The 56,345-nt window shown below is 67.5% G+C and carries 53 protein-coding genes (1 of these 53 cut by a window edge); 18 read left to right on the top strand and 35 right to left on the bottom strand.

Going from position 1 to position 56,345, the window contains the following annotated elements:
- The 3 genes in view from QRN63_RS07000 to QRN63_RS07010 are tightly spaced (each overlapping or abutting the next) and all read left to right on the top strand, a layout consistent with a single transcriptional unit that may run on beyond the window.
- Positions 1-552 carry the final stretch of a lysylphosphatidylglycerol synthase transmembrane domain-containing protein gene (locus QRN63_RS07000; RefSeq protein ID WP_285030549.1) on the top strand. 594 nt of this gene lie to the left of the window's left edge, so only the last 552 of its 1,146 coding nucleotides appear in the window; its start codon lies beyond the left edge, outside the window; its stop codon occupies positions 550-552.
- On the top strand, positions 539-1,753 hold the full coding sequence (locus QRN63_RS07005) for a M23 family metallopeptidase (protein ID WP_502888094.1): 1,215 nt from the start codon (positions 539-541) through the stop codon (positions 1,751-1,753). Before QRN63_RS07000 ends, QRN63_RS07005 begins: the two co-directional genes overlap by 14 nt.
- Positions 1,743-2,114 carry a DUF3054 domain-containing protein gene (locus tag QRN63_RS07010; protein ID WP_285030145.1) on the top strand — a complete coding sequence of 124 codons (372 nt, stop codon included), beginning with the start codon at positions 1,743-1,745 and terminating at the stop codon, positions 2,112-2,114. The genes QRN63_RS07005 and QRN63_RS07010 overlap by 11 nt, the downstream gene beginning before the upstream one ends.
- A 52-nt stretch (positions 2,115-2,166) precedes the next feature.
- Here the strand turns inward: QRN63_RS07010 and QRN63_RS07015 are convergent, their stop codons facing one another.
- Both QRN63_RS07015 and QRN63_RS07020 read right to left on the bottom strand, forming a co-directional pair.
- Positions 2,167-2,538, bottom strand: a complete 372-nt coding sequence (locus tag QRN63_RS07015; protein ID WP_285030146.1) for a heme-binding protein — start codon at positions 2,536-2,538, stop codon at positions 2,167-2,169.
- 95 nt (positions 2,539-2,633) lie between these two features.
- Positions 2,634-3,188 carry a hemophore gene (locus QRN63_RS07020; RefSeq protein ID WP_267320089.1) on the bottom strand — a complete coding sequence of 185 codons (555 nt, stop codon included), beginning with the start codon at positions 3,186-3,188 and terminating at the stop codon, positions 2,634-2,636.
- A 410-nt stretch (positions 3,189-3,598) separates the two neighbouring features.
- Between QRN63_RS07020 and QRN63_RS07025 the strand changes: the two genes are divergently transcribed.
- Positions 3,599-6,526: an MMPL family transporter gene (locus tag QRN63_RS07025; protein ID WP_285030550.1), complete on the top strand. Its 2,928-nt coding sequence runs from the start codon at positions 3,599-3,601 to the stop codon at positions 6,524-6,526.
- Entirely contained in the window at positions 6,523-7,062 is a 540-nt protein-coding gene (locus QRN63_RS07030; RefSeq protein WP_267320088.1) for a helix-turn-helix domain-containing protein, read from the top strand. Before QRN63_RS07025 ends, QRN63_RS07030 begins: the two co-directional genes overlap by 4 nt.
- A gap of 18 nt (positions 7,063-7,080) precedes the next feature.
- On the opposite strand, the gene QRN63_RS07035 is transcribed toward QRN63_RS07030, so the two are convergent.
- Both QRN63_RS07035 and QRN63_RS07040 read right to left on the bottom strand, forming a co-directional pair.
- Positions 7,081-7,770 carry a hypothetical protein gene (locus tag QRN63_RS07035; RefSeq protein WP_267320087.1) on the bottom strand — a complete coding sequence of 230 codons (690 nt, stop codon included), beginning with the start codon at positions 7,768-7,770 and terminating at the stop codon, positions 7,081-7,083.
- A complete protein-coding gene (locus tag QRN63_RS07040; RefSeq protein WP_285030147.1) occupies positions 7,767-8,447 on the bottom strand; it encodes a hypothetical protein in 681 nt (226 codons plus the stop codon). Before QRN63_RS07040 ends, QRN63_RS07035 begins: the two co-directional genes overlap by 4 nt.
- A 59-nt stretch (positions 8,448-8,506) precedes the next feature.
- On the opposite strand from QRN63_RS07040, the gene QRN63_RS07045 reads away from it, so the two are divergent.
- Positions 8,507-10,480 carry a M13 family metallopeptidase gene (locus QRN63_RS07045; RefSeq protein ID WP_285030148.1) on the top strand — a complete coding sequence of 658 codons (1,974 nt, stop codon included), beginning with the start codon at positions 8,507-8,509 and terminating at the stop codon, positions 10,478-10,480.
- A gap of 59 nt (positions 10,481-10,539) precedes the next feature.
- Here the strand turns inward: QRN63_RS07045 and QRN63_RS07050 are convergent, their stop codons facing one another.
- Positions 10,540-11,610, bottom strand: a complete 1,071-nt coding sequence (locus QRN63_RS07050; RefSeq protein WP_267320084.1) for a L,D-transpeptidase — start codon at positions 11,608-11,610, stop codon at positions 10,540-10,542.
- Between the two features lie 222 nt (positions 11,611-11,832).
- Between QRN63_RS07050 and QRN63_RS07055 the strand changes: the two genes are divergently transcribed.
- From QRN63_RS07055 to QRN63_RS07070, 4 genes are all read left to right on the top strand, one after another.
- Complete coding sequence (locus tag QRN63_RS07055; protein WP_061006521.1) at positions 11,833-12,132, top strand: MTH1187 family thiamine-binding protein; 300 nt, start codon at positions 11,833-11,835, stop codon at positions 12,130-12,132.
- Positions 12,133-12,209: 77 nt separating this feature from the next.
- On the top strand, positions 12,210-13,634 hold the full coding sequence (locus tag QRN63_RS07060; protein ID WP_285030149.1) for an allophanate hydrolase: 1,425 nt from the start codon (positions 12,210-12,212) through the stop codon (positions 13,632-13,634).
- Positions 13,631-14,329, top strand: coding sequence for a cysteine hydrolase family protein (locus tag QRN63_RS07065; RefSeq protein ID WP_285030150.1), 699 nt, complete (start codon positions 13,631-13,633; stop codon positions 14,327-14,329). Before QRN63_RS07060 ends, QRN63_RS07065 begins: the two co-directional genes overlap by 4 nt.
- A 13-nt stretch (positions 14,330-14,342) precedes the next feature.
- Positions 14,343-15,929, top strand: a complete 1,587-nt coding sequence (locus QRN63_RS07070) for a SulP family inorganic anion transporter (RefSeq protein ID WP_285030151.1) — start codon at positions 14,343-14,345, stop codon at positions 15,927-15,929.
- A 95-nt stretch (positions 15,930-16,024) separates the two neighbouring features.
- Here the strand turns inward: QRN63_RS07070 and ricR are convergent, their stop codons facing one another.
- Positions 16,025-16,378 carry a copper-sensing transcriptional repressor RicR gene (gene ricR / locus QRN63_RS07075; RefSeq protein WP_285030152.1) on the bottom strand — a complete coding sequence of 118 codons (354 nt, stop codon included), beginning with the start codon at positions 16,376-16,378 and terminating at the stop codon, positions 16,025-16,027.
- Between the two features lie 79 nt (positions 16,379-16,457).
- Between ricR and ilvD the strand changes: the two genes are divergently transcribed.
- Positions 16,458-18,158, top strand: a complete 1,701-nt coding sequence (ilvD, locus tag QRN63_RS07080; protein ID WP_285030153.1) for a dihydroxy-acid dehydratase — start codon at positions 16,458-16,460, stop codon at positions 18,156-18,158.
- Positions 18,159-18,375: 217 nt separating this feature from the next.
- Positions 18,376-19,530, top strand: coding sequence for an ankyrin repeat domain-containing protein (locus QRN63_RS07085; protein ID WP_285030154.1), 1,155 nt, complete (start codon positions 18,376-18,378; stop codon positions 19,528-19,530).
- Positions 19,531-19,555: 25 nt separating this feature from the next.
- Here the strand turns inward: QRN63_RS07085 and QRN63_RS07090 are convergent, their stop codons facing one another.
- The 5 genes from QRN63_RS07090 to QRN63_RS07110 form a co-directional block, all read right to left on the bottom strand.
- Positions 19,556-20,302, bottom strand: coding sequence for a DAPG hydrolase family protein (locus QRN63_RS07090; protein ID WP_285030155.1), 747 nt, complete (start codon positions 20,300-20,302; stop codon positions 19,556-19,558).
- Entirely contained in the window at positions 20,299-21,639 is a 1,341-nt protein-coding gene (locus QRN63_RS07095; protein WP_285030156.1) for an FAD-binding oxidoreductase, read from the bottom strand. The genes QRN63_RS07090 and QRN63_RS07095 overlap by 4 nt, the downstream gene beginning before the upstream one ends.
- A gap of 177 nt (positions 21,640-21,816) precedes the next feature.
- On the bottom strand, positions 21,817-22,254 hold the full coding sequence (locus QRN63_RS07100; RefSeq protein ID WP_285030157.1) for an SPW repeat protein: 438 nt from the start codon (positions 22,252-22,254) through the stop codon (positions 21,817-21,819).
- A gap of 142 nt (positions 22,255-22,396) precedes the next feature.
- A complete protein-coding gene (locus QRN63_RS07105; RefSeq protein WP_267320074.1) occupies positions 22,397-22,792 on the bottom strand; it encodes a hypothetical protein in 396 nt (131 codons plus the stop codon).
- Positions 22,792-23,424: an O-methyltransferase gene (locus QRN63_RS07110; RefSeq protein WP_285030551.1), complete on the bottom strand. Its 633-nt coding sequence runs from the start codon at positions 23,422-23,424 to the stop codon at positions 22,792-22,794. Before QRN63_RS07110 ends, QRN63_RS07105 begins: the two co-directional genes overlap by 1 nt.
- A gap of 204 nt (positions 23,425-23,628) precedes the next feature.
- On the opposite strand from QRN63_RS07110, the gene QRN63_RS07115 reads away from it, so the two are divergent.
- Positions 23,629-24,720 carry a GGDEF domain-containing protein gene (locus QRN63_RS07115; RefSeq protein ID WP_285030158.1) on the top strand — a complete coding sequence of 364 codons (1,092 nt, stop codon included), beginning with the start codon at positions 23,629-23,631 and terminating at the stop codon, positions 24,718-24,720.
- A gap of 48 nt (positions 24,721-24,768) precedes the next feature.
- Here QRN63_RS07115 and QRN63_RS07120 read toward each other — a convergent pair whose 3' ends face one another.
- The 5 genes from QRN63_RS07120 to QRN63_RS07140 all read right to left on the bottom strand — a co-directional run bounded on the left by QRN63_RS07120 (position 24,769) and on the right by QRN63_RS07140 (position 28,262).
- On the bottom strand, positions 24,769-25,260 hold the full coding sequence (locus QRN63_RS07120; protein ID WP_267320072.1) for a TIGR04338 family metallohydrolase: 492 nt from the start codon (positions 25,258-25,260) through the stop codon (positions 24,769-24,771).
- On the bottom strand, positions 25,257-26,006 hold the full coding sequence (locus tag QRN63_RS07125; protein WP_267320071.1) for a DUF2786 domain-containing protein: 750 nt from the start codon (positions 26,004-26,006) through the stop codon (positions 25,257-25,259). Before QRN63_RS07125 ends, QRN63_RS07120 begins: the two co-directional genes overlap by 4 nt.
- Positions 26,007-26,078: 72 nt before the next feature.
- Positions 26,079-26,255: a hypothetical protein gene (locus QRN63_RS07130; RefSeq protein WP_267320070.1), complete on the bottom strand. Its 177-nt coding sequence runs from the start codon at positions 26,253-26,255 to the stop codon at positions 26,079-26,081.
- Between the two features lie 119 nt (positions 26,256-26,374).
- Positions 26,375-27,409, bottom strand: a complete 1,035-nt coding sequence (locus QRN63_RS07135) for an alpha/beta hydrolase family protein (RefSeq protein ID WP_267320069.1) — start codon at positions 27,407-27,409, stop codon at positions 26,375-26,377.
- A gap of 13 nt (positions 27,410-27,422) precedes the next feature.
- Complete coding sequence (locus tag QRN63_RS07140) at positions 27,423-28,262, bottom strand: alpha/beta hydrolase (RefSeq protein WP_267320068.1); 840 nt, start codon at positions 28,260-28,262, stop codon at positions 27,423-27,425.
- A gap of 60 nt (positions 28,263-28,322) precedes the next feature.
- Between QRN63_RS07140 and QRN63_RS07145 the strand changes: the two genes are divergently transcribed.
- Positions 28,323-29,354 carry a sigma-70 family RNA polymerase sigma factor gene (locus tag QRN63_RS07145; protein WP_285030159.1) on the top strand — a complete coding sequence of 344 codons (1,032 nt, stop codon included), beginning with the start codon at positions 28,323-28,325 and terminating at the stop codon, positions 29,352-29,354.
- Positions 29,355-29,603: 249 nt separating this feature from the next.
- Positions 29,604-30,731 (top strand): NDMA-dependent alcohol dehydrogenase, encoded by a 1,128-nt coding sequence (locus QRN63_RS07150; RefSeq protein WP_285030160.1) that lies wholly within the window; start codon positions 29,604-29,606, stop codon positions 30,729-30,731.
- 77 nt (positions 30,732-30,808) lie between these two features.
- Here QRN63_RS07150 and QRN63_RS07155 read toward each other — a convergent pair whose 3' ends face one another.
- Positions 30,809-31,720 (bottom strand): DUF4349 domain-containing protein, encoded by a 912-nt coding sequence (locus QRN63_RS07155; RefSeq protein WP_285030161.1) that lies wholly within the window; start codon positions 31,718-31,720, stop codon positions 30,809-30,811.
- A gap of 68 nt (positions 31,721-31,788) precedes the next feature.
- Complete coding sequence (locus QRN63_RS07160) at positions 31,789-32,337, bottom strand: TetR/AcrR family transcriptional regulator (protein ID WP_285030162.1); 549 nt, start codon at positions 32,335-32,337, stop codon at positions 31,789-31,791.
- A 96-nt stretch (positions 32,338-32,433) separates the two neighbouring features.
- On the opposite strand from QRN63_RS07160, the gene QRN63_RS07165 reads away from it, so the two are divergent.
- Positions 32,434-32,874, top strand: coding sequence for a DUF4442 domain-containing protein (locus QRN63_RS07165; protein ID WP_285030163.1), 441 nt, complete (start codon positions 32,434-32,436; stop codon positions 32,872-32,874).
- Positions 32,875-32,943: 69 nt separating this feature from the next.
- Here QRN63_RS07165 and QRN63_RS07170 read toward each other — a convergent pair whose 3' ends face one another.
- The 4 genes from QRN63_RS07170 to QRN63_RS07185 all read right to left on the bottom strand — a co-directional run bounded on the left by QRN63_RS07170 (position 32,944) and on the right by QRN63_RS07185 (position 37,779).
- The gene (locus tag QRN63_RS07170) at positions 32,944-33,720 is read right to left on the bottom strand and encodes an SDR family NAD(P)-dependent oxidoreductase (RefSeq protein WP_064978891.1); all 777 of its coding nucleotides are present in this window, start codon (positions 33,718-33,720) and stop codon (positions 32,944-32,946) included.
- A gap of 51 nt (positions 33,721-33,771) precedes the next feature.
- Positions 33,772-36,681 carry an alpha/beta hydrolase family protein gene (locus tag QRN63_RS07175; protein ID WP_285030164.1) on the bottom strand — a complete coding sequence of 970 codons (2,910 nt, stop codon included), beginning with the start codon at positions 36,679-36,681 and terminating at the stop codon, positions 33,772-33,774.
- A 213-nt stretch (positions 36,682-36,894) separates the two neighbouring features.
- Entirely contained in the window at positions 36,895-37,275 is a 381-nt protein-coding gene (locus QRN63_RS07180) for a hypothetical protein (protein ID WP_267320056.1), read from the bottom strand.
- A gap of 69 nt (positions 37,276-37,344) precedes the next feature.
- Positions 37,345-37,779, bottom strand: a complete 435-nt coding sequence (locus tag QRN63_RS07185) for a MarR family winged helix-turn-helix transcriptional regulator (protein WP_285030165.1) — start codon at positions 37,777-37,779, stop codon at positions 37,345-37,347.
- A 76-nt stretch (positions 37,780-37,855) separates the two neighbouring features.
- Here QRN63_RS07185 and QRN63_RS07190 point away from each other — a divergent pair, with 76 nt between their 5' ends.
- Together QRN63_RS07190 and QRN63_RS07195 are read left to right on the top strand one after the other, a co-directional pair.
- On the top strand, positions 37,856-38,614 hold the full coding sequence (locus tag QRN63_RS07190) for a pirin family protein (protein ID WP_285030166.1): 759 nt from the start codon (positions 37,856-37,858) through the stop codon (positions 38,612-38,614).
- Between the two features lie 170 nt (positions 38,615-38,784).
- On the top strand, positions 38,785-39,891 hold the full coding sequence (locus QRN63_RS07195) for a phosphodiester glycosidase family protein (RefSeq protein ID WP_267320053.1): 1,107 nt from the start codon (positions 38,785-38,787) through the stop codon (positions 39,889-39,891).
- Positions 39,892-40,410: 519 nt separating this feature from the next.
- Here the strand turns inward: QRN63_RS07195 and QRN63_RS07200 are convergent.
- The 13 genes from QRN63_RS07200 to QRN63_RS07260 form a co-directional block, all read right to left on the bottom strand.
- Positions 40,411-42,774 carry an alpha/beta hydrolase family protein gene (locus QRN63_RS07200; protein WP_285030167.1) on the bottom strand — a complete coding sequence of 788 codons (2,364 nt, stop codon included), beginning with the start codon at positions 42,772-42,774 and terminating at the stop codon, positions 40,411-40,413.
- Positions 42,775-43,266: 492 nt separating this feature from the next.
- Positions 43,267-44,130, bottom strand: a complete 864-nt coding sequence (locus QRN63_RS07205) for a mammalian cell entry protein (protein WP_285030168.1) — start codon at positions 44,128-44,130, stop codon at positions 43,267-43,269.
- A complete protein-coding gene (locus tag QRN63_RS07210; RefSeq protein ID WP_267320050.1) occupies positions 44,097-44,660 on the bottom strand; it encodes an Rv1363c family protein in 564 nt (187 codons plus the stop codon). The genes QRN63_RS07205 and QRN63_RS07210 overlap by 34 nt, the downstream gene beginning before the upstream one ends.
- On the bottom strand, positions 44,660-45,631 hold the full coding sequence (locus tag QRN63_RS07215) for an RDD family protein (RefSeq protein ID WP_285030169.1): 972 nt from the start codon (positions 45,629-45,631) through the stop codon (positions 44,660-44,662). The genes QRN63_RS07210 and QRN63_RS07215 overlap by 1 nt, the downstream gene beginning before the upstream one ends.
- The gene (locus tag QRN63_RS07220) at positions 45,628-46,272 is read right to left on the bottom strand and encodes a hypothetical protein (RefSeq protein ID WP_285030170.1); all 645 of its coding nucleotides are present in this window, start codon (positions 46,270-46,272) and stop codon (positions 45,628-45,630) included. Before QRN63_RS07220 ends, QRN63_RS07215 begins: the two co-directional genes overlap by 4 nt.
- Complete coding sequence (locus QRN63_RS07225; RefSeq protein WP_267320047.1) at positions 46,242-47,801, bottom strand: virulence factor Mce family protein; 1,560 nt, start codon at positions 47,799-47,801, stop codon at positions 46,242-46,244. The genes QRN63_RS07220 and QRN63_RS07225 overlap by 31 nt, the downstream gene beginning before the upstream one ends.
- A gap of 3 nt (positions 47,802-47,804) precedes the next feature.
- Complete coding sequence (locus QRN63_RS07230) at positions 47,805-48,992, bottom strand: virulence factor Mce family protein (protein WP_267320046.1); 1,188 nt, start codon at positions 48,990-48,992, stop codon at positions 47,805-47,807.
- The gene (locus QRN63_RS07235) at positions 48,992-50,611 is read right to left on the bottom strand and encodes a virulence factor Mce family protein (protein ID WP_285030171.1); all 1,620 of its coding nucleotides are present in this window, start codon (positions 50,609-50,611) and stop codon (positions 48,992-48,994) included. Before QRN63_RS07235 ends, QRN63_RS07230 begins: the two co-directional genes overlap by 1 nt.
- A 10-nt stretch (positions 50,612-50,621) precedes the next feature.
- Positions 50,622-52,199 (bottom strand): MCE family protein, encoded by a 1,578-nt coding sequence (locus QRN63_RS07240; RefSeq protein ID WP_285030172.1) that lies wholly within the window; start codon positions 52,197-52,199, stop codon positions 50,622-50,624.
- Entirely contained in the window at positions 52,196-53,227 is a 1,032-nt protein-coding gene (locus QRN63_RS07245) for a virulence factor Mce family protein (RefSeq protein ID WP_267320043.1), read from the bottom strand. Before QRN63_RS07245 ends, QRN63_RS07240 begins: the two co-directional genes overlap by 4 nt.
- On the bottom strand, positions 53,224-54,504 hold the full coding sequence (locus QRN63_RS07250; protein WP_267320042.1) for an MCE family protein: 1,281 nt from the start codon (positions 54,502-54,504) through the stop codon (positions 53,224-53,226). Before QRN63_RS07250 ends, QRN63_RS07245 begins: the two co-directional genes overlap by 4 nt.
- A 4-nt stretch (positions 54,505-54,508) precedes the next feature.
- Positions 54,509-55,378, bottom strand: a complete 870-nt coding sequence (locus tag QRN63_RS07255; RefSeq protein ID WP_020103357.1) for an MlaE family ABC transporter permease — start codon at positions 55,376-55,378, stop codon at positions 54,509-54,511.
- 4 nt (positions 55,379-55,382) lie between these two features.
- Positions 55,383-56,186, bottom strand: coding sequence for an MlaE family ABC transporter permease (locus QRN63_RS07260; protein WP_020103356.1), 804 nt, complete (start codon positions 56,184-56,186; stop codon positions 55,383-55,385).
- Positions 56,187-56,345: the final 159 nt, after the last annotated feature.

Below are 56,345 nucleotides of genomic sequence, written 5' to 3' on the forward strand. Positions count from 1 at the left end.
CAGCAGATCGACGGCATCGGAGTGCGGCTGCTGTCGTGGTTCAACTCGCTACGCGGCAAGCCCGCTGACACCGGGCTGGACGGCTGGCGCCGTACCCTCACCCAGCTGGAGTCGGTGAGCCTGAGCCGCCGGACCCTGACCGTCGCCTTCAGCTGGTCGCTGTTCAACTGGGTCGCCGACGTCGCGTGCCTGGCCTGCGCGGCGTACGCCACCGGCGGGCATCCGTCGCTCGCGGGCCTGACTGTCGCCTACGCCGCGGCGCGCGCCGTGGGGGCGATTCCCCTGATGCCGGGCGGGCTGCTCGTGGTCGAGGCGGTGCTCGTGCCCGGCCTGGTGTCGAGCGGCATGACGCTGGCGGCGGCCATCTCGACGATGCTGATCTATCGACTGGTCAGCTGGATCTTCATCTCCGCCATCGGCTGGGTGGTGTTCTTCTTCCTGTTCCGCACGGAGAAGGACTTCGACCCGGATGCGCCCGATACCGCGGGCGGTCCTGGCACCGCACCCCAGCCGCGGCCCGACGCCCCCGAGACCTCACATGACACCGGGTAGCCGGCTGGCGGCGGTCGTTCTGCTCACCGCCGCGCTGACATCCTGTACTTCCGTACCGAAATCCGGCCAATCTTCAACTGCTCCAACCAGTTCCGTAGATAACGCCACACCGATCGTCACGCCCGTTCTGGTCGATGTCGTGGCCGAGCCCGTCCCGGTTCCGGCGACCGACGGCCGAGTGCACCTCGCGTACGAGCTACTGCTCACCAACACCTCACCCGAACCCGTGACGGTGGATTCGATCGCGGCCATGGGACCCGCCGGGCCGCTGCTGCAACTGTCCGGCGCCGGCCTCGGCTACTGGACCCGGACCATGGGCACCCGGGTCAGCACCGGCGATCTGGCTCCCGGCCAGCGCTCGATCGTCTGGCTGGACGTCAAACTGGACACGGGAAGTCCTGTCCCGAAGCAACTTTCACACCGCGTGGTGGTCAAGGTACCCAAACCGATGCCGCCGCTCGTACCGCCGGTGGTGACCGAGAACGTCGCACCCGTGACGGTGTCCGACCACCAGCCCGTCGTACTCGACCCGCCGCTGCGCGGCTCCGGTTGGCTCGACGCCAACAGCTGCTGTGACATGACGCCGCACCGCATGGCCCTCAATCCGATCGACGGAAAGCTCTGGGCGGCAGAGCGATTCGCCATCGACTACGAGCAACTACGAGCCGACGGTCAGCTGTTCAGCGGAGACCGCGCGAAGACGGACAACTACCTCTACTTCGGCTCCGACGTGCACGCCGTCGCGGATGGCCCCGTGGTCGCGGTCCTCGACGGCCTGCCCGAGCAGGTGCCGGGCGTCGACCCGACCGGCCTCACGCTGGCGCAGTACGGGGGTAACCATGTCGTGCAGGACATCGGGAACGGAAACTTCGCGTTCTACGCGCACCTGAAGACCGGCAGCGTCAAGGTCAAGCCGGGTGACCGGCTCAGTGCCGGGCAGGTGCTGGGCAGCGTCGGCAACACCGGCAATTCCACTGCGCCGCACCTGCATTTCCACGTGATGAGCACACCCGATCCACTGCGCGCGGACGGTCTGCCGTTCGTCTTCCGCTCGTTCAAGCTCACCGGCCGCCTGGCCGACATGGCAGCGGGCGACGCGTTGGAGGCCGGCGGTCCGGCCCGCATGCAGCCGGGGTTCACCGCGCGCGCCGAAAACAATGTCAGCCCACTGAATCTGGACGTGATGACCTATGACAACTGAGCAGACCACGCGAAACCGCAGCGCCGCACTGGCTTTCCTCACCGACGTCGTGTTGGTGGTGATCTTCTGCGCCATCGGCCGGCGCAGTCACGCCGAGGGCATCACCCTGGCCGGCGTCGCGCACACGAGCTGGCCGTTCCTGACCGGAACCGTGGTGGGCTGGGCGCTGTCGCAGGGCTGGCGCCGCCCGGCGGCGCTGAACCCGACCGGATTGATGGTGTGGGTCAGCACCGTCGTGATCGGCATGCTGCTGCGCAAGGCTTCAGCGCAGGGCGTCGCGGTGAGTTTCGTGATCGTCGCCTCTACCGTCACGGCCGTCTTCCTGCTCGGCTGGCGCGGCGTGGCTCGACTCCGTAAGTGATTTGTGCACGAAAATCCGCGTCAACCGCGGATTTTCGTGCACAAATCACAGTTCAGCGGCCGGCGGGGCCGGGAACGCCGCAGCGGTCGCGGATGTCCTTGAGCGGCTGCCGGATGCCCTGCAGCTCCGCCTTGGTCTGCGGGTTGGCGGCCAGGTACTGCTTCACCTTCGCGTGCGCCTCGTCCCTCGACAGGCCGCGCAGGCTCGAGAAGAAGTCGTTCACATCCGGGTGGGTGAACAGGTAGGCGGAGGTCGACGCCTCGACGCCCGACTTGACGCCGGCCAGGTCCGCAGCGGAGCAGTTGGGCGGCACGGGATCGGCGAGGGCCGACGGCACGGCACCGAACAACATGCTGCCGGCGACAGCGCCGGCGCCGATGAAACCGGCAACAACGCGTCGCTTGGCCAGATCGGTGAGCATCATGTGGTCAAACCCCTTCGTCGAGAGTTCCGGTAGCGGAACCCCGACGGGGCTACCGGCCCCTCAAAGATAAGCAGAAGAGCTGGATAACCGCCTGTCTAGCGCCCGGCGGGTTGTGCCGCGGACACGGCCTGGGCCGCGGGAATGGAGCCCGTCGCCGTCGTCACACCGGGCAGGGTGGGCGTGAACGGCACGGCGCCGGGCACGCTCGGCACTGCGGGCATCGCGGGCAGCGTGGCCGGCAGTCCGCCGCCCTGCTGCGCCGACTGCATCAGACCCATCAGCTGCGGCAGCGTCAGCGGCAGCTTGCACTGTGAGGACAGCGTCACGAGCGGCGCCTGCAGGTTCTGCAGCGCGGCGCCCTCCTGGGGGTTGGCATCGAAGTAGGTCTTCAGCGCCGCCAACGACTGCGGGCCGGGCTGCTGCTGCGAAATGTTGGTCAGCGTCTGGTTCGCGGTGGGGTGCGCATCCAGATAGGTGCCCGTCGAGGTGGCGACCATGCCGATGGTCTTGGCGACCTGGCTGGCCGCGCACGGGTCCTGGCCGGCACCGGCCGACGGAGCCCCGAACGACGTCACGATCACACCGCCGAGCGCAGTTACAGCGAACGTCCCGGCGAGCCCGCGGCGAACCGCCGCACTGGTCGTCTTCATGGCAAATCTCCTCACCGGTTTACCGGCCTACGACGGCCGTGTAAACACTCGGCAAACTCTGGTTTCCCGGGGTGGCGCCGATGACGGCGCCGGCCGCATCCGGGATTCGGCTCCCGCCATCTTGCCATCGCGACGAGTGCGGTGACCAATCCACACAGCAAATATCCAGGTCACCGCGGGGCTCGCGACCACCGCGAAAGCCCGCCGACGGGCGCCGACGTCGTTGCCGGCCGGTCCGGGAGCGGCCCGGTTGCAGTTGGATCAAGGTTGCCCGCCCGGCGCCGCAACGGCGCTCGCGGGCCGGTCACCCTACCCCATACTGGGGTAGGGTCGGCGGCACGCAACGCCGATCAGAAACTCCGGTGGCAACCGGGACGACCGCAGGAAGAGGGTTCGCCATCCAGCAGTTGATGATGCGGCTGAGCGGCCTGCTTCGGCGCTGGCGCTGGGTGGTCTTCGCCACCTGGCTGCTGCTCATGGTGCCGTCTCTGTATCTCACGGCGACCCAGTCCAGCAACCTCAGCGGCGGCGGGTTCGAGGTCGCGGGCTCCCAGTCCCTGCACGTCCAGCGCGAGCTCGAGGACCATTTCCCCGACGAGGGCGCCTCACCGCTGGCCCTGGTCGCGGCCCCCGACGCCACCGCGTCGCAGGAAGACATGGCGGCCGCCGTCGACGAGCTGAAACGCATCGCGGCGGGCATCTCCAGCGTCAAGGTCGTGCCCGATCCCGCGCAGGCCGAGCCGCAGGCCGGCAAACCCTACGTCGTGACGTTGCGCCTCGACTTCAACAACAGCGGCGCGGTCGACATCGCCAAGAAGCTGCGGACGGCGGTCGGCATCAAGGACGGCAAGCCGGGCCGGACGGCCGACGGCAAGGTCCGGCTGTACGTCATCGGACAGGGCGCGCTCGGCGCGGCCGCCAGCGAGACCACCAAGCACGACGTCGCCGAGGCCGAGAAGTGGAACCTGCCGATCGTGCTGATCGTGCTGCTGGCGGTGTTCGGCTCCCTTGCCGCCGCGGCCATGCCGATGCTGCTCGGTGCCTGCACGGTGATCGTGACGATGGGTGTGGTCTATCTCCTCTCCATCTGGGTCACCATGAGCGTCTTCGCGACGACGACGCTGTCGATGTTCGGTATCGCGCTGGCCGTGGACTATTCACTGTTCATCCTCATGCGCTTCCGCGAGGAGCTGCGCGCCGGCCGCGACCCGGAGCAGGCTGTCGACGCGTCGATGGCGACGTCAGGTCTGGCGGTGGTGCTGTCCGGGCTGACGGTGATCGCCTCGATCACCGGCATCTATCTGATCGGCACCCCGGTGCTGTCGTCGATGGCCACCGGCGCCATCCTGGCCGTCGCCGTCGCGGTGCTGACGTCGACCACCCTGATCCCGGCCGTGCTGGCCACGTTCGGCAAGCGGGTCGCCAAACGCTCGTCGTGGCTGCACGTGTCCCGCCGCTCCGACGCCACGCAGTCCCCGTTCTGGACCCAGTGGACCGAACGCACCATGCGCTGTCCGTGGCTGTCGGCACTGCTCGCCGCCGTCTTCCTGATCGCGCTGGCGGCACCGTCGTTCGGCATGCAGCTGGGCAACAGCATGCTGCGCCAGTTCGCCCCGACCCACGAGATTCGCAGCGGCGTGGCCGCCGCGGCGGAGGCGCTGGGCCCAGGTGCCCTCGGCCCGCTCCGGGTGCTCGTGACGTTCCCCGACGCGACGGCCTCCGACCCGCAGAACACCGCGACGCTCGACGCGCTGCACCAGACCATGACGCAGGCGCCCGACGTGGCCCAGGTGGCGCCGCCGGTGTTCAGCAACGACAACCGCAGCGCCCTGTTCTCGGTGGTGCTCTCGGTCGACCCCGAAGACCTCGTCGCGCGTGACTCCATCACGTGGCTGCGGCAGCACCTGCCGGGTACCCGCGTCCCCGGCGGCCCCTCGTTTTCGATCGCCGTGGGTGGGCCGACGGCGCTGATCATGGACTTCGACCACCGCGTCGCGAACACCGAGATCCTGGTGTTTGTGTTCGTGTCGCTCATCGCGTTCGTGATGCTGCTGATCTCGATCCGCTCGGTCGTCCTGGCGCTCAAGGGCGTCCTGATGACGGTGCTCTCGGTGGCCGCGGCGTACGGCAGCCTCGTGATCGTCTTCGAGTGGGGGTGGTTCAGTGCGCTCGGGTTCAAGCCGCTGGAATCGCTGGACACCACCATCCCGCCGCTGGTGCTGGCGATGACGTTCGGGCTGTCGATGGACTACGAGATCTTCCTGCTGACGCGTATCCGGGAACGCTTCCTGCAGACCGGCAACACGCGCGATGCCGTCGCGTACGGCGTCAGCACCAGCGCGCGCACCATCACGAGCGCCGCGCTGATCATGATCGCCGTGTTCATCGGCTTCGCGTTCGCCGGTATGCCGCTGGTGGCCCAGATGGGTGTGGCCTGCGCCGTGGCCATCGCGGTCGACGCGACGGTGGTCCGGCTCGTTCTGGTGCCGGCGCTGATGGCGATGTTCGACCAGTGGAACTGGTGGCTGCCGAAGTGGCTCGACCGCCTGCTGCCGTCGGTGGATTTCGACAAACCGCTGCCCACCACCGATACCGGCAGCCTCGTGATCATCCCCGACGACATCTCCGCGCTGGGCCCGTCCGGCGCCGAGCTCCGCAGCGTCGTCAAGTCCGCCGCCAAACTGAAAAGCCTTGCGTCGCAGACCGTTACCGTCGCCGATCCGCTGGCGTTCAGTGGCTGTGAGCCAGGCGAGCAGCAGTACGTGCCGCGCGCCGTGCCCCGCCGGATCGCGGCGGCGCCGCCACGCACGGACCGGTCCCGCACCGGGCTGGCGCTGCTGCGGGGGCGCGCACACGGCCATTCCCGGTCCGCGTCGGACAACCCCGACGTGCACCCCGTCACCATGTGGGGTGGACGGCTGTCGGTCGCCCTCGACGCGCTGTCGCTCCGCGACACCGATGGCCCCGCCATCGAGCGCCGCAGCCCTGTGGAAACCACGACGGTGCTGCTGCCCACCGGCGACCGGCTCGAGATCCCGACGGGCGCCGAGACGCTGCGGCTGGCGGGCTACCTGATCATGTCCCGCAACAGCGTCCAGGACTACGCCCACTTCGTCGACCTGGTGTCCTGCATGGACATCCGGACCGCGGCCGCGGTTCTCGCCGGAATTGACGGGTATTACTGTGGAGAACGGTCGAAGAACCAGTGGGTGGCCACCCAGTTGGTCCGCAGGTTGGCCGACCCGCACCCGTTCGACGACCAGGAAACGGCAGATTGGCCCGACGTCAAACAGCGTTGTCTGGCGGTGGCAGTGGCCATGTTGGAGGAGGCGAGGTGACGTTGACATCCGAAGTGAGGGACACCCCTTCTGGTGCCGACGATCCCGGTGACTCCACCCCAGCCGGCACCAACGGGACACCCACCGTCGCGTTTCCGGCGCAGGCGCCGGGCGAGAAGCCGGTCGAGTTCTGGTCGACCTCGGCCATCCGCGCCGCCCTGGAGAACGACGACCTGGCGGTGTGGCAGCGCATCGTCGTCGCCATCAAGCGCGACCCGTTCGGCCGCACCGCGCGTCAGGTCGAGGAGATCCTGGCGACAACCAACCCGTACGGCATCTCCAAGGCACTGTCCGAGGTGCTGGCCCGCGCCCGCACCCAACTCGAGGCCAACGAATGCGCCGAGGTGGCGCGCCAGATCCGGCTGCTGATGGAACGCTCCGGTCTCAGCGAGACGGAGTTCGCGTCCCGCATCGGTGTCGGCACACAAGAACTCTCGGCCTACACCGAAGGCACCACCAGCCCGTCGGCCGCGCTGCTGGTGCGCATGCGACGGCTCTCGGACCGGTTCGCCCGGATGCGGTCCGCCCGCTCCTGAGCCGGCGCCCGAGTCGTCCTACCGCGACGCGATCGGGGTCACATCCATGACCAGCCAGCGTCCGTCCTGCTTCGTCAGCGTGACCCGCAAGCCCAGCACCGTCGTCTGCGCGGGTTTGTTCGGGGTGTTCTGACTGGCCCGCATGACCACTGCGACACTGGCGAAATTCGGGCCGATGGTCTCGATACCGGCCGAGATGGTGCTGGCCTGCCCGGCCACGCCACGGCTGGTCAGATCCTTGGCGACCGCGTTGAACTCGTTGCGGTAGGCCTCCGCACGCTGCGGTGCCATCAACGACGTGGCCCGGTCGATCGACACGTTCGGCGCGCCGGGGGTGAAGGTCGCCGACGCCTCCGCGACGCTGCTGGCGATGCCGACCACCATCGACATGTCGGCGCTCGTGGTGCGGTCCGGCACCGTCCACTTGGTGTAGCCGACGATGGCGGCTGCGACCACGGCCACCGCCGTCAGCCCGACGACCGCGAGCCGCAACCTGGGTGCGTCGTCATCGGTGCCCATGGTGACGCCGTCCCGGCGGAACAGCACGACGTTGACCACCGACGCCTGCAGCACCAGCAGCCCGACGATGGTGCCCACCACGACCCACCACAGCGGCCGCTCCAGGGCCAGCCCGATGTAGACGAGGCTCGCCAGCACCGCGAGCGGCGCCAGGATGTCGAAGACCAGTACCCGCCACGCGTTCCTCATCGCAGCGTCTCCAATCGGGAGATCAGCAGCTTGCCGCCGACGTCGGACACCCCGAGACGCAGCCGCCAGCGCACGGTCTGCGGCTTGGCACCGGCGTTCTGGCTCACGGACGTCGCGATCACGAGCACCGTCGTCGTATCCGAGGAGATCGCCGCCAACTCCGGCTGGACCGCTGGTTTGCCCTGCTCCCCGGGCGGTGCGTGGTGCAGCGTCTCCAGTGCGACGGATTCGATCTGCCCGCTGGTCTGGCTCTGCAGCTTCTGCACCAGCTGGGTGAACGGCGCGACGGTGGCGTCGAAGTCGGCGTTGAGCTGGCCGACGGTGCCCTCGTGCAGCTTCGGCACGTTGACGGCGACGTTGTCCTTGGTCATGTTGATCAGCAGGTTGGCCCACTCGGCGGCGGTCTTCATCGCCTGCGCCTCGTGCGCGCGGTCCTTGTCGTCGGCCCGGTGGCCCAGGTAGACCCAGGTCGCGACGACGACAGCGACCGCCGCGACGACACCCAGCACCGCCGAGGCGATGCCGTAGCGGCTGAAGATTCCCTCAGCTTGATCGCTCGACGCGGAAGCCGCGGCTGTGGGCTTGGCGTCAGTGGCGGCGCCGGCCGATCCGGTGTCTTTCGCTGTGTCTTTCGCAGCGTCTTTTTCGGCGGAGTCTTCGCTGCGCTCGTCGGGCATGGGCGTGAGGCTACCCGCAGCGCCCTCCGGCACTGCAGCGGCGATGGCAGGATGGCGAGGTGACTCTCGAAGCTACCTCTCCCCGATCCGGTATCGACCTGAGCTACCTCGACCCCGACGCCCGTCCGCAGGACGACCTGTTCGGTCACGTCAACGGCCGCTGGCTCACCGACTACGACATCCCGGCCGACCGCGCCACCGACGGCGCCTTCCGCCTGCTGGCCGACCGCGCCGAAGAGCAGGTGCGCGATCTCATCACGACGGCCTCGGGCCCGGTCGGCTCCGACGCACAGCGCATCGGCGACCTCTACGCAAGCTTCATGGATACCGAGCGGGTAGCTGCCGTCGGCCTTGCGCCGCTGCGGGCGGAGCTCGCGCTGGTTTCTGCTGCTGCCGACCCTGCCGCTCTCGCCGCCGTACTCGGCGGGCTGCAGCGCACCGGCGTCGGCGGTGGCGCGGGCGCGTACGTCGACACCGATTCCAAGGACTCGACGCGGTACCTGTTGCACTTCACGCAGTCCGGCCTGGGCCTGCCCGACGAGTCGTACTACCGCGAACCGGCACACGCGGCGGTGCTGGCGGCCTACCCACAGCACATCGCCCGCATGCTGAGCCTGGTCTTCGGCGGCGATCAGGCCGAGACCGCCGCCCGGATCGTCGCGCTGGAGACCAAACTGGCCGCGGCGCACTGGGACGTGGTCAAGCGCCGCGACGCGGATCTGAGCTACAACCTGCGGCGATTCGCCGATCTGGCCGACGAGGCACCCGGCTTCGACTGGAACGGCTGGCTGTCGGCCGTGGGCGCGTCGGCCGACGTGGTCGCCGAAGTCGTTGTGCGGCAACCCGATTTCCTCGTCGCGTTCGCGGCGCTGTGGGCGTCCGAGCCGCTCGAGGACTGGAAGGCATGGCTGAGCTGGCGCGTGATCAGCGGCCGCGCCCCGATCCTGACCGACGACCTGGTCGCGGAGAACTTCGACTTCTACGGCCGCACCCTGTCGGGCACCGAGGCGATCCGGGACCGCTGGAAGCGCGGCGTCGGCCTGGTCGAGAGCCTGATGGGCGACGCCGTCGGAAAGCTTTACGTGGAGCGGCATTTCCCGCCGTCGCACAAGGCGCGGATGGACGAGCTGGTGGCGAATCTGCGCGAGGCCTACCGCGTCAGCATCACCAACCTGGAGTGGATGACGCCCGAGACCCGGCAGCGCGCGCTGGCCAAGCTGGACAAGTTCACCCCGAAGATCGGCTACCCGGCGCGCTGGCGGGACTACTCGGAGCTGGTGATCGACGCCGGCGACCTGTACGGCAACTACCTGCGCGGCCAGGCCGTCGAGCACGACCGGGAGCTGGCCAAGCTGGGCAGCGAAGTGGACCGCGACGAGTGGTTCATGACGCCGCAGACGGTGAACGCCTACTACAACCCGGGGATGAACGAGATCGTCTTCCCGGCAGCCATTCTGCAGCCGCCGTTCTTCGACGCCGAGGCCGACGACGCCGCCAACTACGGCGGGATCGGCGCCGTCATCGGGCACGAGATCGGGCACGGCTTCGACGACCAGGGCGCCAAGTACGACGGCGACGGCAACCTCGTCGACTGGTGGACCGATGCCGACCGCACCGAATTCGGTTTGCGCACAAAGGCTCTCATCGAGCAGTACGAGGGCTTCACGCCGCGGGCGCTCGACGCGGGCCACCACGTCAACGGTGCGTTCACCGTCGGCGAGAACATCGGCGACCTGGGCGGGCTGTCCATCGCGCTGCTGGCCTACGAGCTGTCACTGGGCGGCAAGGAGGCTCCCGTCATCGACGGGCTGACCGGCGTCCAGCGCGTCTACTTCGGCTGGGCTCAGGTGTGGCGCACCAAATCCCGTGACGCCGAAGCCATTCGGCGGCTCGCCGTCGACCCGCACTCGCCGCCGGAGTTCCGGTGCAACGGTGTGATCCGGAACATCGATTCGTTCTACGAGGCGTTCGACGTCAACACGTCCGACGAGCTGTACCTGGATCCGGCTGAGCGCGTGCGCATCTGGAATTAGCCGGACAACGCAAAACCCCCTATTTCCGACGAAATAGGGGGTTTTCGCGTTATACAGGGTCAGCGCGTGCTGGCGCCCGAACCCGAACCGCTCGATGTCGACGGAGTTGCGGCGGGGGTCTGCATGCCCCACTGCCAGTCGCCCGCACCGTCGGAGTAGTTGTACAGGCCGACCGAGTTCTTCACGACGATCGGGTCGCCGCTGCCGAACTGGTCGTAGAACCACTTGGCGTTGTCGGGCGCGAGGTTGATGCAGCCGTGGCTGACGTTGCGCTTGCCCTGGTCGGACACCGACCACGGGGCGCTGTGCACGAACGCACCGCTGTTGTCGATGCGGACCGCCCACTGCACCTTCAGCTTGTAGCCCTGCGGCGAGTCGACGGGGACGCCGTAGGTCGACGAGTCCATCACGACCTCCGGGAACTTCTCCAACACGTAGTAGGTGCCGTTCTTGGTCTCGTCGCCGGTCTTGCCCATGGACATCGGGAACGTCTTCTCGACCACGCCGTTGCGGCTGATGGTCATCTGGTGCGTCGCGTTGTCGGCAGTGGCGACCAGCGCGTCACCGGTGCGGAAGCTCGACTTGGTGCCCGCGGCGTCAATGTTGACGACGGTGTTCGCCGGCCAGAAGGCGATGGGCCGCCAGCGCAGCTGGGTGTCGGTCACCCAATAGAACATGCCCGGCACCGGCGGGTTCGACGAGATGTGCACGGCGTCCTGCGCCATCTGCTTGTTGGCGATGGGCCGCGGGAAGTTGATGTAGATCGGCTTGGCCACACCCACCATGGACCCGTTCACCGGGTTGAAGGTCGGCGGGTTGAACGGCGGCTGGCCGACGAACGGCGTCGGGTTCTGGCCGGCCGGGGTGCCTGCCGGGATCGGCTGGGGTTCGCCGGGGATCGGGGCGCCCGGGATGACCGGAGGCGGCGCGGGGGCCGGTTCAGCAGCCGGCGGGATCGGCGGCGGCAAGGGGGCCTCAGTGGGAAGGCCGGGATCGATCGGCGCTGCTGCCACACCGGGGTCCGGCGCATCCGGGTCGGCCAGTGCCGACGGGGTTGCGACGGTCATCCCGGCGACCAGTCCGGCCGCCACGACCGCGGTCAGTAGCTTGCTCTTGTTCCACTGCGGCATCCGCCACCTCCAGTTCACAACGTCCCCAGTCTCTCATAGCGCGCTGACCGGCCTCCCCCGCGAAAGGCCGTCGCACCCCGATTCCGGCCTCGTGACAGGCCGCTGAACTGCAGAGTTGATCGCCGCCGACGTGTGCGGTGTTACTTCGGCCGGCCGCGCTCGACACCCCGGAAACGCCAGGGGCGGCTGTCGAAGCCCGGGGATCCGCGCACAATCGACCTTGTGATTGTTGCCTTCAGCGTCAGCCCGATGGGTGGTGACGAGTCCGGCGGCGTCGGCGCGGCCGTCGCCGCAGCCGTGCGCGTGGTGCGCGAGTCAGGTCTGCCCAACGAGACCAACGCGATGTTCACGAACATCGAGGGCGAATGGGACGAGGTGATGGCCGTCGTCAAACGCGCCGTGGACGCGGTGGCGGCGGCGTCCCCACGGGTCAGCCTGGTCCTCAAGGCCGACATCCGCCCCGGCTACACCGGTCAGCTGACCGCGAAGGTCCAGCGCATCGAGGACGAACTCGGCACGTAGCGCGGGCGGCAACCGCTAACACGATCGACACACGGCCGTGACGGCCGGCGACATCATCGTGCCGACAATCGTCAGGCATGGCTTCAGATGCGCACGGCGGGAATGACCGGGAAATCGGCACCGGTCCGACGATCGGCCCGTCGGTCGCCGAAATCCTCGATTCCCACGCCGCCGGCACCGGCTCCCCGATCAAGACCGCGGCGCGCGTGGCCGATGCCATCGCCGCCCGCGGCGACGACGGCACCTGGCTGTCGGTCGTCCCCCGCGAGGAGCTATTGGCGGCCGCGGCCGAGATCGAGAACCGGCCCGGCGCGCGCACCCTGCCGCTGTACGGCGTGCCGTTCGGTGTGAAGGACAGCATCGATGTCGCCGGGGTGCCCACGACCCTGTCGTGCCCCGACTACGCGTACGTCGCCGAGCGGACCGCACCGGCGGTGCAACGCCTGCTCGACGCGGGTGCGCTCTACGTCGGCAAGACCAACCTCGACCAGTTCGCCACCGGCCTCAACGGAACGCGCACGCCCTACACCGTGCCGCGCAGCGTGTTCGGTGGTGGACTCATCTCGGGCGGGTCCAGTTCGGGGTCCGCGCTGGCGGTGGCGCTGGGCCAGGTGCCGTTCGCGGTGGCCACCGACACCGCCGGCTCCGGGCGGGTACCCGCCGCACTCAATGGGGTGGTGGGTTTCAAACCCTCCCGCGGGTTGATCAGCACCGTTGGACTGGTACCGGCGTGCAAGTCGCTGGACTGCCTCAGCGTTATGGCGGGCTGTATCGACGACGTGGACCGGGTGTTCGACGTGATGGCCGCCCGCGACGACGCCGACGCCTGGTCGCGCGACCGGGGACCACGCCACGACGGCGGGCCGATCCGGGTCGGATTGCCCCCGATCGCCGAGCTGGAGTTCTTCGGCGACGACGCCATGCGCGCGGCGCATCTGGGTTTCCGGGACCACCTCGAGCGCCTGGCCGACATCGTCGAGGTGTCCCTGGCGCCGTTTCTCGCTGCCGGGGCCCTGCTGTACCAGGGCCCGTGGGTCGCCGAGAGGCTCGTTGAGTTCGGGGATTTCCTTGCCGCGCAACCTGATTCGATCCATCCCGTGGTCCGCGACATCTTCCGTAGCGGACTCGACTACACCGCCGTCGACGCCTTCGCCGCGCTGCAGAAACTGCAGGAGCTCAAAGCCGAGGTCGGGCGGCTCTGGCAGACCATGGACCTGCTCGTGGTGCCGACCATCGGGACCACCTTCACCGTCGAACAGGTCGTGGCGAATCCGATCGACTGCAACACGATGCTGGGCCACTACACGCACTTCGGCAATCTGCTCGATCTGCTGGGCGTCGCGGTCCCCCTCGGCGTGACCACTGACGGACGTCCGTACAGCGCCATGCTGCTGGGTAACGCGCTGTCGGACGACACCGCACTGACCTTGGCCGCCCGAATCCTCGATGAGCCCCGCACGACAAGCGAAGTCGCCGCAGCGACGGTCAAGGAGCCCGCATGACATCTGTCGAGGTCCCGGCCGAACCGACCCCGTTCACGCTCACGGCGGGTCAGACCGCGCTGATCGTCATCGACATGCAACGCGACTTCCTGTTGCCCGGCGGGTTCGGCGAGAGCCTGGGCAATGACGTGGACCAGCTGCTCAAAGTGGTGCCACCGCTGGCGGCGCTGATCGCCGCGGCCCGCGCGGCCGGGGTCATGGTCATCCACACCCGCGAGGGCCACGAACCCGACCTGTCGGACTGCCCGCCCGCAAAGCTCAATCGCGGTGCGCCATCGAAACGGATCGGCGACCCCGGCAAGTACGGGCGCATCCTGATCCGCGGCGAATACGGTCACGACATCGTCGACGAGCTGGCCCCGATCGACGGCGAGCTGGTGATCGACAAGCCGGGCAAGGGCGCGTTCTACGCCACCGGACTGCAGGACGCGCTGACGGGCGCGGGCATCACGCAGCTGCTCGTCACCGGCGTCACCACCGAGGTGTGCGTCCACACCACCACGCGCGAAGCCAACGACCGTGGCTACGAGTGCCTGGTCGTATCCGATTGCGTCGGTTCGTATTTCCCAGAATTTCAGCGAGTGGGCCTGGAGATGATCGCCGCGCAGGGCGGCATTTTCGGCTGGGTCGCAGACACCGCGGCGGTCATTCCCGCGCTGCAACAACTCGCCGCCCCGTCACCGTCTGCGGTCTAGAGAGGACCTGCCCATGTCCACCGACGTCTCCGATCCCCCGGCCGCCGGAACGCCCAAACTGTCCATCCCGTGGTGGACGCGCGGCGACACCAACGCGTTCTTCGGGCTGGGGTTCAACATCCTGGTCAACGTACTGACGCTGACGGGTCTCATGATCGGCGTCGTCAAGGTCCCGGCCGGCGACGTGCTCGGCACGATCCTGCCCGCGCTCGGGGTGGCCCTGATCCTCGGGAACCTCTACTACACGTTCCTGGCCCGCCGCCTCTCCCGGCGCGAAAACCGCACGGACGTCACGGCTCTGCCCTACGGCCCGAGCGTGCCGCACATGTTCATCGTGGTCTTCGTGGTGATGCTGCCGGTGTATCTGCACACCAAGGATGCGATGCAGGCCTGGCAGGCGGGGCTGGCGTGGGCCTTCATGATCGGCATCATCGTGATGATCGGCGCGTTCGTCGGGCCCTACATCCGCAAGCTGACACCGCGGGCAGCCATGCTCGGCACGCTGGCCGGCATCTCCATCACCTTCATCTCGATGCGGCCGGCCGCGCAGATGTGGGAGGCAGCGTGGATCGGTCTGCCGGTGCTGGCGATCATCCTCATCGGGTTCTTCACCGACGTGAAACTGCCGTTCGGCATCCCGACCGGCTTGGCCGCGCTGCTCGTCGGTACCGCCATCGGGTGGATCGGCGGGTTCATGTCGGCACCCGACGTCGCAAAAGCGGTGTCCGACATCGCGATCGGGCTGCCCGATCTGCGCGTCGGCATGTTGTTGTCGGGTCTGTCGCATCTGGCCCCGCTGCTGGGCACGGCGATTCCCCTCGGCGTCTACAACTTCACGGAGGCGATGAGCAACGTGGAGAGCGCGGCCGCCGCCGGCGACAACTACAACCTGCGCAGCGTGCTGCTGGCCGACGGCGCGGGGGCGGTGATCGGGTCGGCATTCGGCTCGCCGTTCCCGCCGGCGGTGTACATCGGCCACCCGGGCTGGAAGGACGCCGGCGGCCGGGCCGGCTATTCGTTGGCCAGCGGCGTGCTGATCGGGGCCTTCTGCTTCCTGGGCCTGTTCGGCGTGCTCGACGCACTGTTGCCGGTGCCCGCGATCGTGCCCATCCTGCTGTACATCGGTCTGCTGATCGGCGCGCAGGCCTTCCAGGCGGTACCCCGCCTGCATGCCGTCGCCGTCGTGGCGGCTCTGCTGCCCAACCTCGCGCAATGGGCCGGTGGCCTGGTGGACAACGCGCTGAACGCCGCGGGCACCTCAGCCGCGGCCGTGGGGCTCGACAAACTGGGCGGCGCGGGCGTCGTCTACCAGGGGCTGCAGACTCTGGGCCAGGGCGCGGTACTGGTTGGCCTGATCCTGGGCACCATGGTGACCTTCGTCCTGGAGAAGAAGTTTCTCTACGCGGCCATCGCGTCAGCCGTCGGGGCGGCGTTGTCCTTCATCGGCCTGATCCACGCACCTGAGGTGTCGTGGGCGGCCAGCCCGCAGGTCGCCCTCGGCTATCTGTTCTTCGGTCTGGTGTGCGCCGGGTACTCGCGGTTACCTGGCGCCGACGACCCGGTCACGGTCGACGAGTCGGACATCGTCGCCGGGCATTAGCGGCCCGGCACGATCACAACGTCGGGCTGAGAGCGGAGCTAACCGGATATACGTTCAACGGCGCTCTCAGGCCGACATTGTGATCGGACTCAGCGTCAGGAGCGGACCAAACGCGCGATCGCTGCAGAGGCCTCAGCCAGTTTCTGCTCCGCCTCGTCGCCGCCGACGGCCACGGCATGGCTCACGCAGTGCCCCAGGTGCTCGTCGAGCAGCGCCAGCGCGACCGACTGCAGCGCGCTGTTGACCGCGCTGATCTGCGTCAACACGTCGATGCAGTACTTGTCCTCGTCGATCATCTTGGCGATGCCGCGGACCTGTCCCTCGACCCGCCGTAGTCGCTTGGCGTAGTTATCTTTGTTGGGCGAGTAGCCGTGCTGGGCTTCCTGCGGCGCGTCGCCGCGCGAAGCCGCAGTGTGGCTCCCAGTGGCCCCCGACTTTTCTGCCGTCATAGCCCCAGCGTACCGCATACCCCTTAGGGGTATTGAAAAGGATTTTGGCGACCAACTGCCCGAGGGCATACTTACCTGTATGTCTTCCCACCAGCCCGATATCAAGCCCCGCAGCCGCGACGTCACCGACGGCCTGGAGAAAACCGCAGCCCGAGGCATGCTGCGCGCGGTAGGTATGGGCGACGACGACTGGGTGAAGCCGCAGATCGGCGTCGGGTCGTCGTGGAACGAGATCACCCCCTGCAACATGTCGCTGCAGCGGCTGGCGCAGCAGGTCAAGGCCGGCGTGCACGAAGCAGGTGGCTACCCGCTGGAGTTCGGCACCATCTCCGTCTCCGACGGCATCTCGATGGGCCATGAGGGCATGCATTTCTCGCTGGTGTCGCGTGAGGTCATCGCCGACAGCGTCGAGACCGTCATGCAGGCCGAGCGCCTCGACGGCTCGGTGCTGCTCGCCGGCTGCGACAAATCGATCCCCGGCATGCTGATGGCCGCCGCCCGGCTGGACCTGGCCAGCGTCTTCTTCTACAACGGCTCGATCATGCCGGGCGTCGCGAAGCTGACCGACGGCACCGAGAAGGAAGTCACCATCATCGACGCCTTCGAGGCCGTCGGCGCGTGCGCCCGCGGGCTGATGTCCCGCGAGGACGTCGACATCATCGAGCGCGCCATCTGTCCGGGTGAGGGCGCCTGTGGCGGTATGTACACCGCCAACACCATGGCGTCGGCGGCCGAGGCACTCGGTATGTCGTTGCCGGGCAGCGCTTCTCCCGTCGCCATCGACAAGCGCCGCGAAGAGTACGCCCGCAAGTCCGGTGCGGCCGTCGTCGAGATGCTGCGCCGCGGCATCACCTCGCGCGACATCCTGACCAAGGAGGCGTTCGAGAACGCCATCGCGGTCGTCATGGCCTTCGGTGGGTCCACCAACGCGGTGCTGCACCTGCTCGCCATCGCCCGCGAGGCCGAAGTCGAGCTGACCCTCGCCGACTTCACCCGCATCGGCAACAAGGTGCCGCACCTCGCCGACGTGAAACCCTTCGGTCGCCACGTGATGAAGGACGTCGACGAGATCGGCGGCGTGCCCGTCGTCATGCGCGCGCTGCTGGATGCCGGGCTGCTGCACGGTGATTGCCTCACCGTCACCGGCAAGACCATGGCCGAGAACCTCGCCCACATCGCACCGCCCGACCCCGACGGCAAGGTGCTGCGCGCGATGAACAACCCGATCCACCCGACGGGCGGCATCACCATCCTGCACGGCTCGCTGGCCCCCGAGGGCGCCGTCGTGAAGTCGGCCGGTTTCGATTCCGACGTGTTCGAGGGCACCGCACGGGTTTTCGAGCGCGAGCGGGCAGCCCTGGACGCACTGGAGGACGGCACCATCACGCACGGCGACGTCGTCGTCATCCGCTACGAGGGCCCCAAGGGCGGCCCGGGCATGCGCGAGATGCTGGCCATCACCGGTGCCATCAAGGGCGCCGGCCTGGGCAAGGACGTGCTGCTGATGACCGATGGCCGCTTCTCGGGCGGGACGACGGGCCTGTGCGTCGGGCACATCGCGCCGGAGGCCGTCGACGGCGGGCCCATCGCGTTCGTGCGCGACGGTGACCGCATCCGCCTTGATGTCGCCAACGGCAAGCTGGACCTCCTGGTCGACGAGGCCGAATTGGCCTCGCGCCGTGAAGGTTTCGAGCCATTGCCGCCGCGCTACAAGACCGGCGTGCTGGCCAAGTACACCAAGCTGGTCCAGTCCGCCGCCGTCGGCGCCGTCTGCAACTAGGAGTCCCCTTTCCCGCGAGCGTGCGTGTCTGTACATGGACACGCCGCAAATGGCGTCCATTTCGCGCACGCTCGCGGGCCGGTACAGTGACGATCGGGCGCGCAGGACCGCCCGACGTCCGCTCGAAGGGGCTCAGCCTCCCTGCTGATTGCTTTACCTTGTGACCGACCTCTTCTCGGCCCGATTCGCGGACGCGGGCGCATGAGAGGAGGCCGTCATGGCCAGCACACTGCCCACCAATCCGTCCCTGGATAAGCTGCGCGACGAAGCGCGTCGGTTCCAGCGCGCCGAGGGAATCGCCCTTCATGCCGCGCAATTCGCAGTCGCCCGCCGCTATGGCTTCACCGGCTGGCCGGCGCTCGTGCACTACCTGCGGCTCGCCGCTGATCTGAGCGCCGATCCGGGCGCCGTCGACGAGGACGCCCTCGACCCCGCTGACCGGCTCTGCTCATGGGCCTCGTTGCGCTACGACGAATCCGACGCCCCGCCGCGGTGGCAGGTGGCGGCCGACCTGCTGGCCGCCCATCCCGGACTCGTCGACCGCAACATCTGGTGCGCAGCCGTCGCCTCCGATCCGGCCGCTGTTGCCCGCCATCTCGCCCGGCGCCCGGCGCTCGCCGACACCGGCGGCGGGCCGTTCGGCTGGGTGCCCATGATGTACCTCTGCTACTCGCGTATTCCCCTGGCCCGCAGCGTAAATGACGTCCTGGCGGCTGCGACGCTCCTGCTCGACGCCGGCGCCGATCCGAACGGCGGCTACCTGTGGTGCGGCATGTCTACGCCGTTCACGCTGTTGACGGGGGTGTTCGGCGAGGGCGAACAAGGGCCACGCCGGCAGCCACGGCATCCGCACGCCACCGCACTCGCGGAGCTGCTCCTGCGCCGCGGCGCCCATCCTGTCGATCAGCAGACGCTCTACAACCGGATGTTCCGCCCGGACGATTCGCACTTGGAGCTGCTGTTCGCCCACGGCCTCGCCGGTGCCGGGCCCAGCCCGTGGGAACGCCGGCTCGGCGAAGCCATGGAGACCCGAGAACAGATGTGGCAGCGGCAGATTCACTGGGCGGCCCAGCATGGTTTCAGTGACCGCCTCGAACTGCTCGCCCAGCACGGCGTCGATGTGTCCGGCGCCGAACTCGTCACGCCGGCCTTTCCCGACGATCCGAATGCCCGCAATGACGACGGCGCGACACCCTTGCACCAGGCCGCATGGGAGGGCGACCTGCCGCTGATCCGACGGCTATTGGAGGCCGGCGCCGACCCGTCGATCACCGACGACCGGTTCGGGTCAACCCCTTTGGAGTGGGCCGAACACGCCTATCAGGCCGAGGCGGCCGAACTGCTACGCGCCGCGACTTCCGCCACCACATGAACAACCGGGCGAGTCCCCTCGCGGGTCAACTGAACTGGGCGTAAAGCTCCGGCAGGAAGCCGGCGAGATGGTTCATCTCCTGCGCGCAGTGCACGAGGAGGTCCCGCGGCTGGGGTAGCTGACGTGCGGCAAGCACCCGAAATGCGTGATCCGCCAAGGACTTGCCCGCGCGGAAGCTGACGTGCTGCCCACCCATCCAGAATCGCGACCGCATCTCGGCACCGTCCGGCGTCGGCCGCACCTGATGAACGAGCCAGCCGATGTCGACCGGGATGTCCGGCGAGCCGAGGCGGGCGACGATGGCCAGCCCGGCGTGCCCGTGCGTATCGGGATCGACGAACTGGATCGCCACCGAACTGAGCGCCGAGCCGAGGTACTCCTCGACCAGCGAGGTCCGGCCCACGTAGGCCAGGTCGTCGCGGCCGTCGCGCCACTGCGCCGATACGTGTGCCCGCGGATGCCACAGCTTGTAGCGGCGCGCGTCGCAGCCGTGCCAGCCGAACCACCAGTCCCACATCTCGGGCGTCACGCCTGGCATGTCGGTGCGCACGGCGACGGTATAGCCGCCGTCGGACAGCGTGCCGTAGCCGTTCTCGGTCTGCTGATAACCGTCCCCGGCCAACGGTTCGTCGAAGTCGGGCAGCACCGGGCCGGCCTGCGGCCCGTGCTCGAGCGCCCGCACCACGTGACGTGGCAGCGCCGCCATCTCCGGGTTGAAGAACCTGCCGAACGGTGTGTCCGCGTCGTCGCCGCGGTACCCGAGGTAGCTCATGTCCGTCCCATCCAGGCGTAGAAGCGACCCTCCGGGTCATATTGTGCGCGCACCGCATCCAGTCGCGCCATGGCCGCGTCGGTCGCGAACCGGGCCGGCCGGGCACCCAGGTTCTCGTCGGCCAGCTGTATCCCGGTGGCCAGGTGGGACATCGCCGCCATGTTGGATCGGGCCCAGTCGCCGTACTTCTCGTCGTCGGACGGGTCCGACCAGCCGGCGTACAGCGCCAGGTAGATCTCGTCCTCCAGGCTGTAGGCCATGTCCTGGCGCGCCGGCGACGGTCCCCAATTCAGCCAGAGGAAATGCGACGGGTGCGGCGGCATGGTCTCGAGGATGTTGCGCACACCCGGCAGTAACTCGGCCGTGGACGCCGACGTCCACATGTTGTCCGCGGCGTAGCGGTGGTCGTTGAGGTAGTTGCTCATCACCGCGTCGTACCAGGTGGGCAGGTTGGTCGGCGCGAACGGCACGGCCATCAGGGCATGCGGCCGCGCCGGGCACGTATCCAGCAGTGCCACCGCCTCTTTCGCTTCATCGTCATCGTCGGCGAACACCGGCGAGGCCAGCACGATGCCCGGCGTATCCAGACCCGAACTGGGCATGGCGCGGGAGGCCACGATCTGCAGCTCCACCCGGCGGTCCACGTCGGCACTGATCGCGCGGGCCCACGCATAGATCTCGTCAGCGGCCTCGAACGGGTAGACGTACAGGCTGCTGCCACACACCGCCGGCTTCGAATAGAGACGCAGATGGAATGCCGTCACAACGCCGAAGAATCCGGGGCCGGAACCCCTTGCCGCCCAATACAAGTCGGCGTGCTGCTCGGCGTCGCAGCGAACCTGCTCACCGTCCGCCATCACCACGTCGAGTGCCAGCACGCTTTCGCAGGCCGGCCCCAGCACGCGGCTGTTCCAGCCGTAGCCGCCCTGCAGCAGGTAGCCGCCGAGTCGCACACCCCGACAGTGCCCGGACGGGAAGAACAGGCCCTGCTGCTCCAGTTCGGTGGCCAGCACGCTGCCGCCTTTGCCCGGTCCCACCACGGCGGTCATCGCGTCGCGATCCACCTGGCAGGTGTCCAACCGGCTCACGTCGAGCAGCAAGCCGCCGTCGCGCAGGTGGTTGGCCGACCAACTGTGCCCGCCGGACCGGATGCCGACCGCCACATTGTTCGCGCGGGCGTAGCGGATTGCCGCCACCACATCTGCAGTGCACGACGCCTGCACGATGACGTCCGGAAAGCGTTGCGGCACAAGCGCATTCCACACCGTCGCACAGCGCGCCTCTTCGTAGCCCGCGTCGCCGCGGCGGAAATGTCGGATCTCGGCCAAAGCTGTCACCGCAATTCCTCACGCCTCGATGCCCACCCTCACCGAAACGTAGCACCAGGAATTAGCAGATACGTCAAATTAGCCATGCGGGACCTCCGTCCCGAGCGCAGACCTGCCCGCCGGCCGAGCTGCTGACGCTCGGCTGGTGGGCAGTCTGCCGTGGGACCTACCTACGGCAGGTAGCGATCACCCGTGCCGGTCCGAGTTGCGCACGCGCATCCCGAAGTACATCGCGTACATGCCCAGCACCGCCACGAGCACGCCGCTGATCACGTGCGACCACATGACGCCGGCAGTGGGACCGCCGCCATAGATCCACGGCGAAATCACCAGCCACACGCCGAAAACCGGCAGAGTCCAGGTCATCCCGTGGGTACGGTCCAGTGCGCAGCCGAAGCACATTGCCAGGAACCCGATGGTGCCGCCCATGATCAGCGCGTTGACTGTCAGCTTGGCGGAGGCCTGATAGCCGACGATCCACGGCGACATCGCGACGTAGACCGCGGTCAGCAGGGTCAGCCCGAAGGTCGCCTGCGCTGCCATCGACTCGGCAACTCGGTCGTAGCGGGCCCTCAGCGCCAGAATGTCGGGGTGTTGATCTATTGATGAATGGACCGTAGTCATTTCTTACCCCTTCCGTTACGCGGCAAGGGATTCGGCCTCACCGCACCCATCCATCTAGGCCAAGGTTACGCGGATTTGGCACATCGAGAGCGCCGCCGATCCGGCGGCGTTCGGCGCACGGTCCCGCGGCGGGCGGCCGGTTCTATTCCGCCACCACTACCGCGCGGTTGCCGACCGGATTACCCAGCGGCACAACGATTTTTCCCTGCACCATGATCATGGTGCACACCAGGTGCGTGCGCTGGTACCGGCTGCCGGCGGCCAGCGTGACCACGACGGTCTGATCAGTTTCCTGCACGGTGGCATGTACGCCGTAGCACTCCGGCGACCCGATCTCGAAGTTCAGCGCCAACTCAGGCTCCGGATCCAGGCGACTCCAGGATTGCGGCGGCAGCGGGTGCGTGTCGACGATCGCGGGATCATCGACGAACGTCATGCCCGGCGCCATCGGCGCTTCGGGGAGGACCGAGGGCTGCGCCCATGCCGTCGGCGCCATCCCGACGGCCAGCAGTAATCCCGCCGCCGACGTTCGGAGCACTACTGCCCTACCCGGGCCACGGCAAAACCGTCCCAGCCCTTGGTGCCGACGGTCTGGATGGCCGCCGCCTCCAACCGGGGATGGCTGCCCATCAGATCCAACATGTCGCGGACGCCGTGCGCCTGCGCGTCGTCAACAGCCGGCTCCAGCACCCGCCCCATCCGGGTGACGTTGTCGACGACGACCACCGCGCCCGGGACGGCCAGCCGTACGGACCATTCGACGTAAGCGCGGTTGTTCTCCTTGTCGGCGTCGATAAAGAAGAAGTCGAACCGGTCACCACGCTCCGCCAGCTGCGGCAAGGTGTCCAGGGCCGCGCCGACCAGCACCTCGACCCGGTCCGCAACGCCGGCGCGCGCGAAGTTGGCGCGCGCGACCGCGGCGTGTTCCGGGGAGTACTCCAACGTCGTCACCCGGCCCTCGGCGCCGATGCCGCGGGCGAGGTTGATGGTGCTGTAGCCCGCAAGGGTGCCGATCTCCAGCACCCGGGTGGCTCCGCTGATCGCGGCCAGCAGCGACAAGAACTTTCCGTGCTGCGCCGAGACCTCGATGGCCGGCATGCCGGCCGTCACGGCGGACTGCCGCGCCGCGGCCAGCGCCTCGTCCTCGGTATGCAGCACCCGGTTGAACATCTCGTCGACGGCAGACGGGCTGGCCTGCGGTTCTGGTTTCGTCACGAACGCCAGGCTAGCCGTGGCCCGGCATTGCGATGATCTACAGCCGTCCGCAACCCGCACCGCCAACTCCAGTAGCAATTCGCTGAATTAGCTGTCATCGGCAGACTTCTCGGCTCGAAGCATCCAGAAGCTCTCATTTTCCTCTAGAATCGGGCCGCAATGAGCTTGGGGGAAAAGTTGCTACGGTGGTGGGGACAGCCTGACCACTACGACTGGCTGTGGAGCTACCTGGAACCCGACTCGAGACGTTCCGCCGTACGCAACCTGCTTGTGCTGGCGTCCATATCACTGGGTTTCGAAGGCCCATGGACCGGCGCCTTCCCCGTCAACCTCGCACCACCGCTGCAGGCCCTCTTCAGCGGTGTACTCATCGGCGCCTCGCTGGTGTTCACCCTCATGTGGGCCACCCGGGTGTTGACCAGCGCCCAGTCCGTCGCTTTTGCGGCGACGTTTCAGGTGTCGGCCGCGGTGACAGCAGTGGTGCAAACAGACCCCCTCATGGGCGCGTTCGCGTGTATGACCTTCGTTTGCGCTGCTAGTTACATCGCGCTGGCCCACTCCACGCGCGTGATGCTGGTCAATTGCGTGCTGACCGCCGCGGCCATGACCACCGTCGCCATCCGGCTGTCGCAGGAAGGTCGGCCACAGCTTGCCGCGGCGGTCAGCTGGCTCGTTCTGGCCGTGTGCATCCTGGTGCCGACGTGTGCTCAGATCGCTGTCCACCGCCTGGGGATCGGCGCGGTCAACGCCGATACCGACTCCCTCACCGGATTGCTCAACCGAAGGGGACTGGCGGCGAAGACCCGAGAGCTATTCGCCGGGAGACGCACCGACGACAAAGACCTCGCCGTCGTCGTGATCGACCTGGACCGCTTCAAAGCGCTGAACGACGCCCTCGGTCATGACGAAGGGGATCGCGCTCTGGCGGCCGTGGCGTCCACGTTGCGCGCCAACACACCAGACAACGCGATCGTCGCGCGCATTGGTGGCGAGGAGTTCGCCGTCATCGACACGATCGCTCCTGCCGGGCTGGCGTCGGCGGCTCAGCGGCTCTGCGACGCCATCGGGGCACTGCCGTTCCCCATCACCGCAAGCATCGGGGCTGCCACACACACGCTGCAAGAGCTCGATCCCGACCCGCAATCAACGGTGGACGCGCTGATCGTGGCCGCCGATCAGGCGATGTACGAAGCTAAACGCTTGGGCGGCAACCAGATTCGCTATACAGATTTCGACATGCCGCAGCGGTGAGGGGCCACCGATGCCATCACGGTGCGGCAAGCTGTTCCCGAAAACGAGTCAGCGCACGCTTTCCTTGGCATAGACCACCCGCAGAATGTGTCCCACCTCAGGGCCCATCACCACCTCGGCCAGTTCGCAGAACGTCGCGGTGAACGCCGGCCCGTGCGGCGGTACCGCGGCCGACAGGTGGTGGGCCACCTCGTGCAGGACGACCAATTCCCTTAGCGCCCAGGTAGATTGACGCTCGGGTACGGCGATCACCGCACCGCCGTCACCGGATTCGTAGTGTGCGGCTGTCGCTCCCCGGCGCGCCCGGACTGCCACCGCACCGGCGTCGGGCCACCGCGCCGTGACCGCAGGCATGGTCAGCACCTGGTCGACGTAGCGCCGCACCGCGTCGACGGACCCGAAGCGGGCCTCGGGCGGCAACGTCAGCTGCGTCCCGAAGAACTCGACGGCCCGGTTGCCGCGTTCCCCCGCCCGGTCGAACAACGTGCGCACGAACTGCTCAGCGGCGTACACCGCAGACCGTTGGACGTCCCGGGTCATCGCTCCAGAGCCGTACGCGCACCTGACAATTCGGGACTCGGCCCCAGCCGCGCCCGACGCCCCGCCCGGTCTCCGGCCCGTCGCGCTGCCGATGAGTAACCGGCCGACGCACTCGTCGCCCGCCAGCTCCCCCGCGCCTGCGACGTCTTCTTGTAGAACGACACCAGCTCAAGATCCTTGTTACGCAACGCAAGCGCCGTCCCCGGCTGGTCGGCGCGCTCGACGGTCGCCGCCTGTCGGGCCTCCTCGCGTGCATCGATGAGCCGTTGCCCGACACGGGCACCGAACGCCAGCTGGAAGTTGAGCCGGGCAGTGATGGTCGGAGTCGGCCGGTGTGCACCTGTGGAGAGGTACGCATCCGACGACTTGACCATCTGCACCACCACGCTGGCGTACAGGGCGTGGGTGGCGTCGATGTCCTCGGCGAACCCGTAGGCGTAGACGAAAGTCGAGTTGGACGCGATGTCGCATTTCACGTCGTTGGCCCGCGCGATCAGCACGAACAACTGCACGAACGTCCGCAGACCCCGGGTTCCCGCCTCCCCGATGGTGACGGTGCGCTGCACCGGCTCCTGCGCAGCGGTCCGGGTCGCAGAATGCGCCCGGGCCACCGCCAGATCGATCGACGTGGTGGTGGCCAGCCGCTGGGCGGCCGCCATGAACGCCTCGGCCTCGTGCGCGTTGTCGGTGTTCTCGGCCTGCCGCAGCAGCGCCGCGATCCGCGCGAGCATCTTGTCGTCACTCATGCTCGCGACATTATGGGACGGATACGACGTTTCTGCGCGCGTGACGTGTCGTGGCCATCGTCGCAACCGCTGTCAGTCCGGCGGCTCCGGCGCGTCGGCCGGTTCCTGTTCGACGTCGGGCGTCTCGTCACGGCCGGCGGCCCTGGCGCGACGAAGTTCGTCGGCGGCGCTCGTTGGTCGCACCGCCTCGCCGGTCTCGAGGTCGGCGTCGGTGTACGTACTCCGGGAACCGGGTTCCTTGTCGTCCATGGCAGTCCGTCCTGTGCGTCGGTCGTACGGCGCCACGAAGCCGCAGCGGGCAGGCGTCGTGATGCAGATATACCCACCGATGGAGGTTGGACACTTCCTACCGTGGCCGCGCGTGGCGACTACTTGCCGACAAATCCGTCCAGCGCGCTGGTCAGCTGCGGGGACAACGGCGCCTTGTTGGCGTAGTTGGCCACGTTGTCGGTCGGATCGTCGCGTAGCACGTGGCTGACACCCTTCAGCGTGACCACAGTCAGCGCGGTGTGCGCCAGTGCGGCGATCAGCGGCTGTTCCGCCTCACAGAAGGCCTGGACGTCCGAGTCCGAGCAGGTGAGCAGGACCGGGGTGCCGTTCGGCAGCTTCGCGGCCAGTGCCAGCGGGTCGATGGCGTCCGCCTCCAGCACCGCCTTGGCGTTGGCGGGGTTGAGGATGGCACTCAGACCTTCGGGCAGCTTGGCCGGCGGGGTGCCGGTGGCGCGCGTCGTCGCGACGGCCGCACCCCACTCCGCGAGCACCTGGTCGGCCTGCTGCGGGGTCTTGGCGCCGGCCTTCACATCGGCGTCGACCGAGGCCCGCACCCGGTTGGTGATGACGTCCAGATACCGGCCGGCCAGTGGCTGCAGCAGCGCCAGCGAGTGGACCTTCGGGGCATCGGGGCTGGTGTCGGTCGCGAGCGCCAGCGCGTGCACAGTGCCCTCGCCCAACCCGTACACCGAGATTCGCGCCGTGTCGGTGCCCTTCTGCTCGGACAGGAACTTCACGGCCGCCTTCGCACCGGCGGTGTAGACGGCGCTGCCCACGTCGCGCATGTTCTGGGCGTGCGGGCCCAGGCCGGTCTTGCCCGTGCCGACCTTGTCGTACCGCAGGCTGTCGACCTTCTTGCCGGACAGGTACTCGGCGAGCTGCCGCATGTTGCCGACCTTGCCGGCGACGGCGTTGTCGCCGTTGCGGTCGGTCTGCCCGCTCTCGGAGATCAGCAACACCGATGGCGCCGCGGCGGCGCCCGGGACATGGCGGTAGCTGCCGTGGATGGTCAGGCCGTCGGCGACGAAGCTGACGTCCTCATCGACCCAGTCGCCGCCGCCGGCCTTGTCCGAACCGCAGGCCGCGACCGCCAGCACCGCCAGCCAAACCAGCAGGCGCACAGCCCATTTCACGCGAACACCCCGGTCATAGGCGCACTTCGATCCAGCTCACGACGTCGTCGAGCACCACTGCCTTCTCGGGCTCGTTGAACACCTCGTGGTACAGCTTCGGGTAGACCTTCAGCGCCACGTCGGACGAGCCGACGCACTCCACCAGCTTGCGGCTGCCGGCGACCGGCACCAGCTTGTCGTCCTCGCCGTGCACCACCAGCAGCGGCGCGGTCAGGGCGGCGGCGCGCTGCGGCATGGTCTCGCCGACCCCGATCAGCACCTTGCCCACCCCGGCGGGCACCTTGCCGTGATACACGAGCGGGTCGGCGTTGTAGGCAGCGACCACCTCGGGATCACGCGACACCGCGTCGAACGGCAGGCTCTGCGCGGGCAGCCCCGGCAGGATGGAGCCCAGCAGCTTCGCCGCCAGCGCCAACGGCAGGCCGACCTGGGACCGGGCGTCGACGGCGGGACCGGACAGCACCATGAGGTGATAGTCGTCGGGGTGCTCGACGCCGTACGCGAACACGATGCCGCCGCCCATGCTGTGGCCGAGGACGACGCGCTTCAGCTCGGGGTACTCGGCGGTCGCGATGCCGACCAGGTGGTGGAAGTCGCCGGTGTACTCGGAGATGTCCCGGACCAGCACGCGCTTGCCGCCCGAGCGGCCATGGCCCCGGTGGTCGAGTGCGAAGGTGATCAGCCCGGCCTCGCCGAACCGTTGCGCGACATGGTCGTAACGGCGCGCGTGCTCACCGAAACCGTGGGACAGCACCACGACGCCCGTCGGGTCGGTCTCGGGCACCCAGACGTCGTAGACGATCTTGGTGCCACCGATGCCGTCGAAGCTGCGTTCGCTGCGGGTCGTGGCCATGGAGAGACAATATCTGGGGTCCGGCCCGGGCGCGTCCGTCGCCGTCGTGACGCCCGCCGGATGTCACACCCCCTGCGTACCCTGGGTCACGTGAGTGTCCTCAGAGAAGACGCGGCAGCCGCACCGGCACTGTCCAGGGACGCGTTCCTGGCCGACGCCCAACGGCACCGGCGCGAGCTGCTGGCCCACTGTTACCGCATGACCGGTTCCCTGCACGACGCCGAGGACCTGGTGCAGGAGACCTACCTGCGCGCCTGGAAGGCCTACGACAACTTCGAGGGCAAGTCGTCGGTGCGGACCTGGCTGTACCGCATCGCCACCAACACCTGCCTGACCGCACTGGAGGGCCGTCAACGCCGGCCGTTGCCCTCCGGGCTCGGCCAGCCGGCGGCCGACCCGCACGCCGAGATCACCGAACGCACCGACACCGCCTGGCTCGAGCCACTGCCCGACGTGCATGACGCACCAGGTGATCCGCAGACCATCGTCGGCTCCCGCGAATCGGTGCGGCTGGCGTTCATCGCTGCGCTGCAGCATCTTTCGCCGCGGCAGCGCGCAGTCCTGGTGCTCCGCGACGTGCTGCAGTGGAAGGCCGCAGAGGTTGCCGGCACGGTCGGAACCTCGACGGCGGCGGTCAACAGCCTGCTGCAGCGGGCCCGCGCCCAACTCGACGCCGTCGGCCCCAGTCAGGACGACGTCCTGGTCGCCCCGGAGTCCGACGAGGCCAAGGACCTGCTGGCCAAATACGTCAACGCCTTCGAGTCCTACGACATGGACGCGCTGGTCCAGCTCTTCACGGCCGATTCGGTGTGGGAGATGCCGCCGTTCGACACCTGGTACTCGGGTCCGCGGGACATCGTCGAGCTGTCGCGGTTCAAATGCCCCGCCGAGCACCCGGGCGACATGCGGTTCGTCGTCACCACCGCGAACGGGCAGTCCGCCGCGGGCATGTACATGCGCAACCCCGAGACGGGCCGGCACGAGGCATTCCAGCTGCACGTGCTGGACATCAAGCCCGACGGCATCTCGCATGTCGTCGCGTTCATGGATCCGACGCTGTTCGAGAAGTTCGGGCTGGCGCCCCACCTCTGATCGCCACCCGAACGTAGCGATCTCCCTCATATCGAGCAGCACCTGGACGACGCATCCGGTCCGGTCTTCGCGGCCGGTTGGAGCAGTCCAGGTGCGATGCGGCCATGGCCGGACCAGTTCCCCGGGCACTATCCGCCCTAGTTCACAAGTGACTGGCGAGTAGGTTCTTAGTCATCATCTATGCAGGTCAGACCGCCTCTATACCATCATTCTGGAACGTGTTCCTACTTTGTGTCTATGATCTTCGTCATGAAGACCAAAGGCGCTCTGCTGTGGGAAGTGAACTCCCCGTTCCAGGTCGAGGAGATCGACCTCGGTGACCCCGTTGCCGACGAAGTACAGATCCGGATGCATGCCGCGGGCATGTGCCACTCCGACTACCACCTGACCACCGGCGCCACTCCGATGCCGCTGCCCTGTCTCGGCGGGCACGAGGGTGCGGGCGTCGTCACCAAGGTCGGCAAGAACGTCACCGGCATCGAAGAGGGCGACCACGTCATCCTCGCGTTCATCCCGGCCTGTGGCTCGTGCCCGCCGTGCATGAAGGGCTTCCGCTCGCTGTGCGACCGCGGCGCCGTCCTGCTGGGTGGCAAGTCGATCGCCGACGGCACCAACCGCATTCACACCGCCGGCGGCAAAGAGGTCGCGGCGATGAACCTGCTGGGCACCTTCGCGCCGTACATGACGGTCCACAAGGACTCCGTCGTCAAGATCGACAAGGACATCCCGTTCGAGTCGGCCGCCATCATGGGCTGCGCGGTACCGACCGGCTTCGGCTCAGCCACCAACGTCGCGCAGGTTCAACCCGGTGAGAGCGTCGCCATCGTCGGCGTCGGCGGCATCGGCATGAGCGCACTGCAGGGCGCCGTGATCTCCGGCGCCAAGCACGTCATCGCGATCGACCCCAACCCGTGGAAGCGTGAGCAGGCCATCAAGTTCGGTGCCACGCACGTCTACCCGTCGATGGCCGAGGCGATCGCGCCGATGATCGACCTGACCTGGGGCCTGATGGCCGACAAGGTCATCATCGCCGTCGGTGAGATGAAGGGCGAGTACATCGAAGAGGCCATGATCCTGACGGCCAAGACCGGCACCTGCGTCGTCACCGGCATGGGCTCGATGATGGACGCCGACGTCAAGCTGAACCTCTTCCTGTTCACCATGCTGCAGAAGACGTTGAAGGGCAACATCTTCGGTGGCGGCAGCTCGCACATCGAGACCCCGCGCCTGGCCGCGCTGTACAAGTCCGGGCTGCTGAACATCGACGACATGATCACGCGGACCTACAAGCTCGAAGACATCAACCAGGGCTACCAGGACATGCTGGACGGCAACAACATTCGTGGCGTCGTCACCTTCGACGAGTCGGACTGGTAACGGTCCATCCGCCGAGCAGACGTGAAAACCCCCAATTTCGAGTGAAATTGGGGGTTTTCACGTCTGTTCGGCGAGAGTTACTCCTGCGGCGGACTGGCGGCTGACACCTGCTCAGCCGGTGCGCTGCTCTTGTGACGCGAACCGGTCCACTTGACGAAGGCGTAGAGCGCCCCGCCGAGGACCGCGAGCGGAATCAGCCACGGCAGCAGGAACCCGAATGCCAGGACCAGGTGCGAACCAAAGGCCCACAACGTATCCCAGCCACGCTCGACCTGCCCGAAGAACCCGTGATAACGCTCCGGTGCGGGACCGCCCGTCCGCTCGGCGGTGATCTGGACGTCGACGGAGCTGTAGGTGATCTGGTCGCGGAGGGCATCGCGCTGGGCCTGCAGGCTTTGCAACTCGGCCTGCCGCGACGACAGCGCCTCCTCGGCCTTGATCAGCGCATCGGGGTCCTTCGAGTCACGCATGATCCCGAGCAACCGATCCACCGACGTCTTCAGCGCGGTGATCCGGGCATCGAGGTCAACGCGGCGTGCGGTGACGTCGTCGGTCTTGACCTCGAGGGTCTGGACGGTGCCGAGCCCCTTGAGCGCCGCCAGGGCAGGGTCAAGCCCGTTGGCCGGAACTCGCAGCACCAGGTGGACGCTCGCGCGGCCGGACGTCGACCCGGCGTCGTCCGAGCGCTCATCGACCCGTCCACCCGCCTTGTCGACGATCGCGGTCGCCTTGTCCGCAGCGGCCGCCGGGTCCGGAGCGACGAGGATCAGCGACGCTGTCTTGACGACGTCGCGGGCCGGCTCAACAAGTGGCGCGGGCGCCTCCGGGGCCCCGCCTTTGAAATCCGCCCCGCTCTTGAGCGGCGCCGCAGGGGCGGGGGCGGACTCGGAATGCCGCGTCGAGTTGCCGCCGCTACACCCGGCCACCAACCACAACGAGGCGATCAACAGAGCGAGAAATACGACCGGCCGGAACCGCGTGCGCGTCATGCCATCCGAGCGTACCCAGCGTTTCACAGGATTTCCGTGGCGAATCTGCAGCTGCCGGTCGCAGACCGTCAACTGCCGGTGCCCACCGATTTCAGCCCATTGATGACGGCCGCCTCCAGGATTTCGAAGTCAGCCTTGCTGGTATCGCGACCTGTTGCCATTTCAAGCCGACGTAGCTCTGCGAGGGGGCCGAGGACAAGCGCGGCGACAACCTGCGCCGGGGCGCCGGCGGCCAGCCGCTGAGAATCGAGCCAGGTTCGCAGCCCCACACCGAAACCCGCAGCCGCTGAACCTAATTCACCACGCCGCCCGTTGCGCTCGATCAGGGCCGCGAGCCCGGGATGCGCGCGGCTCCAGCGCCGGTCCTCGGCCGCCGCGGCGGCGTATCCCCCGCGTTCGAGCGCATCGAGAAATGCCGCCGACCAGGCTCCGACGGCCTCGTCCGCAGCGGCGGTCACCAAGCGGTCCAGAGAGCCCACATGGTGATAGACGCTGCCGTTGCTGATGCCCGACTCGGCGATCAGGGCCCGGACGGTCAGAGCGTCGATGCCGTCGCGATCGATGATCGCCAACGCGGCTACCAGCAGGCGTTCCGCCGGCGTCGATGGTGACTTCACGGGGACAGCCTAGACGCCATTGGAGCATTGCTCTAATGTAGAGAGCTGGAGCGCTGCTCCAATCGAGCAGGATGGACAAGGAGGGATCCCCCCCAAATGGCAGCCAGCGAAGCAATGCAGACCATGCCGTGGATTCGGTGGCTTGATCTTGATACCGAGCTGTGTCCCGACGGCTCGGTGCGAACGACGTTGAGCCGCACCAAAGCCGAACACGTCAATCACAATGGCCACGTGAACGCGCCCGTCATCTACGGCGTCGCCGAGGTGGCCGGCGCGGGTGCGGCGGTGATGGCGGCGGGCAGTGCCGGCCGTGGCGCGTACACCGTGATCAAGAGCGCCGCCATCGAGTACACCCGTCCGGCACTCGGCGGCATCACCGCCCAGAGCCGGGTCGCCTCAGAGAAGGTCGCAGATCTTCACAGCGCGCTCCGGCTCGGGACCGGCTGCGACATCGACGTCGAAGTGGGTCTCACTGACGCCGCGGGCGCACCGACCGGCACCTGCCGGTTCGTCGTCAGCTTCCGTCCGTCGCGGTAACACCGCGACGGACACAAAACTGCCCCCTTCCCAAGGAAAGGGGGCAGTTTGATGTCTGTTCGCGAAGGACTACTTCGGAGGCATCCGGATGCCGCCGTCGACGCGGACGACCTCGGCGTTCATGTACGAGTTGGTGATCAACTCGATGACCATGGAGGCCAGCTCTTCGGGCTTGCCCAGGCGGTGCGGGAACAACACCGACTCGCCGAGCTTGGCCTTGAACGCCTCGGAGGCTTCACCCTCGCCGTAGATCGGGGTGTCGATCAGGCCGGGGGCCACGGTGTTCACGCGGATGCCGACGGCCGACAGGTCGCGCGCGACCGGCAGGGTCAGGCCCACGACGCCGCCCTTGGACGACGAGTACGCGGCCTGGCCGATCTGGCCGTCGAACGCCGCGACGCTGGTCATGTTGACGATGGCGCCACGCTCACCGGCCTCGGTGAAGTCGTTCTTGCTCATCTGGGTGGCGGCGATGCGGATGCAGTCGAAGGTGCCGACCAGGTTGATGTCGAGGACCTTCTTGTACAGGTCCAGGTTGTGCGCCGACTCGAACTCGCCGTCCTTGCCGATGGTGCGCTGGGCCCAGCCGACACCGGCCGAGTTCACCAGGGCACGCAGCGGGCCGAGGTCAGCGGCGGTCTTGACCGCGTCGATGATCTGCTCGGTGTTGGTGACGTCGACGGTGACGAACACGCCGCCGATCTCCTTGGCGAGCGCCTCGCCCTTCTCGGCCTGGAGGTCGGCAATGACGACCCGGGCACCCTTGGCGGCCAACTGACGGGCAACAGCCGCACCGATTCCTGACGCGCCGCCGGTGACGACCGCGCTAGCTCCATTGATATCCACGCCGACAGCGTATGCGAGGCCGTCCGCTCACCGGGACGGACCTGGCAATGCTCAGGCAGCGTGCTTGCCGGTGCCCGAATCCGGTGCGCGGTGCTTACCACCGGGCGACGACGGCGCCCGGTGCCGACCGGTGCCGTCGCTGTCACTGTCGGCTTTCGTCACCGACGAATCCCCGTTTGCTGCACTGTCTTTCGGCTTCGGAGATTTGGTTCCCTTGGGTTTACCCGGCTTGCCCTTGGTGTTGCCCGCGTCGGCGGGCTTGGTGTCGTCCGACGCCGACCCGTCGTGCGCAGCACCCGAGGCCGCCGCCACACCGGCGTCGGCGTCATCCTTGGCGTGCTTGGGCTTCGTCGGCTCCTTGGCCACCGGTTCGGTGGCCGGGGAGTCGGGCGTCGTCGACGTCGCCTGCTTGCCGGTGGCCGCGGCGGTGGGTGTCGCGGCGATGGCCGTGGGTGTCTTGGACTTGTTGGTGGCGGCAGTGGCGGTGGCCGCGGTGGGCGCGGTGGGCGCCGGAATCGCGGCGACCGACGACGGCAGTGCCCCCACACTCAAGAGATTCCCGCCCTTACTGATCAGCGAGATCGCGCCCGAGATGGCGTTCGGCACCGATACCGGGCCGGTGAACGCATTTTCGAACCCGGTGACCAGTGACGTCATCAGGCGGGGACCGACCTTCGACCAGTCGATGTGCGGCAGGGCGCCGAACTGCACCGGGGTGGCCGCGGTGTTCAGGGTGCGCAGGTACTGGCCCGACGCGGCATCCCAGTACGCGTCCGAGTAGCCCAGGTTCACCAGACTGGTCAGGACCGGCGACAGCGCATTGCCCAATCGGTAGGCGACGTTCCCGACGGGCGTCAGGCCCACGAGGTTCAGGGCGTCACCGGCCAGGTACACCGGCTCGAGGAGCGGCAGATGGTTCGCCTGGGCCGTCAGGTAGATGTTGGTGCTGGCCGAGCCGCCGTTGGTCAGATTCGTGACCAGAGACTCGAGTTGCGTGACCAGTTGACCGGCGGCGGTGGCCTCGTCGACACCGCGCAGCACGTAGGTGGGCATCAATCCCGCGGCGAGGTTGTTCATCAGCGTCACCGGGTTCGCCCAGGCGGCGAAGTCCGACATCGGCTGGTACTCGACGGTTGCGTCGACCTTGACCGGCACCAGGTTCGCGCCGCCCAGTGCCAGACCGGTGTTGCCCACCGCGGTGCCGCCACTGCTGGTGATCGCCACGTCGGGGGTGACGGCATTGACGCCGAACAACTTCAGGATCGACGAGAACCGCGCCAGCACACCGCCGTTCGCGCGTCCCGCGTTGTTGAGCAGAATCTCCGGCAGCAGCGTCAGGCTGCCGGCGATGGACGTCGCGCCCGTGTAGTCCAGGCCGCCCGGCTGCGATGACAGTTTCGCCAGCAGATCGCGGTAGGCCGCGCCGGCCGAGAACGCCCCGAGCCCGGTGCCCACCACGATGGGGATCCGGACCGATCCGACATCGAGGGACGGGATCGCGTTCACGACGCCGAGGACGGCGCTGCTGAGCACACCGGTCAGGGCGCCGGAGACCGTGCCCGAAAGACCGCCGGTGGCTCCGCTGACGACACTGCCGACGACGCTCGTGACCGTGCTCGACACGGTGCTGTTGACCAACGTGCTGATGCTCGTCCCACCGAGCAGGCCGGTGACGATGCCGCCGACGAGGGGATTCAGTGCGCCCACGACCGTGCTGGTGAGGTCGATGGTTGTGCCCAGGACGGGGACGGTGTAGCTCAGGCCCAGATCGCCCACCGCGGTACTGATCGCGGAGGTCAGGGCGGTGGTGAGGTTGGTGGTGCTGCCGACCGTGCCGTCGACGGTGCTGGTGAGAGCGGTGGTCAACGCGGTGGTCAGACTGCTGGTGAGCGTGGCGGTCAGCGTGCTGGTGAGGGCGCCGGTGAGAATCGGCGTCAGGCTCGAGGCCAGCGCACCCGTGCCGAGTGCATTGGTCAGGTTCGTCGTCAGCACGTTCTTCAAGGTGTCCGTGCCGACCGTGAGGTACGGGGTGCTGTTGACCGACTTCGCGATGGCGGTCTCCGTGCCGGGTGTCCAGCCGAGGTCGACGCCGAGTAGTCGCGCGAGCGTGAACGCCGGACCGGCGGTGGTCACCGAGATCGCATGGCTGGCTTCGAGATTGGCGAGGTTGAGTCCCGCCAAGTTCAGCAGGGTGCCGACGCCGATGTTGCCGGACGCATCCTCGAGGCCGGCGGCCTTCAAGAGCGGGTTCAGCAGATCGCCGAGGTTGTCGGTGACGATGCCGCCCAGACCGGTGCCGAGCACGCCGCCCAGTCCGTTGGTCAGAGCGCCGCCGGAGAGGCCGCCCGTCAGACCGCTGGTCAGGCTCGTGGTCAGCTTGCCGATGAGGTCCTGTGCCACGAGGTTCGAGACCGTGGTGGCCAGCCCACCGATGTTCAGCAGGCCGGCGAGGCTCAGCTGGATGCCGACTCCGGGGACGGTGATGCCGATGCCGCCCAGCGCCGACTGAATGGGCGCGAGCAGCGCGCCGGCCAACCCCGTCTGCAGTGTGGTCAGGAAGCCGTTGGTGGTCAGACCCGACAGGCTGCTGTCCAGCGCGGCGCTCACGGCGGCGCTTATCGCTGCCGTCAGCTGCGACGTCGTCCCCGCCCCCACCTGTGAGGTCAGGCCGGTGATCAGGTTGGGGCTCAACATGTTCAGCAGGGACGGCACGTTGAGGTTGCCGGCGTTGGCGTTGAGCACGTCGGTCAGCAGGTTCGGCGGAATCTGGGCGAGCAGCGTCTGCAGCGTGACGGTGGGCTGCCGCCCGAATTGGTTGACCAGCGCCGGCAGCACGGCGTCGACGGTGTTCTGGAACGCCTGATAGGGCGTGGTGGCCGCGGTCAGACTGACCTCGCGGATGCTCGCCGCCAGCAGCGCCGGCGGCGTGGGCGCCGTGACCACCGCGGCGGTGGCCGTCACGGCCGCTACCCCCGCCAATGCCAAACGTGAACCGCGAACGTCGAATTCGCGATGCCTGCCACCCATGCGACCCGCCCTATCCCGCAATATTGACTGCGACGACAGGACGCTAGCACCGGCAGAGCGGCGATTTCCGGCGAATTGACGGCTGTGTCATATGACGGGATGGGCCGTCGGTGAGCCAGCAAACGCGCCGGCGGGCCAGGGACGTGACTACTGCGGGCAGACGAGCACGGTCTCGTGGAAATGCCAGCTGTCGATGTTCACGTATTCGCCCGGGGCACCCGGGGTGGATCCACTCGAGTTCAGTTCGGGGATGTAGTTCGCGTTGATCTTCGCGCCGAAACCGAAACCGGTGTTGTATTTGACGCCACCGGACTGCTCGATGGTCCAGTTCACCATGCCATCGGCGTAGGTGTAGGTCCGGTTGACCTGAAGTTCTTTGCCGAGGCCCGCGCTCGTGTGCCGATTCTTCACATATGGGCTGCCGTCGAGCGGCACACAGGGTTCAGCCTGCGCCAGAGGCGTGGGCAACCAGGCCAGCCCGGCGACCAGTGCGCCCGCTGTCGCAATGGTGGCGACCGAATGTTTCACGTGAATCCTCCCCGCAAACCCGACGGCCCCTACTCTAGCCGCGAATTCGCCCCGGCTCACAGGGTCCGTTCAGGCCAGGCGCTCGAGCACCGTCGCGGTCCACCGTCGTAACGCATCCGCCTGGGTTCGGCTCATGGCGGCGAATACCACCGAGCGGACCAGTTCGGCGTGCCCGGGGGCGGCGGCCTCGAGCGCGTCCCGCCCGGCAGCGGTGAGGGTGACGACGGCAGCGCGCCGGTCATCCGCCGCCCCGGATCGCTCGATGAGGCCGCGGGCCCGCATGCGCGCCAGCTGGTGCGACACCCGGCTCTGCTCCCACCCCAGATGCGCACCGAGATCACTCATCCGGCACTCGGGCAGCTCACTGAGCGCGACCAGAACGTCGTAGTCGGCAAGTGACAACCCGTGATCGCGCTGCAGCTGTCGGTTGAGCTCCGTCTGCAGCCGGCCACTCATCGTCAGATAGGAGCGCCACAGGTCCTGCTGGTCGTCGGTGAGCCACATGAAATATATGACACATCATTTATGTTGTGCCGTCCAGTAGCGACACCTAAGCTCGCCGACAACGACAGGGGACGACATGACCGAAACAGTCGACATCCGCCGCGCCGCCGACCGCGACGCCACCCGCATCTCGTGGCTCGACTCCAAGCACTCGTTCTCATTCGGCGGCCACTACGACCCGGCCAACACCCACCACGGCCTGCTGCTGGTGAACAACGACGACCGCGTCGCGCCGGGCTCGGGATTCGAGACCCACCCGCACCGCGACATGGAGATCGTCACCTGGGTGCTGCGCGGGTCGCTCGTGCACCAGGACTCGACCGGAAATTCGGGCGTCATCTACCCCGGGCTGGCGCAACGGATGTCCGCCGGACGCGGCATCCTGCACTCGGAGAAGAACGACTCCTGGCGCCTGACCGGGGCCGAATCACACAGCGAGCCGGTGCATTTCGTGCAGATGTGGGTCGTACCCGACGAGTCCGGCAAGACGCCCGGCTACCAGCAGCTGGAGATCGGCGACGAGTTGCTGCGCGGCAAGCTGGTCACCATCGCCTCGGGCATGCCCGGCCATGCCAACGACGCCGCCATCACCATCGGTCAGCGCAACGCGGCGCTGCACGGCGCCCGGCTGGAGCCCGGCGACAGTGTCGAGCTGCCGTCGGCGAAGTACCTGCACCTGTTCGTGGCACGTGGCGAGGTCGCCCTCGAGGGCGCCGGGCCGCTGCAGGAGGGCGACGCCGTCCGACTGACAGCGTCGGGCGGGCAGCGCGTCACCGCCACCACCCCGGCCGAGATCCTGGTGTGGGAAATGCACGCCGATCTGTTCAGCCAGTAACCCCACGCCGGAGGGCCCCGCCCCGACCGTGGTCGGGGCGGGGCCAATTGCTCTGTCCACCAAGGTGATTCATCCGTCATCACCCCGTGATTCGGACGTGACCAAAGTTGACAGAGTGTTTGCTGTGGCTACGCTGAAGGTCGTTGTATCAGACCGGAGAAAGGGCCACAATGTCGTTTCTCGGGCCGGATACCCGACGCGACACGTTCCGTCGCGCACGGAAGATCCTCAGGCGCACAACGCTTCTGGCCCTGTGCGCCGGCCTGGTCGGCACCATCGGAATACCGGCAGCCCATGCTGCCGACGGCCGCTCGCTACTGGTCAACGCCATCACCAACTACCGTGGCAGCTTCCTGGTCTACAACTTCGGTGGCGACCACCCCGCGCCGCTGCTCAACGCCGCGGGCAACTGGTACGAGTCGGGCAACGGCGGGCACCTACTCGTCATCAAAGCAGCGTCCCAGCGCATGAACCCGCGCCTGCTCGTCGACTCCCACCGCGGCATCCAGTCCCGCTGCGAACGCGATCCCCGCGCCCGCACCGCCGAGGGACTATTGCAGGCCTCCGAGGTCTTCACTCCACTGGAGGCGTGGCAGGCACTGGGCCGGCCCACCATCGCGGTGAACGCCAACTTCTTCGACATCCGTGGCCAGCAGGGCGGGTCGTGGACCTCGACGGGATGCAGTTCGCCGCTGGGCGCCTATGTCGACAACACCCGCGGCCAGGGCCGCGCCAACGCCGCCGTCACCGGCACCATCCCCTACGCCGGCAAGCAGGGGCTGTCCGGCGGTAACGAGGTGTGGACGGCGCTGAGCACCATGATCATCCCGTCCGACGGCGCGCCGTACATGATAACCCCAAGCAGCACAAGTGATTTCAATGCCGCAACGGGCCCGATCAACAACCTGGTGAACCAGGGCGCCCGGTTCGTCGCGGTCAGCGGCATCGGCCTGCTGGCACCCGGCGACACCGGCCAGTTGAACGACGGCGGCCCCAGCGCAGCCCGCACGGCGCTGGGCTATGTGCGCAGCCGCGACGAGATGTACATCTTCCAGGGCGGCAGCCACACACCCGACCAAATCCAGGACCTGTTCCGGGGACTCGGCAGCGACACCGCCATCCTCCTCGACGGCGGCGGTTCCTCCGCCATCGTGCTGCGCCGCGACACCGGCGGCCGCTGGGCCGGATCCGGTACACCACGCGGGTCCTGCGACACCCCGGCAGTGCTGTGCGACTCAAGAGAGCGCGCGCTACCCGGCTGGCTCGGCTTCGCTTGATGCGCACGGCGCCGAGCCGCCCATCCACCGGTGCCGTTGTCGGCACCGGAATCGCCCTTGGCGCCAACGTCTTTCGACTCCTTCTCGATCTTGGCGCGGCCGGCCCGGGACGCTCCGTGTCCGCCCGCGGCCTGGCGCGGTTCGCCCTCCTCACCATCCGGCGCCGGCACCGACCCACCGTGACCGGTCTCGAGATCGAACGTCTCCCCGCGTGCCTGCGAATCGGCCTGAAGATCGGCCTTCGTATCGGTGTCGGGCTCTTCTGCCTCGGGCTCGGCATCGGGGTGTGTCTCGGTCTGTGCCTGTGGCTCCTGGGCCGGCTGCTCGTCGCCGTTGTCGTTGGCGCCAGTCGACTGACTCGCCTCGTGCTTCGCACGCGGGCCCGGCACACCGGCCACGTCGACCGGGCACCTACGCACACCCGCACTCGAGCTTTCGCGGCCTCAGTTCGCACTCAACGCGTCGGACAGACAAGAACGCCCGACGCGAAATCGCGTCGGGCGTCCCTGTTGCCGTATGTCAGCCGGCGTGTGCGGCCGAGGCTCCGCCGCTCGCGGCGGTCGACTTCGCGGCGCCATCCTTCTTCTGCCGTTTGGTCTTAGGCGCGTCCGTCTTGGTCGACGCGTCGGCCTTGGCAGTCTTGTCGGACTTGTCCTTGGCGGCCTTGTCCGTCTTCGCCGGCTTGTCGGCCTTCTTGTCCTTGCCCGCGGTCGACGTGCCGTCCGCGTCGTCGGCGGCGTGCTTGGGCTTCTTGCCGCTGTCCGGCGTGGACGGCGTGCCTTCTGCCGCGGCGTGCTTGCCCGAAGACTGCTCGGTGTCCGTCTTGGTATCGGACTTCGGGTCGGTCTTCGGGTCGGTCTTGGTGTCTTCCGCCTTGGGCTCGGACTTCGGGTCGGTCTTGGGATCGGTCTTGGGATCTTCGACGGTCGGCGTGGTGCCGGTCTTGTCCTCGGCCGTCTTGTCCTTCTCGCCGGCCGTCTGATCGGCGGCCTGCTTGCCGTCCTTCTTCGAACCGCTGAGGCCGGTGAGGCCGGCCGACAGCGGCGCCAGCTTCGGCGTGGTCGACGGAATATCGGTCGCGGCCGTCGAGCTGATGACGCCCTCCTTGGCCGCCAGCGAGTTGACGGTCGCGCCCTGCGTGAGGCCGCCCACGGTACCCAGCACGCCCTTGAGCAGGTTCTGGACCGTGCCCGCCAGGCCGCCCAGCGGGTTGAAGTTGCCGAGCTTGCCGCCGGTGAGCAGCTTGATCAGCGCTTCGACCGCGTTGTCCGGTGCATCCGTCGGGTTGGCGCTGAAGAATTCCTTCTTGAATCCCGCCACCAGCGAGTTCATGATGTCCGCCGGCACCTTCTGCCAGTTGACATTCGGGAACGAGAAGAACGGCGTCGGGGTGCCGGGGTCGTTCAGCGTGCGGCTGTAGGTGCCGTCCGGGTTGCGGACCACGTCGGTGTAGCCCAGGTTCACCAGGCTGGTCATGGCCGGCGCGAGTGCGTTGGCCAGCTTGTAGATGGGCGAACCCAGCGTCCCGAAGCTGACCATGTTGAGCACGTCACCGGTGAGGTACATCGGTTCCATCAACGGCAACGTGTTGGTCGGGATCGTCAGATAGATGTTGACGGCCAACGGGTTTCCGGTCAGCAGGCCGCCGGTGAGGGCGCCAAGCTGCGTGGTCAGCTGGTTGGTCAGGGTGGCGGTCGAGATGCCGCGCAGCAGGTAGGTCGGCAGCGTGCCGGCGACCAGGTTGTTCGCCAGGCTGAACGGGTTGGGCCAGGCGGCCAGGTCCGAGAACGGCTGGTATTCGAGGGTCGCGTCGACCTTGATCGGCAGCAGGTTCGCGCCGCCGATGCCCAATCCGGTGTTCAGCAGCGGGATGCCACCGCTGTTCGCGGCGTGCACGTCCGGGGTGATCAGGTTGATGCCCAGCAGGTCGCCGATCGGGTAGAAGCGCGCCAGCAGACCGCCGTTGGCGCGGCCCAGGTTGTTCAGCAGGATCATGGGCAGGACGGTCAGACTGCCGAGGACCGGGCCCGCATGATTGGCCCCACCCGGCTGGTTCGCCAGGTCCGCCAGCACCTTCGAGTACGCCTGTCCCATGGAGAACGCGCCGAGTCCGAAGCCGACGGACAACGGCACCCGCACGTCGATCAGGTCCAGCTTGTCGAGGCCGATGGCGCCGCCGACGGTGTCGATAGCAAGCTTCAGCGCAGTGACCAGCGGCCCCAGCACCGGGAGCTGCCCGGCCCGGCCCAACACGGTGTCGAGCAGGCCCATCGCGCCGACATCGAGGTACTCGGTGTTGTTGATCTCGTTCGCGATCGCGTTCGCAGTGCCCGGGGTCCAGCCCAGGTCCAGACCGGCGATCTTCAGCAGCGTGAACACCGGACCGGCGGTGACGATGTTGACGCCGGGGACGTTCAAGTCGCTCAGGTCGAGGATGTTGTCGAGGTGGATGCCCAGAATGTCCAGCAGACCGCTGAGCGTCACGTTGCCCTGGGCGTCCATGATGCCCAGCCCATTCAGCAGCGGAACCAGCGCACCGGTGATGAGCGGCCCCAGCGCGGCGCTCAGCAGCGGCGTCAGCTTGATGGGCAGTGCATCGAGGATCTGGCTGAGCAGATTCTTCGGCAGCTGGTTGATGAGGTTGGTCAGGTTCAGCCCGCTGAGGCCGCCGATGCCGCTGAGCGCCTGGACGAGCGGCGGCAACAGCGCCTCGACGCCGCCCTGGGCCAGGTTGTACGCGGCATTGCCGACGCCGAAGGTGATGTCGGGCAGGACGCCCGGCTTCGGGAACGGCGTGGTGAACGCGGACAGGTTGACGGCCGAGTGCGACGACGGCACCACCCGGGGCGTCGGGGCGTTCGGCACCGAGGCCGTCACCGTCATTGCGGTAGCTGTTGCGACAGTCGCACCCAGCAATGCCGCCCGCTTTGCTTGAACCCGCCCAGCCAGATGCGTAACAGCCATTTGCCCCGTCCCCTCAGCCGCCACAATCGGTTATCAACCGGACGGTAACATTAATGCATCGCAGCTCCAACACGCACCTTGACCTGCCGCTTTCCCAGATCTGGCAAACGGGTGAACGGAGCCCGCACAGCGCGGCGAAGACCGTGAAGTCAGCTAATTTTCATCTCGCGAAAATTGTTTGCTGGATGCGGCTCGGGCCGACACTGCATCACGGGCAGGACCCCGCTGGATATTGACGCCGAAGGTCACTGTGATGCGCAGCTGCTGCAGGTCCAGACGTGATTCAGGCCATACTCGGCACATGCAGTCGAACCGTGCTGCGCTTCGCCGCCACCTCGGCACAGCCGATTCACAGTGTGCTGACAGGTAGCGCGCGTCAATTCAGGCAAACGCGCAAAATATCGGCTGCCGCTAGATCTGGGGCGTCAGATCCAATTTGGTCAGGGCACTCATCTGGCTGACCTTCCAATCAGCGCCGGAACGCTTCAGGGTCAGCCGATATGACAGGTACCGCAGCGAGGGGATGCCCTTGGTCAGCGGACTGGTCGCGACCGAGTTGGTGTAGACGATCGCAGTGGCCTCATTTGCACTGATACTTTCCACCGCTGTGCCCATCACCTTGGTCTGGTTGGTGACCTGGGCCTGCTTGTTGCTGGCGACGATCGAATCAACGAACTTGCGGTACTCCTCGGCGAAACCGCCGGCCAGATACTGCTGCGACCGGTCCGCCAGCTTGTCCATGTCGTTGGGCGAGTACGACCACAACGTCGTCACCGCCGCGGCAGCGATCTTGGCGACCTCGAACTTGTTCTGGACCAGGGCGCGATCGGCCAGATAAGGCTGCACCGCGGCACCCGCGAACGCCGCAGCACCGACGAACAGGGCCCCCGCCACGACACCCGCGGCCAGCAGCCGGCGCCCGGCAGGGCGATGGGGCACCAGCACCACGGGCGCCGCTTCGGTCTTCTCCCCGGCTACCGCGTCAGCCGCTTCGCTGCCCGAATCTTCCTGTATAGCAACGTCTTCCGGCTTCTCGGCGACTTCCTCGGCCGGCGCGTCAGCAGCCTTTTCGGCCGGGGTTGCAGCGTCAGCGGTGGCGTCCGCAGCGGCCGCGGCGTCGACGGTCTTCTGCCGGGGCAGACGGTGCCGGCGGCGGGCCGCCTTGCCCTGCGGGGCGTCGGCCGTCCCCTGCGGGGCCTCGGCCGTCCCCTGCGGAGCATCGGCCACAGACTCCCCGGGGGTCACATCACCGGATTCATGCGGCTGATCTTCCACTGCTGCCCTTCCTGCGTAGCCGTTACCACCCAACGCGAGCCACTTTCCACGGTCGCATTGCCGTCCGGCGTCGTCGTCGTCAGCTTCATCGCGATCAGCACGTCCGCGCTGCCGTCGTCGTTCCACCGCCCGACGCCCGCGTCCTCGACGCTTCCCTCCGCCGGTTGCGCGCGCGCCACCTGCATCAGAATCTGGTCGTGCTTGTCCTTGAACTGCTTGGCGAACTCGCCGGTGGACTGCCCCGCGATCTTCTCGACGTAGGCGTTGGCGTGGAACGGGTCGACCGCCGTGAAGCCCCTCATGAACTCCTTCACGTAGCCCAGCACGGCCGCCGACTTGGCCTGACTCGCCACGTCCTTCTCGTGCTGGACCAGCAGGTACGTGCTGGCCGCGATCGCGGCGAGCACCAAAACCGTTGTGACACAGGCAATCACCGTCAGCACCACACGCCGGGGCACCGCCGCGGCGGCCTTGAAGTAGTCGCCGGCAACGAAGCGCTCGGCGGCATCGATCTTGCGACGCGGGCTCATCAGCGTCCTCCCCGCGGGCTCTTGAGCACCGTCAGATTCGACAACTGCCACTTGCCGTCGTGCGACTTCACGAAGTCGACGCGCACGGTGGCGGTGATGAATCGCAGCGTGTTTGCATCGACGCCGCGCTGTCCCTGCAGCGCGAGCAGCATCGTCGCCTGATCCGTGCCGGCGCTGAGGATCGCGCTGCTCACCGCGTAGTACTGGTTGGTCGTCGGCTTCTTGCTGACCGCTTGCTGCTGCTTGATCAGCTGGTCGCGGTATCCGTCGGTGACCAACGCCTGGGCGGTCTTGAAGTCGTTCTGATACGTGTCGATCCCGTAGCTCAGGACGTGCTCGACGATCTTGGGACCCTGCTCGGAAATCTGGTGCCGCGCCTCGTCGACCGCGCGGTCGTGCCGGAACTGCACGCCGTAGCTCAGCCCCACTGCCGCCAGACAGACCAGGGCAGCGGCCACGAGCACCTGCCCGGCCCGCCGGCCGGGGTCCTGTTCGGGAGCCGGTACGACGCGAACTTCGGTGTGCAGCAAGAGATCTGCGAAAGTGCGGTGCCGCGGATCCCACAACGGCCACAGCCAGCCCAGCAGCACCGCGGCGGTGTCCAACAGATGCGCGACGTCACGCAGGACCAGTCGGCCCATACCGGCGGGAACACCGGCGGGCACCCGCTCCACCCGAATCGAGAACAGCGAGCGGCCCAGGCTCCAGCCGGTGATCGACGGCAGCAGCCACCGGTTCACCAGGATCGCGGCCGCGGCCAGCGTCGCCACGGCCGCGTACACCCACAGCATCCAGTCGGCCCGGGCGGCGTAGCCCAGCAGGGCCATGACAGCGATGATCGCCACGCCCAGCACGACGTCCAGCGCGAAAGCACCGGCCCGCGCCGGCCATGAGGCCAACACCGGTGCCGCTTCGAAGTCGGACCCCGTGCTCACTGCCTCGGCGCTCGTCGTCTCCTGACCAACCGTCACGAGGTGACCTGGTCGAGCTTGGCCACCTTGAACTTCCCGTCCACCGGTGCCATCTGCGCCCGCATCCGGTAGCCGACTTCCTTGTCCTTCTCGGCGCTGTTGTTGATCTTCACGCGCACCGCCACCAGGACGTCGATGGACCCGTCGTCATTGTGCTTCTCGACGGCCGCCCGCATCTGCGCGATCTGCACCTGCACGTTGGCGGCCTTGTACGCCTCGAGAGTGATGCCACTCATGAACGACGCCTGCGTCTGATACGCACCGGTGGCGCACTCGATGATCTTCGTCTGTGCCGCGATCATGGCCGACGTGTCGGGGGCCTGGGTGGCCGTGACGCAGTCCTTGGCCGCCGCGATGGCGGCGGTCTCGTTCGCCGCGAGCGCCTGGCTCTCCCGATGCGACTTGAGCGCGAACCAGCCGCCCGTGCCGACCGCGGCGGCCAGCACCACGAGCGCCAGGCACACCGTCAGGGCGATGCCCCGCCCGATGCGGGCGGGGCGCTGCGCACCCGCTGATTCGCCGGTTTCGCCCGGCGTCTCGATCGATTCCTCGGCAGACGGCTCTGTCGTCACCACGTCCGGGGACGTGACGTCCTGCTCATCGGTGGGGTTCAGCTGGCTGGTGCCAGCATCTCCTTCCATCCGTCGTCTCCTGGGTTGCTCGAGTTACTGACCGAATACTTCACACCGTTCGGTCCGACCACCTGACCGCTCTGCGGGTTGTAGGTGGCCTGTGGTCCTGCTGCCGGAGTGTAGAGGCACTTGTTGGGCTGCTGCCCGCTGCACTCCACTGTGCCCTGGCCCGGCGCACTGACCGGGTCGCTGGACGGGGCCGACGCCCGCTCCGGTGGCGGCAGCATGTTCGCCGGCAGCGGGTTCATCCCGTTGTTGATCGACGGCGCCGGGATCACCTTGCCCGGGTCGACCGGCTGATCACAACGCGCCGCCGGAGCCGGGCAGTTCACGATCTGATCCGGCGTGCCGTACCACGGGTTGGTGCCCAGCGGCTCATACGGCTTGTTGTCGCGGCACTCCATGGGGCTTGCCGCGCGCTTGGCCGGGTTGTCCACACAGGGCAGGTTGCGCGAACCGCGGACCGTGTTCTGGGCGTCCTTCGGAATCTTGCAATACAGGCCCGACTCCAGCGGCGCCGTCGACGTGTCCGCCGGGGAACGCCACTGCGACGCCGGCAGGAAGCCGGTGAGGCACGGCGGCGGCTGGTTGATGCCCAGCGCCAGGTTGATCGGGAGTTCCTTCTCGTAGACCGCGGTCAGCGAGTCGACGATCGGACCGGCCATCGGCAGCACCACCAGCACCTGCTCGAGGCCCTTGTTGTAGCGCTTGAGCATGTCCAACACGATCTCGACGTTGGCCAGCGACTGCGGCAACGCGTCACGAACCTCGCCGAACACGGCGTTGAGCTGGTCGGCCGTGGGCGCGCCCTGTTGGATGGCGCCGCGCAGTGCCGCGTCCTGCTGCGCAGATTGCGAGGCCAGCACATTCAGGTTCCGGGCCCACCGCGAGATGGCGTCACCGGACTTGACCTGGCTGTCGATGATCGGCGCCGAGTTCTGGATGATGTTGTCGACCGAACCGAGGTTGTCCTTGAAGTCCCCCGCCAGCGCCTGGGTGCCGTCGACGAGGTGCTGCAGTGACGGGCCGAGCCCGCCGACCGCCTCCGCGGTGTAGTCGAGCAGCGCCCCGATCTTCTCCTTGGGCAGGGCCTGGAGTGCGTTCTGCGTCGCGTCGAGTGCCGGGCCCACCTCTTTGGGCACCGACCCCTTGGTGATCGTCTGACCGGACGAGAGGTACTTCGTCGACGGGTTCTCCGGCGGCACCAGATCGATGAACTGCTCACCGACCGCAGACACCGAGTGCACGTTCGCCGTGACGTTGTCCGGGATGTTGATCCCGTTGTCGACGTCCATGGTCACCCGGGCGCCCTTGGCGGTCGGTTCGACCGCCAGCACCTTGCCCACGGTGTTGCCGAGGTAGGTGACGTTGGCGGTCTTGTACAGGCCGGCCGAGTTGGGCAGTTCGGCGTACAGGCGGTGCATGCCCACGCCGAGGTAGGTCGGCAACTTGAGGTACACCAGGGACAGCCCGACCAGAGCCGCGACGGTCACGATGCTGAAGATGATCAGCTGAATCTTCAGAAATCGGGTGAGCATCGGTCACTCCCCCCTTTCCACACGCGGGCCGCCGGGGGCGGTGGCCGGGTTCGGGGTGAATCGAACGTCCGGGATCATCGTCGCCGGGTCACGGCCCCACGACTGCTCCAGCGCCCGAGCCATACCCGAAAGTCCGGTGCCGGTCAGGATGCCGTTGTCGATGGCACTCAGCGTCAGGTCGAGGTGCAGCGAGATGTTCATGTAGTCGCCGCGGATGACCTTCGGGATGTTGTCGATCGGGAACGGCAGCGTGAACAGCAGCTTCATGGCCGGCACCAGGTTCGGTGAAGTCTTGGCGATCTGCTTGAGCGCCCGCTGCAACGTCGCCAGGTTGGTGTGCAGGTTCGCGTTGCTGTTCGACAGCGTGGTGTCCGACGCCTTCGACAACCGGCCCAGCGCCAGCACCGCGTTCGAGAACAGGTCCTGGGTCTTGTTGAAGTGCTCGATCAGCGGCGGCGTCTCGGTCAGCACCCGGTCCAGGGTGTCATTGCGATCCGCGACGACCTTCAGCAACGTGTTGCTCGAGCGAATGGCGCGCGTGATGTCGTCGCGCTGCTGATTGATCTCGTCGGTGAAGGTGTCCAACCGGTGCAGGAACTCTTTGATCTGATCCGCGCGCCCGTTGAGGATGTTGTAGACCTCGGACTGGATCTTCTCGATGTTCGGCACACCGCCGCCGTTGAGGATCCCGGAGATACCGGCCAGCGTCCGCTCGATGGTCGGGTACGCCGACGAGTTCTTCAACTCGATGGTGTCGCCGTTGCGCAGCGGTTGCGTCGACGGATCGGCCGGCGGGTCCAACTCGAGGTGCTGGGCACCCAGGAGGCTGGTCTGCCCGATCTTGGCCTGCACGTTGCGCGGCAGGTTGATGCCGGGGTTCAGATCCACGGTGAGGGTGGGCACCCAGTTCTTCAGCTCGATGGCCCGCACCCGGCCGACGAACACGTCGGCCACCCGGACCCGGCTGTTGGCGTTGAGGCCCAACGTCTCCGGCATCTGGATGTAGATCGTCGAGTGGCCGGCCTCGGTGCCCGGACCACCGGGCAGCGGCACGTTGGCGATACCGCGCCAGCCGCACGAACTGAGGACCAGCGCCGCGGCCGACAGCACGCCGACCCGGCGGGCATTGCGCGCCCACTTACCGCGGCGTCGCGATGCCGAAGGTGACTTCGGCCCCATGGACCCGGTCATCATTGGCCTCCAACTTCGGCAGGAAGTGCGGGTCCGGCCGGCGCGGGCGCCGGAGCCGGTCCAGGGGCGGGCCCAGGTGCCATGGCACTCATCGGGCTCGGGTCGTTACCCGGACGCGGCGGCGAAACCGGTCCCGGCTGCGGGTACCACGGCGGGGGCAGCGGGCTGCTCTCGTTGTAGGCATCCGGCGGACCGGCCATGTTGACGCCGCCGGTCGGCAGCGGTGCGTCGGGTCCACCCATGAGCTCACTGAGCGACTCGGGGGTCAGTAGGTCCTGGGTCGACGGGCTCACCTTGATGCCCTGCATACCCGGCGCGGTTACCCAGCCTGCCTCGTGCTGGCCATGCGACCACGGGGTGTCGGGGGAGAAAATACCCGGCACGGTGGTGTCCTTGTACCCGCCCGGGGGCTGCAGCCGCGGCTCCGAGTAGGTGACCAGCTTCGGCAGCGTCATGGCGGTGGTCGCCATGTTGATGCCGAACGGCAGGTAGTTGAACTTGATCGCGTCCATCACCGGCGCGAGGTACTGCGCGCACAGTTCGGCGGAGTCCTGGTAACCCAACCGGCTACCGGCCTGGATCGAGCTGCAGATGAACTGCAGCGGGTTCGAGAAGTTGGTCACGCCCGGCAGCACGCCGGAGGCGATCAGGCCGCCGGTGGCCGGCGAGTAGATGTTCTCGAGGTTGGCCAGGAAGTTCGGGTAGGCGTGCAACGCCCGTTCGAGACCGTCCCGCGGCTCCGGCTGCAGGATGGCCGTCGTCGCCTCGGAGACATCGTTGATGTCGTGGGCCAGCACGCTGCCGTTCTTGTCCAGGAAGCTCCTGGTCGTCGTCATGACCTGGTTGAGGTCCTTGAGCGCCGACGCCAGCTCCTGGTCGGTGTTGGTGAACTTGTTGGTGAACGAGGCCAGGTCGTTGTTCAGCGAGACGAACTGCTGATCACTCTTGTGCAGGGCGTCGACGAACACCGCCAGGCTCTTGATCACCTGGAAGAAGTCGCCACGGCCGGTGTTGAGCGTGTTCACCGCATCCGACAGACCCTTGAGGGTCTTGTTGAACTGAGCGCCTTTGCCCTCGAAGCCGTCGGCGAACGATTCGATGATGTCGCCGAACGGACCCTTCGGCTGATCCTTGGTCGGGCCCAGCTCGGCGAGGATGCGCGTCAGCTGGTTGCGCAGCTCGTCGTACTCGATCGGAATCTGGGTGCGTTCCTTCGGAATCACGGCACCATCGGCCATCGCCGGTCCACCGGTGTACGGCGGCGACAGCTGGATCACGCGGGACGCGACGAGGCTCGGGTTCAACACCGATGCCGACGCGTTCTGCGGCACCTTGAAGTGATTCGAGTAGTGGAGGACGACCTTCATCTGGTCGCCGTGCGCCTCGATGGTGTCGATGGCACCGACCTCGACGCCCATGATCAGGACCTTGTCGCCCGGATACAGCGCGAGGACCTCAGGGAAGTACGCCGTCACCGTGGTGGTGGTCATCTTGCGGTAGAGCTGCAGACCGAAGAAACCGAGCAGCACGATCGCCACGAGCGCGATCGCACCACCGATGACCGTCCCCTTGGACAGGTTCGGCTTCTTGATGTTTCGGATGCTGAAAACAGTCGACATCGTGGCGGCCCTATCCTTGCGACCCTGGCGGGAGGAACGGCGGGTTGCCCGGCAACGGCGCGGTACCGGCCGGACCGGCGTTGGGACCAGGTCCCGGCGGCGCCGGCGGCGCGATCAGCGGCCCGGGAATCGGAGCGAATCCGGGAGCGATGTCACTGTCACCGGGCTGCGGCGTGAGCGGAACCGTCCGGGCACCGACGGGTGCCGGCGGCAACGGCACCGGCGTACCGGGCACGTTCTCCGCCGGTTGTCCCGGGAAGGCTGCCGACGGCACACCCGGGCCGGTGGGAACCCCGGCCGGGTTCGGGGCAGAGGGCACCACATCCGGCGGGCCGTAGTTGCCACCGAACGGGTTGTTGCCGAACGGACCGACCGTCGCGTGCGCGCACGGCAGCGGATCGGCCGGCGACGGATCGGCGCCCGGTCCCGGGGTGTACGAGCACGGCGAGCCGGGAGGCACCGCCGGACCGGGGTGCTCCGGTGTGCCTTCGAGCTTCGGCGGCGCCGGCGGCGGCGCACCGTTGGCAAAGCGCTTGCCGTTGGGATCCGGCCACTGCGCCTCCGGCAGACCGGCGCTGCGCCAGAAGTCTTCGGGGTTCAGTCCGCGCTTCTTGAACGCGGCGTCCACGAACGGCTGCATCAGCTGCGGCGGCAGGATGTTCTCGACCATGACCTTGAAGTACGGGCCCGAGGCGATGGCCTCCGACAGCGAGGCCACGAACTTGCCCGCCGACACCAGGGTGTCGGCCAGGTCCTGCTTGCGGGCGACCAGGATGTCGCCGATGGTCCGGAGCTGTTCCAGGACGTGGTTGATGTTCGGGTTCTCGTCGATGGTCGCCTTCAGCTGGTGCGACACCCGCGACACCCGCTCCAGCAGCTGGCCGATGGCCTCGCCGCGCTGGTTCAACGCATGCAGCAGCGCCTGGGCGTTGACCAGCAGCGCATTCACCTGGCCGCTGCGGTCGCCGAGAATTGTGGCGATCTTGTTGGCGTTGCCGAGCAGCGAGCGGACCTGCTCGTCGCGCTTGCCGATGGTGTCGGACAGCTTCTGCACGCCCTCCAGCGCCGCCATCAGGTGCGGCGACGTCTGATCGACCGTGTCGGACAGGACGTTCAGCGACTCTTTGATCACCTTGGTGTCCCAGCCCTGCGAGGCCCGGGTGACGTCGAAGATCGCGTCGTAGATCTGGTAGGGCGTCGAGGTCTGGCCCAGCGGCAGCGTGCCGCGCGGCGCCAGCTTGTGGGTGCCCTTGGCCTCGATCTCGATGGCTTTGCGGCCCAGGATGGTCTCGGTCTTGATCAGCGCACGGCTGTCGGTGCCGATCGTGTTGGTACCGATGTTGAAGCCGATGATCACCTTGTCGCGATCGATGTCCATGCTCTTGACCGTGCCGACGTTGACGCCGTCGATGCGGACGTAGTCGCCGACCACGAGGCCGCCGGAATCACTGAACTGGCCGTAGTACGTCGGCGAGGCGAACAGCATCGGCACCTGGGTCACCGACGCACCCACGGCCGTGACGAGCACGACGGCCGCCAGACCCATCATGCCTCTGCGGACCCGATCGGATCCTTCTATGGACCTCACTTCGGCGTGCACCTTCCCGACGGCTGGTTGGTGAGCTTGACTGTGCGCACGGGGCCACCCGGCTGCAGACCATTCATCTTCAACTCGATGTCGCAGACGTAGAAGTTGAAGAAGTCGCCGTAGACACCACCGGAACGACCCAGGATCTTCAGCGCCTGAGGCACCTTCTGCAACGTGTCGTTGAGCTGCTCCTTCTGGTCGACCAGCGACTGCTGCGTGGTCTCGAGGTAGCCGAGCGTGCTGTGCAGCAGCTCGCGGTTGTCGCCGAGCAGGTCGGCGAGCGAGCCGGCGGCGTTGCTGATGTTCGCGACCGAGTCCGCGATCGGATCGGAGCGCCGCTTCAGCCCGGTGACCAGGGACTCGAAGTTCTTGATGGTGTCGTCGAACTGCTGCTGGTGCTTGACCGTGGTGTCCAGGACTGTGTTGAGGTTCTTGATCACCTCACCGATGGCCTGGTCCTGCTCACCGATGGTCGAGGAGAACGACGCCGTCTGGTCGAGGATGTTGTTGATGGTGCCGCCCTCGCCCTGGAAGATCGTGACGAGCGACGAGGCGATGGTGTTGACCTTCTGCGGATCCAGCGAACGGAACAGCGGCCGGAAACCACCCACCAGGGCATCCAGATCCAGAGCCGGCTCGGTGCGGTCGACCGGGATGGTGCCACCCGGGGGCAGCACCTGGTTGCTGTCACCGCGGCGCAGGTCCAGGAACCGGTTGCCGATCAGATCCAGGTAGCGGATGTGCGCGGTGGTCCCCTGGTAGAGCGACAGGGACTTGTCAACGGTGAAATGCACCTTCGACTTACTGCCACCGTCGATCAGCTCGACATCGGTGACCTTGCCGACCTCGACGCCGTTGGCGCGCACGAACTGGTCGGCCTTCAAACCGCTGCTGTTGGTGAAGATCGCCGAGAACTCGTTGGTCCGGCTGAACCGGAACTGACCGAACACGATGAAGATGCCTGCCGTGAAGGCCAGCAGGACCGCGGAGAAGATGGCGAGTTTGAACGCCGTGCCCTTGATGCTCATGGGTTGATCGTGTTCTCCCCGTCTTGACGACCCCAGACGTACTCCGATGCGAACGGCGACCCGAGACCGAAGTGGTTGTACGGCGCGATCGACGCACCGGTGTCCATCACCATGTAGGGCATCGGGAGGATGTCCTTGGTGACCGTCCAGCAGCCCGGGCGTCCCATCGGACCGCCGGAGGCGTTGATCCGTGGGAGGTTGTCCGGGTAGACGTACTGGTTGGCCGCACCGACGAGCTCGGTGTGGGTCACCAGCGAGTAGCCGTTACCGCCGAGGCCCTTGGCCGCGGCCGGCGCGCCGGCGGCGAAACCGCGGAACAGGCAGTCGAGCTCGGGGGCGTACTTGTCGAGCACCCGGGAGGTCGGCAGCAGGTCCTCGGCGCCGCGGACCAGGTACGGGCCGCCCCGCTCGAGGATGTCACCACCGGTGTTGCCGAGGCCGACGGCCGACATGAGCGCCTCGTCGATGGTGCCGCGCTGGTCGTTCAGGGTGCGCTCGGTGGTCACCGCGTTCTTCAGGCCGTCCCACAGGTCCGGCGAGGCCTTCGAGTACACCTCGGACAGATCCGCGAGGGCCTTGGTGTCGTGCCGGATGGTCGGCATCCGCTGGTTCAGGTCGGCCAGGATGACATTGCCGTTGACCAGCGACTGCCCGAACTTGTCACCGAGGCCGTCCAGCGCCTGTGCGGCGGCGGTCAGGGTGGCGTTCAGCTTGATCGGATCGACCTGCTCGGAGATCGCCGTGATCGTCTCGAACAGGGTGTTGAGCTCGGTGGTGACGCAGGCCTCGGCCGGCGTCGGCGGCGAGCACTTGGAGACGTCGATCGTGTCGCCGCTCTTGATCCGCGCGCTCTCGGGATCCGATGGCGAGGTGAACGAGACGTACTTGCTACCGAAGACCGTGGTGGCCAGCAGCTTCGTGTTGATGTTCTTGGGCAGCAGGGGGAGGTACTTCGGGTCGACATCGAGCTGCAGACGAGCCTTCGTGTCGTCTTCCTTGCCGATGACGTCGATCTGCTTCACGCGGCCGATGGGCACCCCGTTGTAGGTGACCTTCGAACCCGGGTCCATGGACAGTCCGGACCGGGGCGACACCACGTACAGCTTGGCCTTGGTGTCGAAGTAGCCGCGGAACTGGAACCAGACCACCACCAGAACCAGTGCAGAGATCACCGCCAGCACGACGCCGACGACCTTGTAGGGCGGGGTGCGGTCTTGGTTGAGCGGCGCGTGGACCTGACCTTCGGCGACAGGCGGCGTTGCTTGTGGATTCGTCATCGCGTCACACCGTCAGGTTGAAGTTCGGGTCGGTGCCGTACAGCGCCAACGAGAAGAGCAGGACGACAACGACATTCGAGATCAACGACGTGCGCATCGACCGGCCCACGGCCTCGCCCACGCCGACCGCACCGCCACTGGCGTAGTAACCGAAGTAAGCATGGTTGAGCAGCACCACCATCGACATGATGATGACCTCGAGGAACGACCACATCACATCGTCCACGCGCAGGAACGTGTGGAAGTAGTGCTCGTACGTACCGACCGACTGACCGTAGAAGAGCGTGGTCACCAGCTGGGCCGACAGGAACGACAACAGGATCGCCAGCGCGTACAGCGGGATGATGACGACCATGCCCGCGATCAGGCGGGTCGACACCAGGAAGGACAGGGACTTGACGCCCATGACCTCGAGGGCGTCGACCTCTTCACTGATGCGCATGGCGCCGAGCTCGGCGGTGGCGCCGGCCCCGACGGTCGCGGCGAGCGCCGTACCGGTGACGACGGGCGCGACGACGCGGATGTTCGCCAGGGCGGCGAAGAAGCCGGTGAACGCCGCGACACCGATGTTGCCGAGTGACGCGAAACCCTGGATCGCGATCAGAGAGCCCGCCGCCAGGGTGACGAAGCCGATGATGGCGACGGTGCCGCCGATGACGGCCATAGCGCCGGTGCCCATGCCGACCTCGGCGATCAGCCGCAAGACCTCTTTGCGGTAGAAGCGCAGCGCGTGCGGAATGTGCCCGACGGCCGTCACGACGAAGACGCCGACGTGGCCGAGGCTGGCGAGCAGGCGGCCCGGAGCGCCGCCGAATTCCTTGACGCGGGAGAAGACCCGCGGGAACCGGCCTTGCAGAACTGTCGATGTGCTCATGTCGCTACCCGGCCTGCGTTCCGAACTTGATACCGATGGTGGTGAGCACGACGTTGACCGCGAACAGCGCGATGACGCACAGCACCAGCGTTTCGTTCACCGCGGTGCCGACACCCTTCGAACCGCCCGCCACGGTGAGCCCGCGGTAGCAACCGACCAAGCCGGCGATGAGGCCGAAGACCGTGGCCTTGAGCACCGAGATCACGACCTCGGGGAAGCCCGTCAGCAGCGTCAGCGTCGAGACGTAGGCGCCGGCGTTGACGTTCTGGATGTACACACCGAAGAAGTAGCCACCGACGAGACCGATGATGATCACCGCGCCGTTGAGCATGAAGGCCACGAACGTGGAGGCGACCACGCGGGGCACGACCAGGCGCTCGATCGGGTCGATGCCGAGCACCTCCATGGCGTCGATCTCTTCACGGACGGTGCGGGCGCCGAGGTCGGCGCAGATGGCCGTCGAACCGGCACCGGCCACCACGAGCACCGTCACCAGCGGTCCCAGCTGGGTGACGGCACCGAGGGCCGCACCGGCGCCGGACACGTCGGCCGCGCCGAATTCACCGAGCAGGATGTTCAGGGTGAAGATGATCAGCACCGTCAGAGGAATCGAGACGGCCAACGTGGGCAGGAACGCCACCCGGATCAGGAACCAGCACTGAAGGATGAACTCCTTCCACTGGAATGGCCGCGAGACCAGCGCCTTGAAAGTGAGGATGCACATCTTGACGAAGCCACCCACTTTTGTGAATGGCTTGTCGAGCTGGTCCTTGAGATACCCGACCAGGGAGTTGTCCGAGGCTGTCACCGATCAGCCTTCCCTTCCGGAAAGCGGCCGTTCCGCGGCGTCACGCGTGGCACGTCCCCTCCTTAGCCACTAGCACAAACTGAGTGATTTCCGTCTCGCTACTCCCGAGTAGTAAGACGGACCACAGGACTGTACCCGATACACCGCGTACCCCGTGAC

The organism is Mycolicibacterium sp. lyk4-40-TYG-92 (genome assembly GCF_030209435.1).
In the GTDB taxonomy this organism is placed as follows: domain Bacteria; phylum Actinomycetota; class Actinomycetes; order Mycobacteriales; family Mycobacteriaceae; genus Mycobacterium.

What these genes read in the sequence shown, in the direction of transcription:
- QRN63_RS07020 (WP_267320089.1), bottom strand. Translation starts at nt 3,188, where the DNA reads ATGAAGACGACCAGTGCGGCGGTTCGCCGCGGGCTCGCCGGGACGTTC.
- QRN63_RS07250 (WP_267320042.1), bottom strand. Translation starts at nt 54,504, where the DNA reads ATGACGAATCCACAAGCAACGCCGCCTGTCGCCGAAGGTCAGGTCCAC.
- QRN63_RS07090 (WP_285030155.1), bottom strand. Translation starts at nt 20,302, where the DNA reads ATGAGCTACCTCGGGTACCGCGGCGACGACGCGGACACACCGTTCGGC.
- ilvD (WP_285030153.1), top strand. Translation starts at nt 16,458, where the DNA reads ATGTCTTCCCACCAGCCCGATATCAAGCCCCGCAGCCGCGACGTCACC.
- ricR (WP_285030152.1), bottom strand. Translation starts at nt 16,378, where the DNA reads ATGACGGCAGAAAAGTCGGGGGCCACTGGGAGCCACACTGCGGCTTCG.
- QRN63_RS07150 (WP_285030160.1), top strand. Translation starts at nt 29,604, where the DNA reads ATGAAGACCAAAGGCGCTCTGCTGTGGGAAGTGAACTCCCCGTTCCAG.
- QRN63_RS07025 (WP_285030550.1), top strand. Translation starts at nt 3,599, where the DNA reads ATGATGCGGCTGAGCGGCCTGCTTCGGCGCTGGCGCTGGGTGGTCTTC.
- QRN63_RS07110 (WP_285030551.1), bottom strand. Translation starts at nt 23,424, where the DNA reads ATGTTCAACCGGGTGCTGCATACCGAGGACGAGGCGCTGGCCGCGGCG.
- QRN63_RS07185 (WP_285030165.1), bottom strand. Translation starts at nt 37,779, where the DNA reads ATGTGGCTCACCGACGACCAGCAGGACCTGTGGCGCTCCTATCTGACG.
- QRN63_RS07040 (WP_285030147.1), bottom strand. Translation starts at nt 8,447, where the DNA reads ATGCCCGACGAGCGCAGCGAAGACTCCGCCGAAAAAGACGCTGCGAAA.
- QRN63_RS07115 (WP_285030158.1), top strand. Translation starts at nt 23,629, where the DNA reads ATGAGCTTGGGGGAAAAGTTGCTACGGTGGTGGGGACAGCCTGACCAC.
- QRN63_RS07060 (WP_285030149.1), top strand. Translation starts at nt 12,210, where the DNA reads ATGGCTTCAGATGCGCACGGCGGGAATGACCGGGAAATCGGCACCGGT.
- QRN63_RS07255 (WP_020103357.1), bottom strand. Translation starts at nt 55,378, where the DNA reads ATGAGCACATCGACAGTTCTGCAAGGCCGGTTCCCGCGGGTCTTCTCC.
- QRN63_RS07010 (WP_285030145.1), top strand. Translation starts at nt 1,743, where the DNA reads ATGACAACTGAGCAGACCACGCGAAACCGCAGCGCCGCACTGGCTTTC.
- QRN63_RS07015 (WP_285030146.1), bottom strand. Translation starts at nt 2,538, where the DNA reads ATGATGCTCACCGATCTGGCCAAGCGACGCGTTGTTGCCGGTTTCATC.
- QRN63_RS07065 (WP_285030150.1), top strand. Translation starts at nt 13,631, where the DNA reads ATGACATCTGTCGAGGTCCCGGCCGAACCGACCCCGTTCACGCTCACG.
- QRN63_RS07235 (WP_285030171.1), bottom strand. Translation starts at nt 50,611, where the DNA reads ATGTCGACTGTTTTCAGCATCCGAAACATCAAGAAGCCGAACCTGTCC.
- QRN63_RS07085 (WP_285030154.1), top strand. Translation starts at nt 18,376, where the DNA reads ATGGCCAGCACACTGCCCACCAATCCGTCCCTGGATAAGCTGCGCGAC.
- QRN63_RS07195 (WP_267320053.1), top strand. Translation starts at nt 38,785, where the DNA reads ATGTCGTTTCTCGGGCCGGATACCCGACGCGACACGTTCCGTCGCGCA.
- QRN63_RS07155 (WP_285030161.1), bottom strand. Translation starts at nt 31,720, where the DNA reads ATGACGCGCACGCGGTTCCGGCCGGTCGTATTTCTCGCTCTGTTGATC.
- QRN63_RS07225 (WP_267320047.1), bottom strand. Translation starts at nt 47,801, where the DNA reads ATGCTCACCCGATTTCTGAAGATTCAGCTGATCATCTTCAGCATCGTG.
- QRN63_RS07190 (WP_285030166.1), top strand. Translation starts at nt 37,856, where the DNA reads ATGACCGAAACAGTCGACATCCGCCGCGCCGCCGACCGCGACGCCACC.
- QRN63_RS07100 (WP_285030157.1), bottom strand. Translation starts at nt 22,254, where the DNA reads ATGACTACGGTCCATTCATCAATAGATCAACACCCCGACATTCTGGCG.
- QRN63_RS07230 (WP_267320046.1), bottom strand. Translation starts at nt 48,992, where the DNA reads ATGACCGGGTCCATGGGGCCGAAGTCACCTTCGGCATCGCGACGCCGC.
- QRN63_RS07005 (WP_502888094.1), top strand. Translation starts at nt 539, where the DNA reads ATGACACCGGGTAGCCGGCTGGCGGCGGTCGTTCTGCTCACCGCCGCG.
- QRN63_RS07210 (WP_267320050.1), bottom strand. Translation starts at nt 44,660, where the DNA reads ATGAGCCCGCGTCGCAAGATCGATGCCGCCGAGCGCTTCGTTGCCGGC.
- QRN63_RS07120 (WP_267320072.1), bottom strand. Translation starts at nt 25,260, where the DNA reads ATGACCCGGGACGTCCAACGGTCTGCGGTGTACGCCGCTGAGCAGTTC.
- QRN63_RS07050 (WP_267320084.1), bottom strand. Translation starts at nt 11,610, where the DNA reads ATGCCGCAGTGGAACAAGAGCAAGCTACTGACCGCGGTCGTGGCGGCC.
- QRN63_RS07130 (WP_267320070.1), bottom strand. Translation starts at nt 26,255, where the DNA reads ATGGACGACAAGGAACCCGGTTCCCGGAGTACGTACACCGACGCCGAC.
- QRN63_RS07200 (WP_285030167.1), bottom strand. Translation starts at nt 42,774, where the DNA reads ATGACGGTGACGGCCTCGGTGCCGAACGCCCCGACGCCCCGGGTGGTG.
- QRN63_RS07145 (WP_285030159.1), top strand. Translation starts at nt 28,323, where the DNA reads ATGTCACACCCCCTGCGTACCCTGGGTCACGTGAGTGTCCTCAGAGAA.
- QRN63_RS07125 (WP_267320071.1), bottom strand. Translation starts at nt 26,006, where the DNA reads ATGAGTGACGACAAGATGCTCGCGCGGATCGCGGCGCTGCTGCGGCAG.
- QRN63_RS07035 (WP_267320087.1), bottom strand. Translation starts at nt 7,770, where the DNA reads ATGAGGAACGCGTGGCGGGTACTGGTCTTCGACATCCTGGCGCCGCTC.
- QRN63_RS07070 (WP_285030151.1), top strand. Translation starts at nt 14,343, where the DNA reads ATGTCCACCGACGTCTCCGATCCCCCGGCCGCCGGAACGCCCAAACTG.
- QRN63_RS07140 (WP_267320068.1), bottom strand. Translation starts at nt 28,262, where the DNA reads ATGGCCACGACCCGCAGCGAACGCAGCTTCGACGGCATCGGTGGCACC.
- QRN63_RS07245 (WP_267320043.1), bottom strand. Translation starts at nt 53,227, where the DNA reads ATGAGCATCAAGGGCACGGCGTTCAAACTCGCCATCTTCTCCGCGGTC.
- QRN63_RS07165 (WP_285030163.1), top strand. Translation starts at nt 32,434, where the DNA reads ATGGCAGCCAGCGAAGCAATGCAGACCATGCCGTGGATTCGGTGGCTT.
- QRN63_RS07220 (WP_285030170.1), bottom strand. Translation starts at nt 46,272, where the DNA reads ATGGAAGGAGATGCTGGCACCAGCCAGCTGAACCCCACCGATGAGCAG.